At 61.7% G+C, this 45714-nt stretch carries 35 protein-coding genes and 2 tRNA genes; 12 read left to right on the top strand and 25 right to left on the bottom strand.

Going from position 1 to position 45714, the window contains the following annotated elements:
• The first annotated feature begins 554 nt into the window (after positions 1 to 554).
• Entirely contained in the window at positions 555 to 2063 is a 1509-nt protein-coding gene (locus tag HRL41_RS04490; protein WP_253904697.1) for a CCA tRNA nucleotidyltransferase, read from the top strand.
• Between the two features lie 117 nt (positions 2064 to 2180).
• On the opposite strand, the gene HRL41_RS04485 is transcribed toward HRL41_RS04490, so the two are convergent.
• The 6 genes from HRL41_RS04485 to HRL41_RS04460 form a co-directional block, all read right to left on the bottom strand.
• Positions 2181 to 3704, bottom strand: a complete 1524-nt coding sequence (locus HRL41_RS04485; RefSeq protein ID WP_172135736.1) for a sodium:alanine symporter family protein — start codon at positions 3702 to 3704, stop codon at positions 2181 to 2183.
• A 118-nt stretch (positions 3705 to 3822) separates the two neighbouring features.
• Positions 3823 to 4740, bottom strand: coding sequence for a thiamine pyrophosphate-dependent enzyme (locus tag HRL41_RS04480; RefSeq protein WP_172135735.1), 918 nt, complete (start codon positions 4738 to 4740; stop codon positions 3823 to 3825).
• 2 nt (positions 4741 to 4742) lie between these two features.
• Complete coding sequence (gene porA / locus HRL41_RS04475; RefSeq protein ID WP_172135734.1) at positions 4743 to 6050, bottom strand: pyruvate ferredoxin oxidoreductase; 1308 nt, start codon at positions 6048 to 6050, stop codon at positions 4743 to 4745.
• Positions 6050 to 7198, bottom strand: coding sequence for a 2-oxoacid:acceptor oxidoreductase family protein (locus tag HRL41_RS04470; protein ID WP_172135733.1), 1149 nt, complete (start codon positions 7196 to 7198; stop codon positions 6050 to 6052). Before HRL41_RS04470 ends, porA begins: the two co-directional genes overlap by 1 nt.
• Before the next feature lie 48 nt (positions 7199 to 7246).
• A complete protein-coding gene (locus tag HRL41_RS04465; RefSeq protein WP_165172171.1) occupies positions 7247 to 7900 on the bottom strand; it encodes a LysR family transcriptional regulator substrate-binding protein in 654 nt (217 codons plus the stop codon).
• A gap of 2 nt (positions 7901 to 7902) precedes the next feature.
• The gene (locus tag HRL41_RS04460; RefSeq protein WP_165172169.1) at positions 7903 to 9240 is read right to left on the bottom strand and encodes a phenylacetate--CoA ligase family protein; all 1338 of its coding nucleotides are present in this window, start codon (positions 9238 to 9240) and stop codon (positions 7903 to 7905) included.
• 281 nt (positions 9241 to 9521) lie between these two features.
• On the opposite strand from HRL41_RS04460, the gene HRL41_RS04455 reads away from it, so the two are divergent.
• A complete protein-coding gene (locus HRL41_RS04455; protein ID WP_172135732.1) occupies positions 9522 to 10451 on the top strand; it encodes a LysR family transcriptional regulator in 930 nt (309 codons plus the stop codon).
• 66 nt (positions 10452 to 10517) lie between these two features.
• Here the strand turns inward: HRL41_RS04455 and HRL41_RS04450 are convergent, their stop codons facing one another.
• From HRL41_RS04450 to HRL41_RS04440, 3 genes are all read right to left on the bottom strand, one after another.
• The gene (locus tag HRL41_RS04450) at positions 10518 to 14075 is read right to left on the bottom strand and encodes an aminopeptidase (RefSeq protein WP_172135731.1); all 3558 of its coding nucleotides are present in this window, start codon (positions 14073 to 14075) and stop codon (positions 10518 to 10520) included.
• A gap of 62 nt (positions 14076 to 14137) precedes the next feature.
• Positions 14138 to 15970, bottom strand: coding sequence for a hypothetical protein (locus tag HRL41_RS04445; RefSeq protein WP_172135730.1), 1833 nt, complete (start codon positions 15968 to 15970; stop codon positions 14138 to 14140).
• A gap of 48 nt (positions 15971 to 16018) precedes the next feature.
• Positions 16019 to 19147: a helicase C-terminal domain-containing protein gene (locus HRL41_RS04440; RefSeq protein WP_371808795.1), complete on the bottom strand. Its 3129-nt coding sequence runs from the start codon at positions 19145 to 19147 to the stop codon at positions 16019 to 16021.
• Positions 19148 to 19627: 480 nt separating this feature from the next.
• On the opposite strand from HRL41_RS04440, the gene HRL41_RS04435 reads away from it, so the two are divergent.
• The gene (locus HRL41_RS04435) at positions 19628 to 20266 is read left to right on the top strand and encodes a hypothetical protein (protein WP_172135729.1); all 639 of its coding nucleotides are present in this window, start codon (positions 19628 to 19630) and stop codon (positions 20264 to 20266) included.
• A gap of 246 nt (positions 20267 to 20512) precedes the next feature.
• Here the strand turns inward: HRL41_RS04435 and HRL41_RS04430 are convergent, their stop codons facing one another.
• A complete protein-coding gene (locus HRL41_RS04430; RefSeq protein WP_172135728.1) occupies positions 20513 to 21460 on the bottom strand; it encodes a D-alanine--D-alanine ligase in 948 nt (315 codons plus the stop codon).
• A gap of 265 nt (positions 21461 to 21725) precedes the next feature.
• Here HRL41_RS04430 and rlmN point away from each other — a divergent pair, with 265 nt between their 5' ends.
• The gene (rlmN, locus tag HRL41_RS04425) at positions 21726 to 22784 is read left to right on the top strand and encodes a 23S rRNA (adenine(2503)-C(2))-methyltransferase RlmN (RefSeq protein ID WP_172135727.1); all 1059 of its coding nucleotides are present in this window, start codon (positions 21726 to 21728) and stop codon (positions 22782 to 22784) included.
• Between the two features lie 163 nt (positions 22785 to 22947).
• Here rlmN and HRL41_RS04420 read toward each other — a convergent pair whose 3' ends face one another.
• The 11 genes from HRL41_RS04420 to HRL41_RS04370 form a co-directional block, all read right to left on the bottom strand.
• A complete protein-coding gene (locus tag HRL41_RS04420; protein ID WP_371808794.1) occupies positions 22948 to 24000 on the bottom strand; it encodes a ParB/RepB/Spo0J family partition protein in 1053 nt (350 codons plus the stop codon).
• Entirely contained in the window at positions 23993 to 24847 is an 855-nt protein-coding gene (locus HRL41_RS04415) for a ParA family protein (RefSeq protein ID WP_371808797.1), read from the bottom strand. The genes HRL41_RS04420 and HRL41_RS04415 overlap by 8 nt, the downstream gene beginning before the upstream one ends.
• Positions 24848 to 25146: 299 nt before the next feature.
• Positions 25147 to 25548, bottom strand: coding sequence for an endonuclease domain-containing protein (locus HRL41_RS04410; protein WP_172135726.1), 402 nt, complete (start codon positions 25546 to 25548; stop codon positions 25147 to 25149).
• 205 nt (positions 25549 to 25753) lie between these two features.
• Positions 25754 to 26422, bottom strand: coding sequence for a 16S rRNA (guanine(527)-N(7))-methyltransferase RsmG (rsmG, locus tag HRL41_RS04405; RefSeq protein WP_172135725.1), 669 nt, complete (start codon positions 26420 to 26422; stop codon positions 25754 to 25756).
• 295 nt (positions 26423 to 26717) lie between these two features.
• Positions 26718 to 27188 carry a protein jag gene (locus HRL41_RS04400; RefSeq protein WP_371808796.1) on the bottom strand — a complete coding sequence of 157 codons (471 nt, stop codon included), beginning with the start codon at positions 27186 to 27188 and terminating at the stop codon, positions 26718 to 26720.
• A gap of 314 nt (positions 27189 to 27502) precedes the next feature.
• The gene (locus HRL41_RS04395; RefSeq protein WP_172135724.1) at positions 27503 to 28279 is read right to left on the bottom strand and encodes a YidC/Oxa1 family membrane protein insertase; all 777 of its coding nucleotides are present in this window, start codon (positions 28277 to 28279) and stop codon (positions 27503 to 27505) included.
• A 43-nt stretch (positions 28280 to 28322) separates the two neighbouring features.
• A complete protein-coding gene (gene yidD, locus HRL41_RS04390; protein ID WP_256368278.1) occupies positions 28323 to 28526 on the bottom strand; it encodes a membrane protein insertion efficiency factor YidD in 204 nt (67 codons plus the stop codon).
• Positions 28527 to 28557: 31 nt separating this feature from the next.
• The gene (gene rnpA, locus HRL41_RS04385; RefSeq protein ID WP_172135722.1) at positions 28558 to 28932 is read right to left on the bottom strand and encodes a ribonuclease P protein component; all 375 of its coding nucleotides are present in this window, start codon (positions 28930 to 28932) and stop codon (positions 28558 to 28560) included.
• A gap of 12 nt (positions 28933 to 28944) precedes the next feature.
• The gene (rpmH, locus tag HRL41_RS04380) at positions 28945 to 29079 is read right to left on the bottom strand and encodes a 50S ribosomal protein L34 (RefSeq protein WP_165172144.1); all 135 of its coding nucleotides are present in this window, start codon (positions 29077 to 29079) and stop codon (positions 28945 to 28947) included.
• A gap of 481 nt (positions 29080 to 29560) precedes the next feature.
• Entirely contained in the window at positions 29561 to 31231 is a 1671-nt protein-coding gene (gene dnaA, locus HRL41_RS04375; RefSeq protein ID WP_172135721.1) for a chromosomal replication initiator protein DnaA, read from the bottom strand.
• 28 nt (positions 31232 to 31259) lie between these two features.
• Positions 31260 to 32438 carry an ATP-binding protein gene (locus HRL41_RS04370; protein ID WP_371808793.1) on the bottom strand — a complete coding sequence of 393 codons (1179 nt, stop codon included), beginning with the start codon at positions 32436 to 32438 and terminating at the stop codon, positions 31260 to 31262.
• Positions 32439 to 33169: 731 nt separating this feature from the next.
• On the opposite strand from HRL41_RS04370, the gene dnaN reads away from it, so the two are divergent.
• The 5 genes from dnaN (at position 33170) to gyrA (ending at position 41562) form a co-directional block, all read left to right on the top strand.
• Positions 33170 to 34270 carry a DNA polymerase III subunit beta gene (gene dnaN, locus HRL41_RS04365; protein ID WP_165172141.1) on the top strand — a complete coding sequence of 367 codons (1101 nt, stop codon included), beginning with the start codon at positions 33170 to 33172 and terminating at the stop codon, positions 34268 to 34270.
• A 42-nt stretch (positions 34271 to 34312) separates the two neighbouring features.
• The gene (locus tag HRL41_RS04360) at positions 34313 to 35800 is read left to right on the top strand and encodes a DNA replication and repair protein RecF (protein ID WP_172135719.1); all 1488 of its coding nucleotides are present in this window, start codon (positions 34313 to 34315) and stop codon (positions 35798 to 35800) included.
• The gene (locus HRL41_RS04355; RefSeq protein WP_172135718.1) at positions 35797 to 36378 is read left to right on the top strand and encodes a hypothetical protein; all 582 of its coding nucleotides are present in this window, start codon (positions 35797 to 35799) and stop codon (positions 36376 to 36378) included. Before HRL41_RS04360 ends, HRL41_RS04355 begins: the two co-directional genes overlap by 4 nt.
• Positions 36379 to 36568: 190 nt before the next feature.
• Entirely contained in the window at positions 36569 to 38512 is a 1944-nt protein-coding gene (gyrB, locus tag HRL41_RS04350) for a DNA topoisomerase (ATP-hydrolyzing) subunit B (RefSeq protein WP_172135717.1), read from the top strand.
• A 491-nt stretch (positions 38513 to 39003) separates the two neighbouring features.
• Positions 39004 to 41562, top strand: a complete 2559-nt coding sequence (gene gyrA, locus HRL41_RS04345; protein WP_256368276.1) for a DNA gyrase subunit A — start codon at positions 39004 to 39006, stop codon at positions 41560 to 41562.
• Between the two features lie 156 nt (positions 41563 to 41718).
• On the opposite strand, the gene HRL41_RS04340 is transcribed toward gyrA, so the two are convergent.
• Together HRL41_RS04340 and HRL41_RS04335 are read right to left on the bottom strand one after the other, a co-directional pair.
• On the bottom strand, positions 41719 to 42219 hold the full coding sequence (locus tag HRL41_RS04340; RefSeq protein ID WP_165172138.1) for a bifunctional nuclease family protein: 501 nt from the start codon (positions 42217 to 42219) through the stop codon (positions 41719 to 41721).
• Between the two features lie 180 nt (positions 42220 to 42399).
• Positions 42400 to 42756, bottom strand: coding sequence for a helix-turn-helix domain-containing protein (locus HRL41_RS04335; RefSeq protein WP_305792294.1), 357 nt, complete (start codon positions 42754 to 42756; stop codon positions 42400 to 42402).
• A gap of 93 nt (positions 42757 to 42849) precedes the next feature.
• Between HRL41_RS04335 and HRL41_RS04330 the strand changes: the two genes are divergently transcribed.
• The 3 genes from HRL41_RS04330 (at position 42850) to HRL41_RS04320 (ending at position 44841) form a co-directional block, all read left to right on the top strand.
• Positions 42850 to 43395 (top strand): flavodoxin family protein, encoded by a 546-nt coding sequence (locus tag HRL41_RS04330; protein WP_165172136.1) that lies wholly within the window; start codon positions 42850 to 42852, stop codon positions 43393 to 43395.
• 242 nt (positions 43396 to 43637) lie between these two features.
• The gene (locus HRL41_RS04325; RefSeq protein ID WP_172135715.1) at positions 43638 to 44213 is read left to right on the top strand and encodes a DUF6323 family protein; all 576 of its coding nucleotides are present in this window, start codon (positions 43638 to 43640) and stop codon (positions 44211 to 44213) included.
• Complete coding sequence (locus tag HRL41_RS04320; RefSeq protein ID WP_172135714.1) at positions 44197 to 44841, top strand: DUF6179 domain-containing protein; 645 nt, start codon at positions 44197 to 44199, stop codon at positions 44839 to 44841. The genes HRL41_RS04325 and HRL41_RS04320 overlap by 17 nt, the downstream gene beginning before the upstream one ends.
• 372 nt (positions 44842 to 45213) lie before the next feature.
• Here the strand turns inward: HRL41_RS04320 and HRL41_RS04315 are convergent.
• Positions 45214 to 45289: transfer RNA gene (locus HRL41_RS04315), tRNA-Ala, on the bottom strand.
• A 117-nt stretch (positions 45290 to 45406) separates the two neighbouring features.
• Positions 45407 to 45483: transfer RNA gene (locus HRL41_RS04310), tRNA-Ile, on the bottom strand.
• Between the last annotated feature and the right edge of the window lie 231 nt (positions 45484 to 45714).

The raw sequence follows: 45714 nt of genomic DNA, 5'->3' as shown, positions 1-45714 counted from the left end.
TGCCTCCAGAGTCATCCGAACAGGAAAAGATCCCGATAGGTCGCCCGCAGAACACCGTCATCGCGTTCGGCTAACCATGGAACGCGCAGGTCGAGGGAAGGTGTTCGGCTGACTTCGCAAATCAACCGGAAGGGAGGGGAGGGAGGGAGGGGAGGGAGGGGAGGGCGGACGTGCGCGGGGAGCGACGACGGATCTGAGGCCAAAGGGCGCCCGCACCGTCCTGGGCGAGCGGACTGCGCCCGGAATGGCGTCGAGGAGACCGGACGAGAGACCCGCTCGGAGCGGCACGGGGCAGATGCGAAAAGGGCAGGCAGGCGAAGGCTGGAGTCAGGCGGGCGAGATCAGGGGCGAAAGCTGTTTTGCGCGATAGGAATTCGCAAACAGCACGGGGCGCGCTGCGAACCTGAGCGTATATACTCAAATCGAGCGCTGATCCTTGCAGCAACGTGTGACAACGTGCGGCAACATGAAGCAACGCTGTCTGTTCGCAAACTGCTCTATATAAGGTAGCGCCTGTCGAAAACGCATTGAGGACGTCCGCTGAAGAGGTACCTATGAACGCATCCCCCACACCCGCCATCCGCCTGTCTGACTTCGCCATGACGCTTATCGACGCGCTTGAGGAAGAGGGGCATGAGGCGTGGTGCGTGGGCGGGTACGTGCGCGACGCGCTGCTCGGGCGCCCTTGCAACGACGTCGACATCGCCACCGACGCGCTTTGGCCCGAGGTGAGGCGCATCTGCGCTGCACGAGGCATGCGCGTCTACGAAACGGGCACGAAGCACGGCACCGTGACGGTGGTGGTCCCCTCCGCCACGGGCGCAAGCGAAGGCCGCGCAGATGACGCCCGTGGCCTGATCAGCGCTGACGGCCACAGCTCGCCTGACGAGGGCGCCGCGCGCAACGCGTTCGTCGCAGGCGCGCCCCGCAATCCGCCCGACACGCGCCGTGAGGCAGGGCATGCCGTCGAGGTCACCACCTTCCGCTGCGACGGCTCCTACCTCGACGCACGGCACCCGCAGCAGGTGCGGTTCGTCTCGACCATCGAGGAGGACCTCGCACGGCGCGACTTCACCATGAACGCGCTCGCCTATCATCCCCGGCGCGGACTCGTCGACCCCTTCGGCGGCATCGACGACTTGCGGGCGGGGATCATCCGCGTAGTCGGCGAAGCTGAGAAGCGCTTCGCGGAAGACGCCCTGCGCACGCTGCGCGCCTGCCGGTTCTGCTCCCAGCTGGGCTTTCGCATCGACGAGGGCACCTACCGGGCCATGCTCTCGCACAAGAGCCTGCTGGCGAAGGTGTCGACCGAGCGGATCACCCACGAGCTCGACGCGCTGCTGCTCGGCGCGCACGTCCACGACGCGCTCATGGGCACCGTCGACGTGCTCTCGTTCGCGTTGCCCGAGCTCGCCGCCATGAAGGGCTGCGCGCAGATGACGAAGTACCACGTCTACGACGTTCTCGAGCACACGGCCTACGCCGTCCAGAACATGCCGCCCACCCGCCTCGGCCGCTGGGCGGCGCTCTGCCATGACATGGGAAAGCCCGCGGCGGCGTTCTTCGACGAGAGCGGCGTGGAGCATTTCTACGGGCACGCGAAGGTGAGCGAAGCGCTCGCGGGCGCGCTCATGGACCGCCTGCTCATGGGCGGCGCCTTCAAACACCAGGTCATGATGCTCGTGCGCCACCACGACGACGAGATCAGGCTCGACAACCGCGCCATTCGCCGCATGCTCATGCGCCTCGACGGCGACCCCGCGCTGTTCCGCACGCTGTGCGACCTCAAGCGCGCCGACGCGCTCGCGCAGGCGCCGGCGTTCGGCAGAGGACGAGTCGGCGAGATCGAGGAGCTGCGGCGCATGCTCGACGCGCTGCTGGACGCCGAGGAGGTGCCCTCGACGCGAAATCTCGCGTTGAGCGGGCGCGACGTCATGGAGCTCGGCGTGGAGCAGGGACCTGACGTGGGAAGGATCCTCGCCGCGCTGCTGGAGGCCGTAGTGGACGAGCAGGTCGAGAATGCGCGCGAGCCCCTGCTCGAGCTCGCGCACACGATGATCTGAAAGAGCTGGCGCCCTTCCCTTTCGCCGCCTTCAGCTACCTCGCGCCCGCGCGCCTTCCCTTCGCCGCCGGCCACCCCAGCGCATTCGCGCTCGGCGTTCGGGCGCCCTTCCCTTCGGCTACTTCAAGCCGGTTGAGTCGGCGTCGAGGGACTCGCCGAGGTACTCGGTAAACGGGTTCGGGCCCACGTCCTCGAGCTCGGAGACATGCCAGCACTCCGTGGCGGGCATGCCCTCCACGGAGTCGGCGACGAACACCGGGTCCTTGCCCGCGTTGCGCTGCGCGGTGTAGTCGTCGAGCGCGCGCAGGGCCCACTTGCCCAAAAACAAGATGGTGACCAGGTTGATGATGGCCATGAAGCCCATGAATATGTCAGCCAGGTTCCACGCCAGGTCGAAGCTGTTCAGGCAGCCGTAGAAGATGACCACGAGGCACAGCACGCGGAACACGGTCAGCACGGCCTTGTTGCCGCCGAAGATGAAGCGCAGGTTGCTCTCGGCGTAGAAGTAGTTGCCGATGAGGCTCGAGAACGCGAACGCGAAGATGGCGAACGTGACGAAGTGGATGCCGCCCACGCCCACCGCGTTGTCGACGGCCATCTGCACGAGCGGCATGCCGTTGAGCGAAGTTGCCGCCTCGGGGTTCTGCACGTAGAAGATGAGCACCATCATGGCCGAGCACGTGCAGATGAGCAGCGTGTCGATGTAGACCGACAGGCTCTGCACGAGGCCCTGCTTCACCGGGTGGGACACGCTTGCCGTGGCGGCGGCGTTCGGCGCCGAGCCCATGCCGGCCTCGTTCGAGAACAGGCCGCGCTTGATGCCGAGCATGACCACGCTGCCCGCGAACCCGCCGAAGATCGACTGGAAGTCGAACGCCGATGCGAAGATGAGCGCGAACACCGCGGGAATCTCGCCAATGTTGGAGAACGTGGTCCACACGGCCAGCGCGATGTAGGCGAACGCCATGATCGGCACGATGATCGACGTGATGATGCTGATGCGCTTCGCGCCGCCGAAGATGACGAACGCCGTTATCACCGCGAGCACGATGCCGAGCGCGATGGCCGTGCCGTTGGTGGCGTAGTCGGGCACGTAGTACTCGAGCGCCGAGGCCATGTTGAACGACTGCAGCCCGTTGAATCCGAAGGCGAAGCACAGGATGAGCGCGATGGCAAACACGATGCCGAGCCAGCGCTTGCCGAGCGCCTGCTGGATGTAGTAGGCCGGGCCGCCGCGGAACTCGCCGTCGCCCGCACGCACCTTCCAGATCTGCGCCAGCGTGGACTCGACGAACGCGGAAGCCGCGCCGATGATGGACATGAGCCACATCCAGAACACCGCGCCCGGGCCGCCCGTGGCGATGGCGGTGGCGATGCCCGCGATGTTGCCCGTGCCCACGCGGCTGGCCGTCGACACCATGAGCGCCTGGAACGACGAGATAGACTTCCCGCCTTCCACGTGCTTCTTCTCGAGCAGCTGCGTGAACATGTCCTTGATGTAGCGTATCTGCACGAACTTGGTCTTGAAGCTGAACCAAACTCCCACAGCCACCAGCAGGATCACCAGGATGTAGGTGTACATGAAGCCGTCAATCTCACCGGTGACGTTGACGAGCATCGCGTTCATGGCGTCGAAGTCCATAAGCCCTCCTTCTAAGCGCGACAAAGCTGCGGGCGAAGCGCCTGCGCGCATCCCCTTGGCGCGCAGGCTCGCTCGTCCGCTGATTCTACCATCGCGTCGCGCGGCGTGGGCTGGGAAGTCAGAGCGAGCGCAGGTAGCGCCACTTTTCGTCACGCCCCTGTTCCACGCTGGCAACCTCCTCGTCGGAAAGGGCGCGGAAGCGGCCTTGGCGGCGCAGGTACGCCGCGACGCTCGTGAACTCCTTCGGGTCGCGGTTGAGCGTGAACTTGCCGCCGGGCACGCCGCTCACCTGCGGGCCCTCGTACTCCGCGAGGTACCACAGGCCGCAGTCCACCACTTCCTTCGCGATCTCGACGGTCTCGTCGACGCCGCAGCCCCAGCCGGTGGGGCATGGCGCGATCACGTGGAGGTACTTGGCGCCGCGGATGGACGCCGCCTTCTGCACCTTGCCCATGAAGTCGGGCAGATACCCGATGGACGCCGTGGCGGCGTAGGGAATGCCGTGGGCGGCCACGATCTCGAACAGGCTCTTCTTCTGCGTGAGGCAGCCGTGCGCGTTCTTCCCCGCAGGCGTGGTGGTGGTCTTCGCGCCGAACGGCGTGAGCGACGACTTCTGGATGCCCGTGTTCATGTAGGCTTCGTTGTCGTAGCAGATGTAGAGGATGTCGTCGTTGCGATCGATGGCGCCCGAGAGCGCCTGGAGGCCGATGTCAGCCGTGCCGCCGTCTCCCGCGAACCCGACCACTGTGCAATCCTCGGGCTTCTTGCCCTGCGCGCGCAGGCCGGCCTCGATGCCGGAGAGGACCGCCGCCGTGGCCGCGAAGGGCGTGATGATGGCGTTGTTCGCGAAGCAGAGCTGCGGGAAGTTGAATCCCACGGCGCTCATGCACCCGGCGGGCAGCGCGCAGATCGCGCGGGGGCCGAGCACCTTGAGGGCGGCGCGGACGGCGAGCGAGCCGCCGCAGCCGGCGCAGGCCTTGTGGCCGAAGAAGAGCTCGTCGTCGGTGATGGTGCGTGCGTTGACCTTGGCCGCCATGGCTACCGCCTCCCTTCCGCGTCGTTGGCTTCTGCTGGCGCGGGGTTCGCTGGGACGGGCTGCGCGGCGCGCGGCGACGCGGCGGGTTGGGCGCTGCGCGATGACGCGGCGGGTTGCGCGGCGCGCGGCGCCGTCTCGCCGAGGCCTGCGTCGTTGACGCCGAGGAACACCACGCGCGATGTTTCACGTGAAACATTTTCGAGCGTAGCGAAGACCCGCTCCATCTGATCGAGCGAGATGTCGTCGCCGCCGAGGCCGCCGATGAAGTTGAGCGTGGGAACCGGCAGCGCCGCCTGCTGCAACGCGGAGTTCACGTTGGTGAATACCGTGCCCTCGGCGCCGAACGAGATGTCCTTCTCCAACACGCCGACCGCCTTCGCACCCGCGAGCGCACAGGCGAGCTCACGCGCCGGGAACGGGCGCATGTAGCGGATGCGCACGAGGCCGACGCGCTGACCTGCGGCGCGACGCTCGTCGACGCACGCGCGGGCGAGGCCGGCTATGGAGCCGAGCGTGACGAGCACCACGTCGGCGTCTTCGGTGCGATAGGCTTCGATGAGGCCGGGGTAGCGGCGGCCGAACACGTCGGCGAAGCGCTGCTCGACCTCCGCGATCACCTCGACGGCGCCGAGCATCGCCCGATGCGCCTCGTACTTGAAGTAGCGGTTGAACTCAGGTCCCGCTGAGTAGCCCATGTTCACCGGATGCTCGAAGTCGAAGCAGTTGCTCGTCTGATAGGGCGGGAGGAACGCGTCGGCCTGCTCGGGCTCGGGCACGTCAACGTTCTCGTAGGTGTGCGTGAGCGCGAATCCGTCGAGGTTGACCATGAAGGGCGTGCTCACGCGCGGGTCCTCCGCGATGGCGTAGGCCATGAGGGCCAGGTCGAGCGCCTCCTGGTTGTCTTGCGCGTACACCTGGATCCAGCCGTGGTCGAGCAGCGCCAGCGAGTCGCGCTGATCGCCGTAGATGTTCCACGGCAGCGCCGTGGCGCGGTTGGCGTTCATCATGACGATGGGGAAGCGCCCGCCCGCGGCGTAGGTGAGGACCTCGGCCATGTAGAGCAGGCCCTGGCTCGACGTCGCCGTGAACGTGCGCGCGCCGGTGGCGGAGGCTCCCATGGCGGCGGAGAGCGCCGAGTGCTCGGACTCGACGTGGATGTACTCGGCTTCGAGCTGGCCAGACTCGACCATCTCGGAAAGCCGCTCGACCACGACGGTCTGCGGCGTGATGGGGTAGGCCGAGATGACCTGGGAGCGCGCGAGGCGCACGCCTTCGGCCAGGGCCTCGTCACCGGAGAGGAAGCGCTTCATCAGGCGTTCGCCTCGCTTTCGGGGACCATGCGGATGGCGCCGAACCTGCATGCCCTCACGCACACGCCGCATCCTTTGCAGAAGTCGTAGTCAACGGCGACGGGAGCGAAGGCGCCGTGCGCGTTGCGGCTGTCCTCATCCCGCGCCGCCGCGGAGGCCGTCTTGTAGATCGTGCCGTCAGGGCAGTAGAGGTAGCACTGCAGGCAGCCCGTGCACGCCTCGGCGTTGATGACGGGGCGCTCGTTGCGCCAGCCCGCGTTCTTCGCCACCAGATGCCCTGCGGGATAGCACGTCGTGCGCGCGTATTCGGCTGGATCGAGGCTCGGCGGGACGGCGAAGCGGGAGCGCAGCACGGGGATGTGCTCGCAAGCACGCACGACGTCATGAGCTTCGGGGGCGGAAACGCCCGCCTGCCCGCCTTCGCCTGCAGCGCGCGATGTTTCACGTGAAACATTCGCGGGGATACCGGAGGTGTTGGGGGCGCCGGGAGTGTCGGGGGCGCCGGGGGTGCCGAACGCTTCGGGCTCTTCGGAACCTTCAGGCCCTTCGGATCCTTGCGCGGAGGCCGCCCCTTCCTTGGCTTCTGCCACGGCAGCCTCTCGCCCGCCCTGCGCGACGCGGGCGAGAACGCGCTGACGCGCCTCGGCGACGATGAGCTCGTTCTTCGCATGCAGCTTCGCCGGCATGTACTGGCGAATGGCCTCGACTACGTGCTCCTCGCTCACGCTTTCGCACAACACGGAAAGCACCCCGAGGAACACGGTGTTGGGAATGGCCCGGCCCAGGACCTCCGTCGACAGCCCGTTGGCGTCAATGGCGACGATGCGCTCGTCGGCGTACGCCTTGACGCTGTTCACGAGAACGCGCCCGCCTGGCTTGAGCTCGCGCGCCCACGCTTCGCCCGCCGCGTCTAAGAGCGTGTCGTCGAGGTAGATCACGTAGTCAGCGCAGTCGATGGCGCTGCGATCGCCGATAGGAGCGTCGCTGACCTTGGTGAACGCACGCATCGGCGCGCCGCGGCGCTCAGGGCCGAACGACGGAAACGCCAGCGCATACGATCCGTCAGCTATCGACGCCGCCGCGCCGAGCAGCCGCGCCGCCGTGAACGCGCCCTGCCCGCCGCGGCCATGCCATAGAACTTCGATCATAGGTCCCCCTGCTTAAAGCACTTCGCCACTTCAAACCAGCCTCGAGGCCTAGAAGCGCGCGTACTTCTCCAGGTTCTTCTCAAGCTTCTCGACGAAGCGCTGCTCGAGGTCGGACAGCACGGCGCCCTTCTTCGTCACGTACCCCAGACGCAGGTCGACGTCGGTGTCGAGCGGCACGGTCTTGAGCGACGCGCCGTCGGAGATGCCCACCAGGATGCCGCTCGTCACGGTGTAGCCGTTCAGGGCGACGATCAGCTCCGAGAGCGACGCGCGGTCAGTGCACGCGATGGACTTCGCGCGCGGGACGCCGGCAAGCGCCTCCTCAAAGAAGGCCGCCGGGGCGTCGGGGCCCTGGTCGAAGTAGAGGTACGGATAGTCGGCCATGTCGTCGAGCGTCAGCTTCGCGGCGTTCACCATGGGGTGGCTCGCCGGCAGCGCCACGCGCGGCGCGCTGCGGATGAGCTCGTGGAACTCGCACCCCGCCTCCGCGAGCGCGGCGTTCAGCGCGTCGGCCGTCTCGGACGTCTGGAAGATCACGCCGAGGTCGCTCGTGCCGGCGACCACGTCGTCGATCACGCCCTGCGTGGTGCGGTCGTACAGCGCGTAGTGGTACTCTTCACCACCCGCCGCAAGAACGACCTGCGCAAACGTCTGCACGTCAAACAGATAGTGCTGTCCTGAAACGGAAAAGCTCTTGCTCATGGCTACTTCGCCTGCCTTTCGTCGATGAAACGCGAAGCCTTGTGCTCGGACGAGGTCCCCAGCTTACCCGCATCATACACGATAACCTTGGCGGGGCGCACGCCCGTATGCGTCTTGAGGGCGTTCTCCACGCGCTTCGCCACCACGTCGTAAGGCTCGACGCTGCCCTGCGCGCGCTCGACCGAGACCTCGTACTTCGTCGTGAAGTTCTTGTCGTACACGCGGATGGAGTACTCGCCCGTGAGGCCCTCCTCGGCGCGCACCACGTACTCGATGTCCGTGGGGAACACGTTCACGGCGCCGACGATGAACATCTCGTCCTTGCGGCCGGTGACGTGGATGCGCGCGAGCGTGCGGCCGCACTCGCACTTCTCGGTGGACACGTAGCCGATGTCGCCCGTGCGGAAGCGGATCATCGGGCGGGCCTTCTTCATGAGCGTGGTGTACACGAGCTCGCCCATCTGGCCGGGCTCGAGCACCTCGCCCGTGGCCGGGTCAACCGTCTCGACGAGGATCTGGTCCTCCACGATGTGCAGGCCGTCCTTCGCCTCGCACATGGCCGCGCAGGCGCCGTAGATGTCGGACAGGCCGAAGAAGTCGACCACCTTCGCGCCCCACAGGTTCTCGATGGCCTCGCGCGTGGACTTGATGGAGCCGCCCGGCTCGCCCGCCACGATGATGGTGTGGATGCTGAAGTCGGTCTTGGGGTCGTAGCCCTTCTCCTTCGCCTTCTCGCCCAAGGTCCACGCGTAGCTGGGGCTCGTCCAGATGACGGTTGGCTGGTACTGCTTCAGCACGAACAGCAGGCGATCCGACGGAACCGCGCCGACCCAGATGGCGAGCGCGCCGAGGCGCTGGGCGCCGATGACGTCAGGGCCGCCGACGTAGAGCGCGAAGTTCAGGCCGTGGACGTAGCGGTCGTTCGGGCGCATGCCCGCCTGCCAGAACAGGCGCGCTTCAGTGTCCTGCCACAGGTCGAAGTCTTCCTGCGTGAAGGGGCTCACCGTGGGGACGCCCGTCGAGCCCGACGAGGTCGCCATGAAGATGACCTCCTCTTCGGGAACCGAGCACATCTCGCCGAAGAAGCTGCCGACGTGCTGCGTCTCGCGCTCCGTCTTCTTGTCGATGAAGGGGAACTTCTCGATGTCTTTGAGGGTCTTGATGTCCTCCGGCTTCACGCCCGCCTCGTCGAAGGAGCGCTTGTAGTACACGGTGTTCTCGTAGGCGTACTTCACCATTGTCTGCAGACGCTCGAGCTGCATGGCCTCAAGCTCGGGACGCGGCATGCACTCGATCTCGGGATCGTAGTATTTCTGATCGTAGGGGATGTCTTTGGCCATGATCTCTCCTTCTTGTTTCGCGCGCAGGGCCGCGCGGCGCGCTCCTGCCAAGGCGTGCTCTCGCAGTGTTTTTCCAGCATGTTGTATGAAACCACGAAAGCATGAAGCGAACAACCTTTCCCGTCATTCGATGTTTCGATGCTTTTATATCTCAAATTCAGATAACTAGGTTTATGGAGATTGCGAATACAATAGCTCGCACCGATAACTCCGCTTATCATGCAGTGCGGAACGTGCGCTTGGGGAGAAACAAGAACGAGAAGCACCAGGGAGAGGAAGCCATGACGCTGCAACAACTTCGCTACCTCATCGCGATTGCCGAGTACGGTTCGATCAACGCCGCAGCTCACAACCTCTATGCATCCCAGTCGAACCTCTCCACGGCGATCAAGGAGCTCGAGAGCGAGCTCGGCATCACCATCTTCACGCGCAGCAACCGCGGCGTCACGCTGACGAACGACGGGACGGAGCTGCTCGGGTACGCCCGCCAGGTCATCGAGCAGGCGGACATGCTCGAGGAGCGCTACGCGGCAGGCGGCCCCAACCATGCGCGACTCGCCATATCCTCCCAGCACTACTACTTCAGCGTGCAGGCGTTCATGAACACGGCCGACCAGTTCGACGGCGAGGAATACGACTTCATCCTGCGCGAGTGCGCGACAGGCGAGATCATCGACGACGTGCGCACCTTCCGCAGCGAGGCGGGCATCCTCTACACGGACGAATTCAACCGGCGCGTTCTGGAGAAGGCGTTCTCAGACGCGGGGGTAACGTACTGCCCCCTGTTCAATGCTCACGTACATGTATTCGTAGGAGAGAATCATCCTTTGGCAAAGCATGAGCTGCTTCGCCTTGAGGACCTCGAGCCCTACCCCCGCTACGCCTTCGAGCAGGGCACCACGAACTCCTTCTACTACGCCGAAGAGCCCTTCAGCTACCTCCCGCACAAGAAGAACATCCGCATATCCGACCGCGGCACGCTGACGAACCTCTTGACGCATTACAGCGGATACACCCTCTCAACGGGCGTTCTTTCGGAGGAGATGCTCTCGGGCATCGTCTCCATCCCGCTTGACGCGCCCGCGCGCATGCAGGTGGGCTACATCATGCACAGCAAGCGCCGGCCGAGCGCGCTTCTCGAGAGCTACATCGCGAACCTGCGCGAGGTGATCAAGGGGAACCCCACGGTCGACGCCTACCTGGGCGATTAGGCGGACCGCGGGCGCTACCTAGGCGATTAGGCGGACCGCGGGCGCTTGTCACCTAGAGTTCGTCACCTAGATGCTCTTGAGGATCTCCATGACGAAGTCGGCGTTTCTGAGCATCGTCTCCTCGTCGACGGCGTCAGCCACGTCATGCGCCTCGCCGTAGAGCGCCGGCTTGCCAGCCTCCATGCCAGCGAGGTGCATCGTCTGGTACCCGCGTCGCGCGGCGCACGCCGTCGCGCTGTCCTTCCACAGCATCGAGCCCGCGCCCACGCTCATGCCGAGCGCCGACGAGGCCTTGCGCACGAAGCGCTTCATGCGCGACGAGCCTTTGACCGGGCGATACGTGCCCTCCTGCTCGACGAGCGTCAGCTCTCCCGCGCCCAAGCCGTCGAGGTTCACGATCACCGAGCCCTTGAGCTCGGCAGCATGCTCCGTCAGGAAGGCGTCCATGCCCGCGTTGCCCGCCAAGTCGGCGCCGAGGGCCACGAACCACACCTCGGTGTTGATGTCGGGATGACGGAACCCGTAGATGCGCTGGACGTTCTCCGCGCGGACCTCCTCGAGGGCCGCGAGGTCATCTTCTACCAGGTCAACGGGGATGTCAGCCGAAGACGCGACAGGCGCCCCGCCTTCGTCGACGGACACAGGGAAGGCGTCTTCGCCTTCGGCAAGGCCGTCGGCGTAGCCGGCAGCGTGCTCATCGGACGCAGCGCCGCCCACGGGGATCTTGTCCTTCACGCTCTTCACGCGATCGAGGGCATGCGTCAGCGACGCGCGGGAGAACCCGCCGCCGTTCCAGCGGATCGTCTCCTGCGTTGCACGGGGAGCGTCGTCCCCTTCGGCGGCGTAGTCCTCGTATTCGTCGTACTCGGCGTAGTCGTCTGCATAGCCGTCATAGCCATCGTAGTCATCGTGGGCCGGCGAACCCGCGTCGAACGCGTCAGGAGCCTCCTGCTCCTCGCGGAAGCTCTCCCAGCCGCCGCGCGCCTTGCCCACGGCACGCGCGTCAAAGGAGTCGTCAACGTCGAGCCACTCCTGCGGCGTGACCTCCTCCTGCTTCTTCTTGCGCCCGAACCCCAGCTTGCCCAGAAGCCGCGACGCGCGTGACTTCGGCATATCGACGTATCCCGGCCCAGCGAAAGCGCCCGTCTCGGTGTAGCTCTCCTCGTAGACCGAGTCGTCGGCATCGTCAACGTACATCTCGTCAGGCGCGACGTCCTCGACCAGCTCGTCCCCCACCGGCGCGAACGCACCCGTGGCGCCAATGGAGGCGAACGAGCCTGCCTGGCTCACGTTGGACGAGGCCTCCTCTTCGGGCGCGGCCTGACCATGGGAAGAAGCATCGTTTTGAGCTGCGATAACACCCGAAAGCGACGGAAGCGACGCACGCAGCGACGCCTTCTGCGTCTGGCGCGCCGCAGCCGGGGAGCTTGCGTTGTCAAGCCCGGCGACGGCGGGAACGGCGGTACGCAGGTCTTGGGCGCGCGACGAGGGGTCAGCGAGCGGCGCGTTCTGCTTGTGCTCGACAATCGGCGCAAGCGATCCCGTCAAGCTGGGAAGCGTGATGGCGCGCTTGCGGCGGGCCCTCTTCGGCTCCTCCACCTGGCCGGCGGCAGGGCTGTCCAGCGCGCCAGGGGCCTGCGGGGCCTGCTGTCTTGTCGCTGCAAGCTCACGCGACTCGCGCTTGAGCGCTTCCCCGTCGACGGCAACCGGGATGAAAGAGATGGTCCTGTTAGGCGACGGAGCAGCGGAAGCGGGCGAACCATCAGCGGAAACAGCACCGCCGTCAGCGGCGAGCGCGTCAGCGGGCGAAGGCAGGCTCTCAAGCACCGAGGCGTCGAGCACGCGTACGGCAGGGACCGCCTGCGCATCGAGGCGGCTGCGCGGCGCGGGCGACGTGGTGCGCAGCGGCTCGACGGAAGCCTCGCGGATCATGACGTCGCCGATCCGGGGCTCGGGCAGAGGCGCAGGCGCTGCCTCGGGCGCAGGGGCGGACGCGACCTCGGGCGCGGCTTCAGGTGCCCGCGCCGGCGCCGATGCGGGAGCTGCTCCAGCCGCGGCAGAGGCGGCGGGATCATATCCAGCCGACGAGGTCACGCTCGAGAGGAATCCCTCCACGCCGGCAGCCGGATGGGGCGCGCCTTCGTAGGGAGTGACAGGCTGTACCGCGGCAGGACGATCTTGCTGCCCCTGCTGGTCACGCTCGAACAGCGAGGCAACCTGCTCGAAGTCGGACGCCTGCGTCTCGAGGATGCTGTCACGCATGCTTTGCAGGCGGCGCTCAGCTTCCGTGGGAGCAGGCTCGTCAACATGCTGCGTGCGCTGCGCAAGCTCGCGCTCGGCAGCATCGAGGGCTTCGGCATAACGCGAGCGGTGCACGGGCGCGGCGGAAGCGGGCTTGCGCGCCTTCGCCTGGGCAGCCTTGAACCAAGCGGGGACGTCTGAGGAGTCGTGAGCAGCACGCGAAGCCGCGACGGCCGCAGAGCTCGCAGCAGCCATGCCCGCAGACGCCGCAGCGGCAGCTTCCTCGGTTATCCCAGCGGCCTCTTCTCGGCTCATCGTCTGATCACCAGAAACATCAACGGGCGCGAACGCGTCAATCGCCTCTTCGCGGCGCTCGCGCATGTCCTCGTCCGAGGCAGACGCCACGGGCGGCTCCTTCACCTGGACGAGCTTGTCGGCTATGTCTATGTTGATCGTCTCGCTCACAGGGCGCCCGGAAAGGGCGGCGACGGCCGCCTTGGCGGCGAGCAGGCGCGCCTCCGGGGACTCGTCAGGAGGAAGCTCGAAAGCGGGCTCCTCGTAGTCAAGCTCAGCGCCGTCAGGAACGAAACCCGAGGCCAGCGCAGCATCTTCGCCATGCATGACCGCCTCCTGGCGAGCGATCTCCTCTTCCGAGACGCGCCCGCGGCCGATGCGCGCAGCAACCTCCATGAGCACCGACACGCCCGCGGCGTTGCAGTTCGCACCCTCGTTATAGGGCGCCGTGCGGTCCATCACGAAGGCGACCAGCGGCAGCACCGCCACGACCAGCGCAATCACCGTGAGCACGCTGAGGAACACCGACAGACCGCCCTCGGCTGACGTGACAAGCCGAATGAGCAGCAGGAAGGGAATCAGGACCATCGCGCCGAACTCAGCCCAGCGAACGTAGGGCAACGCCGAGAGGATCGGCGCCGTCAGGCCCTTCTGCACCCTTCCGCTGTCGTAATGGGCCACCAGGATGATCTTGCGGCGGCGACGTGCGGCGGCGCTTGAAGCCGGCTCGTACTTCGCTACGACGTTTTGGCTGACTCCGCGGTTGAGCAGGCGCGACACGACAGGCTTCCCCAGCGACTCAGCGGCGAAGAGAGCCGCTGCGAGCAGCGTGACGATCAGGGACGGGATGACCATGACGGGCACGAGCGTCGCGAGGAGCGCCATGAGGGCCGTGACGCCGGCGCAGATGGCGCGCGGCATGCCGAAGTCAGGGTTGCAGTTGAAGTCCTCGACGGAGGCGGCGAGCGTCGCTTCGTTCTGAAGCGCTTCGGCGAGGTAGAGCGCCGCCTGCTGTTCCTCCTCGGTTCCCGCGGGGCGCGGGCCGATGGTCTGCGACAGGTGGGCGACGTACTCTTTTATCTCGGACATGTGTCTTGCCTTTCATTTCCCAATCGGCACATGATTAGGGCATAATCATTAGCTAGTATACGCTATTTGCCCATGCTCCCCAAATAATCACGCAGAAACGCGTCGGCGGCAGCGGCGCGGGCTCGATCAGCCGCGTAGGAGTCGAAGTCAGCCTGCGTGTTCTGTTCGAAGCGCTCGCTCACGAGCGTCTGAGGATTGCCCTTCTGCTCCTTGATGAGCGCCACCGCCTCGGCGTCGGCCTTGTTGTAAGCCTCGTTCGCCTCGGCGAGCATCTCCTTGTCACGATCAAGGTAAGCCTGGTCAGAGGAGAGGGCCAGGCGCTGCGACTCTATTCTTAAATCAATATAATAGAGGAAGGGATCGAGCTCCACCTCGTAGCCTGCCTGCGCTTCCACGAGCTGCTCACGGGCCTGTGAGAACAACCCGATGGCCTCGTTCGACTTCTCCATGGACGCATTCACGTTGTCAGCGCTGATCTCGGCCACCAGCGCCGCTGCGGCACGGGCCGCCGCGTCTCCTTGGAGAATCAGGTCCCATCCCTTTTGGGCGTGATCAAACGGCGTGAGGACCCTCAGAGTCTCCTTGAGGGCCGCACTGCCTGACTGGATCATGTTGAGCCTCGCATTGATGCTGATGAGGGCTTGGTTCGCCGCCTCTTTGATGTCGTTGTCGACAACGCCTGCCTGCAAGGACTCGACTGACCGCTTGACCTCGGCAAGCGTGCGCTCCGCCTCCTCAAGCTGCATCGCTCCCAGCGCCTGGGCAGCAGCGGCGTTCGGCTGCAACGTGGTGCTCGATGCCGCAGCTGCGTCAGACTGCGACGTGGCGTTTGATGCATCCGATGTGTCCGAAGCGGCACCCGATGACGTGGCGCTCGATGCGTCCGAAGAGGCACTAGACAGCGCGGCGCCCGGTGCGTCCGAAGCAGGAGAAGCTCCATCAGCTGATGGAGAGAGGGAACCGTCCGGCGGCGACGCTTGCTGTCCTTCCCCGTTCAAGGCAAACCCCTCATCCGCCAGCTGCTCAAGCGGCTTCGACGAAGCCCGGATCACCAGGTCATCGAAGGGAAGGATGATGCCGTCAGTCTCCTCTATCTGCCGGATGCAGTCGATGAGCTGGGATTTCTTGTCCTGCTGCATCTGGAGGCCCGTGTAGAGCGTAGCCGCGCCCACCGCTAGGAGCAGCGTCACGACAAGAGACATGCCCGCGAGAGCCAGACGACGACGGCGCTTGCGGTTGGCCTTGCGCCGCGCGACCTCTTCAAACGGGGTCTCCCATGCGGGAGCCGTCACATCAGATCGTCGCGAAGAGCCTGTACCTTTCTGCGACACGCCCGACGAGGAGTTTGGCGAAAGGCCGCCCGCCGCATCCAGGCCAGCCGATGCCGCATCGGAAAGCGCCCCGGAAGCGCCCCCTGCCCCGCCCGCGATCCCGCCGCCAGCAGAGGCACCCGCGCGCGTCGCACCTGCGGTGCCCGCAAGCGACGCGCCAGCTGCACCAGCCGAAACGCCGCCGGCAGCAGCAGCCATCCCGCCGATGCCCGCTGTTGTCCCGCCGCCGGCAGCCGCCGACCCCTCGACGGCGATCCCGGGAACCGTCTGGGGAGTCGAAGAGCCCTTCACCTGCCCGTCCTCAGCGGAGACGAACTCGCCGGTCGAAAGGTGCAGCCCGCGCTCCTTGACCGGCGTCGCAACCGGCTTCTTCACGCGCCCGAGCGTGAACAGGGGTATGCTACCTAGCCTCGGCAGGCGCGCCTTTGGCTCTGAAGCGCGCGCTTCCGCCTCTTTCGCAGCCTTCGCCGCATCAAGCACGCTGAGGGAGATCTCGTTCGACGTCCCCTTCGTATGGCGCTTGATGTGCGCCGCACCCGCTATCTTGTCCGCTCTATCTCTCACGATGAGCCTATCTCGTCAGAAAATGTTTCACGTGAAACATTTTCTGTTTCACGCGCGCCCCAACGCGGAAACCACTTCGTCAATCGTGCAGACGTGGATGTTCTTGCTGGGAAGCGACTTCAGGAACGCCTTTCCGTATCCTTTCGTCACGAGGCGCTTGTCAGCCAAGATCAACACCCCCTCGTCATCAGCCTTGCGAATCAGACGACCTGCCGCCTGCTTCGTCTCGAGCACCGCCGCAGGCAGCACGTAGCGCCGCCACGCTTGCGCGTCACGCGCCGCGCGCTCGCACGACAGCGGATCGGTGGGCTTCGCGAAGGGAAGCTTGGGGATGATGACGCCTTTCAGCGTGGCGCCGGGTGCGTCGAACCCCTCCCAGAAGCTCTTCAACGCGAAGAGCGACAGGTGCTCGTCTGCGAGGAAGTCATCGCGCAGGCCCTTCACCGACACTCCCCACTTCTGGCATACCAAACGCAGGTCCTCGTTCTTGAGGACAGGCTGGACTTCGTCGAAGCACTTCTCCATCTCGCGGCGGTTCGTGAAGAGCGTGAGCATCGAGCCGCGCTGCGCGATGTGAGCGCCGGTGAGCAGCCTCTGCAGCTCGGGCAGGTAGCGCGGCTCGTTCGGCTCGGGCATGTCCTTCACCACGTACACGGTCATGTGGTTGTCAAAGTCGTAGCTTGAGTCAAGTTTAAGCATGGTACAGTGCGACGATTCATCAGCGTTGAGTCCTAGAGCTGCCTCAAATGCTGAGAACGACTCATCCACCGTCAACGTCGCTGACGCGTAGACGACTGAGTACGTGTTGGAGTACAGCGTCTCTCCCAGGCGTGCGCCCACGTTGTAGAGCAGCGCCTCAAGGTTCTCACCGCCACGACCCGCCTTATGGCACAGACGCGCGGCATGCACGTAGCTCTCGGACCCTGAGAACAGAATGGTCTCGGAAGCACGCAGCACGTCCTTGAGCTCCATGGCAACTGAGGCGATCTCACGTTGCACCACAGCGGCGCCCTCGACGTCCTCAAGGTAGCCGACAAGCTCCTGACATGCGGTTACGAGCTTCTCCGCGCGCTCGGACATAACCTGCCCGAAACCTGCGAGCGCTTGGAAGGCAGAGGAGCGGCGGATCTCGTCGTTGATCCACAGATCGACGTACTCGTAGCCTTTGCTTCGCTTCGGCGGGTCGAAGTAGAGCAAGTCGCGCACGTGAGCGGCGAACTCCCCCTCGGCCTCGGCGAAGAGGCGACCCGCCTCCTTCGCCTTGTTGGTCAGCGCGTAGAAGAGCGTCCCCGAGCCTTCGGAGTCAGGTGCGACCACGTTGCGCTCGGCGCGCACGAACACGTTCCGCGAGGTCTCGCTTGCCGAAACGCGTTGTGCCAGGTTGTTCAAGTCGTCAACGGAGAGCTCCAGCGAGAACGCGCGACGCGCTTCGTTCTCGGCGCCGTGAGCCTCGTCGACTATCCAGAAGCGGATGGGCGGCAGAAGCCCGCCGTCGGCGGCGAGGTCACAGAACAGCAGGCTGTGATTGGTGACCACCACGTGTGCCGACTCCGCGCGTCGGCGCGAGCCGTGCACGAAGCACGACGTTCCGTAGAAGGGACATTTGCGGCGCAGGCAGTCATGGCTCGTCGTGGTGATGGAGCGGCGCGGCAGGAGGCGGTAGTCGATCTTCAAGCCATCCATGTCGTCGTACTCCGTCTGCTCGATATAAGAGAGCAGCGCGGCGAGCGCGGGCGCCTGCGAGCATTCGCCGTTCGTCACCTCGCGCATCTTCGGCCCCTCAGCCACAAGGCGATTTATCTTTCTCAAGCAAGGATAATGAGAGAATCCCTTGAGGGCGGCGAACGTGAGGTGCTTCCCCTGCGCTTCGAGCGCTTGGGACAGCGCGGGCAGCTCATGGTAGACAAGCTGGTCGAGCAGGGCGTTCGTCTTCGTAGCCACCCCGACCGTTATGTTGTTGGCGACGGCCGTCAGCGCGGCGGGCACCAGGTAGGCCATCGACTTGCCCACACCCGTGCCAGCCTCCACCATGAGGTTGTCGGACGTGGAGAACACGGCGCGGACGGCGCGGGCCATCGCCACCTGCTCGCCGCGCGGCTCATACGCCTCATAGAGCGACCCGACCAGCCCTGCTTCGCTGAACGCCTGGTCAATCTCGCGCGCCGAGGGAAACACCAGGCCAGGCTGGGGTTCTTCCGCAACGTCCTTGGCGTCGCGCTTCGCGCGTTGCTCGATGCGGCGCACGCGCTCGCGGCGCATCGAGCGCAACGAGAACGGCTCATATGCGAGGTCTGAGGCGTCGGAGAGGGGTGTTGCAGCCGCTGCGGCGATACCTGCGACAGTGGATGGGGCTGCTGCAGGAGCAGTTGTGATTACCGTCGCGCCATCTATTGCGGCCGACGTCGTATCAGCACCTACGACTGCTGTCGCTCTTTCTGCAGCTGCCGTTACATCTGCGCATGAAACCGCTTCACCTGCAACCGCTGCGACGTCCACCCCACTCGCCTCCTGCACCGCCTTGCGCGCTTTTTCTCGCGCGAAATAGGCGAACACCACCGAAGTCGACCACTCAGCAGGCGTGGCCATCCTCGCGATCTCGCCGACGAGCGACGTGGGCATGGCGTCGACGGCCGCAAGCAAGATGCGGAAGAGCGCGCAGGTGGCGGCTACATCGTCATCGGCGCGGTGCGTCGAGAGCGGCGCCCCGAAGGCTCGCACCAGGTCGATGAGGCGATGTGACTTCATGCGGGGAAGGGTGATGCGCGCGAGGTCAAGCGAGTCAAGCCACGTGTTCTCAAGGAGCGGATAGCCCGCAGGGTGCTTCGTGGTGAAGTTGCGGTCGAACTCCGCGTTATGCGCGACTACCTTGGCGTCGCCGACGAACGCGACAAGCTGGGCGAGGGCTTCAGCGGGCAGCGGCGCATCAGCTACGTCCTCGTCATGGATGTCAGTCAGATGAGCCACGTCATCTGGAATAGGTTTCCCTGGGTTAACAAATGTGATGAACCAGTCGACTATCTCACCTTTCTCCAAGCGCGCCGCGGCGATCTGGGTGAGCTCGTCATGATTGAGGGAGAAGCCCGTGGTCTCCGTGTCAAGCACTACGATGTTGCGGTCAAACTCCCCGAAGTCAGATTGGGCGGCGCGCTGAGGAAGCGAAGCATAGCGCGCAAACACCTCATCAGGCGTTCCCTCTGTGACGAACCGCTTGAGAAGTGCAGCAACAATATCGGGTGACGAGTCAGAGGCTTCGGAATACTCACCGCTGTGTGAATCGGAAGAGTCTTCGTTAGGAGTAAAAGAGGATGATGACTTGAACGAATCACCTGTCTCTATCGACTCCACCGAATCCGCTGGAGTCGATGCCTCTCCCACGCAAGCAGTCGAGGAATCCGCAGACGGGACGGTTGAGACCAGCGTCATGGGATTTCCGGAAGAGATACAGGATGAGACGCTTCCGTCATCTGGCGCGTCAGTTAGAGTTTTCCTAGGCATGTTACAACTTTCTGGCTCATATTCACGTTCCGCCGCTCGCGCGCAGGCGCCGATCTCACTGCCTTTCATGAAGCGGAGCAAACACGCTGAGCGTATTATTCTATTATGTGAGACAGCAAAAACGTATCTAGACATTGTATCAACCTCTGAGATAGGTAAGTCATGGATCAGTATTTCGGTACATATCAAACATTCAGCGCCGTTTCGAAAAACGACGGTGCGGCGCTCATCGGCGCCGACAACCTCATCGGAGATCTTTACCGGATCGACATCGAGATGGATAGCAATTCCCATAAGGCGTGGCTCGTCAATCGGTTTGACAAGCGCGTCGGATTCTTTGACGCCAAGTTCTCACGCGAGCTGAGCATTTGGAAGGCACGCGGAATGAAGATGACGGCAATTCTCTCGTTCGTAGCCTACTCCGACGCTCCCGATCCGGGGCACTACTGGGGCGAGATGGCCGTCATCTGCTACAACCCCTCAAATGACGAAGCATTCTCAACGTTTGTCGAAGGGGTGCGAAGGAAGATGGGAGAAGGAACGCGCCTGAACGTCGACCTCAAAGACAACGAAGTAAAGAAGGTTCTGTCAAGCAAGGGAACATGGCTACCTGACCAGAACGTGCCCATGCCCAAACTCTCAAAAGGCAACGCCATCATGAAGAGCAGGCTGTCCGTAAGCGAGAAGGTCATCGAGCAAGGACGCAAGGGAAACAAAGGGTGCTACGCAGCGAGCTGGGCATTCCTCATCGCGCTGGTTGTTCTTATCCTGCTCGGACTGAAGTCCTGCGGCGTGTTTTAAAACGATCCGAATAAGGCAGAGCGAACGAAGAGGAGAGGGAAATGTTTCACGTGAAACATTTCCCTCTCCTCCCTACCGCCTCATAAGTAACCCACTGCCAAAGCTGAAAGGGAGAGTGTGATGAGTTCCCTTTAGCTCGTCTCCAAGGTTTCCACCACACCTGCAAACCTAAGGGAGGGGTTGAAATGTTTCACGTGAAACATTTCAACCCCTCCCTTTTCGCTCACAAAGCTGTCAAATGCGGTTTCAGTCTTTCTCCAACGCACACTGGACGAGAAACGTACAAAGCTCAGGGAAGGACATGCCCGCCGCACGCGCGGCATCGGGAAGAAGCGAGGTTCCCGTCATGCCTGGAATGGTGTTCGTCTCCAGTATCCAGCTTGTCCCTTCCTCATCGAGAATAAAATCAGATCGCGACACACCTGAGCACTCAAGCGCCTTATGGGCCCTCTCCGCCAGCTCCTGAATCTCAGCAGTCACCGTATCAGAAAGACGAGCAGGACAGATATGTTCTGAGCCACCAGGAGCATATTTCGACTCGAAGTCATACGAATCGCTCTTGGGAACTATCTCAATGATGGGCAGCGCACGAGGGTTGTCGTTGCCGATGACAGCCACCGTGAGTTCTGTTCCCTTCACATAGGTTTCAACGAGGGCCAGCGTGTCGTATGAAAAAACCTCTTTCAAAGCAGACTCTATCTCCTGGCGGCCTTCAACAATAAACACGCCAAGTGAGCTTCCCTCGGTCGCAGGTTTGATTACGCAGCGATCCCCCACTGTCCCTATGATCTCTTCAACGTCAAACGATTCTCCCTTTTTGAGAGTTATCGACTGAGGTGCAGGAATGCCCGCCACCTCGTAAAACATCTTAGCTTTCACCTTGTCGATGGACAGCGCGCTCGACCATACGTTGGAACCGATGTAGGGCAGATCTATCATCTCGAGGAATCCCTGGATCGCGCCATCCTCGCCCTTTCGACCATGCAAACACAGAAATGCTACGTCGAAGTCACCATCAATAAGAGCCTTTAGATCATCTTTAACCGCAGGATCAAGCGGTATCACTTGAAATCCCGCTTCAATGAGAGCATTGAGAGCACCTTTTCCCGAAGCGAGCGAGATCTCGCGCTCACCACTCGTCCCCCCTGAGAGAAGCGCCACACGGCATTGAGTTGGTTCAAAGGACTCAGACATCAGCATCTTCTTTCCCCATCGATTAAAGACATCGTTCGAAAGTATACCAAATGTTGATGAGCCCCTGAACAGAGCACTCTCTGCCTGCATTCTTCATTCCTACTCCCACCAAATAATCCTTGAGCGCCTTCTGAGAGCTCATATCATCTAAACTATTCCCAACAGCATATATCAGCATGCGCGCCCTTACTTGAGTTGGCGGTATTCATCGACTGACTCAAAAGCGCTTTCCGTGACATCAATTAAGCGAAGGTGAACAACCAATATGGCAAGACCTCTGAATGAAATTAAAACTTACCGACTCGACCAGCTTGAATATCTCGTAAAGGACCTTGGGCAACCAAAGTTCCGCGCCAAGCAGATCTACGAATGGTTTCACGTGAAACATGCATCTTCTTACGACGAGATGACCAACCTTCCCCTTGCCCTACGTGCGCAGCTTGCCGAAGAGTGTCCTCTCGCAAGCTCCCATATAGCGGACAAGCGCATTTCATCAGATGGAACGCGAAAGTACATCGTTGAATTCGCTGATGGACAGCGTGCGGAAACAGTAGGGCTCCCCTCTGAGAACAATGACGCATCAAAGCAGCGTCTCACCGTATGCTTTTCTACTCAAGTCGGATGCTCCATGGGATGCGCTTTCTGCGCAACGGGAAGAGAAGGATTCAAGCGCAACCTCACTGCAAGCGAGATAATCGATCAGATTCTGACGGTAGAGGAAGACTTCTCTCAGCGAGTGACCAACGCCGTGGCAATGGGTCAAGGCGAGCCTTTCCTCAATTATGTTGAAACCCTCAAAGCACTCAGGATGATGAACGAGAAGGAAGGGTTGAACATAGGAGCGCGCCACATAACTGTATCTACGTGCGGAATCATCGAAGGCATTGAGCGATTTGCGAAGGAACCTGAGCAATTTACGCTAGCTGTCTCTCTTCATTCCGCCATTCAAACAAAGCGCGACGACTTGATGCCGAGAGTAGCGAGCCAACCGCTCGATCAACTCAAACCGGCATTGGAGAGTTACATCAGGAAGACGAACCGCCGTGTGACTTTCGAATACCTCCTCATCAGAGATGTCAACGATGGCCCCGATGACCTGAAGGCGCTCTTGAGGTTCTGCGAAGGTCTTCTCTGTCACGTGAACCTTCTTCCCGTGAACACCGTGGAGGGTTCTCAATTCAAACCTTCCAAGAAGCACGTTAGCGAGATATGGCTCAAGGAATTTGAGAAGCGCCATATCGAAGCTACTTTCAGGAAATCAAGAGGCGCAGATATATCCGGCGCGTGTGGTCAGCTGAAGAATGAGATGGAACAAGGTAAATGACGATACGGGAAATGTTTCACGTGAAACATTTCTTCATTGGGAAATTTTGATATACAGCATCACCGAGTGTTTCACGTGAAACACTCTTCCCTTAAACAGAGCTGCCCTGAATGTTTCACGTGAAACATTCAGGGCAGCTTAATTCTATTCGTCGATGAAAAAATCAGGAAACTGAAGCGATCAGCTCCTCAAAGAGACGCTCAAGTTCCTCTTCATCCTTGAACTCAATCTCAATTTTGTTCTTCCCTTTGACGGATTTCACCCTCACGTTGGTATTAAGCACCTCACGAAGTGCCTTCGCAACCGACTTATATGCCTTCGGAAGAGGTTGCCTTGGTGTCGTCGAGCCATCCGAAGGCTTTCCGGAAAGCAGGCGAGCCAGGTTCTCAGCCTCACGAACGCTCATCTTCATCTCCATGAGCTTGTTGGTGAGGGTCTGACGTCCTTCCTTAGAAGGGATCGACAGGATAGCACGTGCGTGTCCAGCAGTAATCTTATCTTCAAAGAGAAGTTGCTGAGCACCTTCCGGCAGATCAAGCAAGCGCAAAGCATTTGCAACGGTTGATCTTCCCTTCGACATAGCTTGAGCGATGTCAGCCTGGGTCATGTTCTTACGTTCCATCAGGCGCTTATACCCATAGGCTTCCTCAATGGGATTAAGATCAGAGCGCTGAATATTCTCAACGAGGGCCAGCTCAAGAGCACGATCCTCGTCAACATCCTTGATGCGGACCGGAACTGTCTTCATTCCAATGGACTTACAAGCTTGCCAGCGTCTTTCTCCTGCGATGATCTGGTATTTCCCCTCCCCGATTGTCCTTACGAGAATAGGCTGAAGGAGGCCGTCCTTCTCAATGGAGTTTGCAAGCTCCTCGATTTCCTCTTGCTTGAAGTTAGTCCGCGGTTGATCAGGATTAGGGACAACGCTCTCAAGGGGAACCTCGTCAAGTTTCTTCGCCAGCATCTTCTTCAAAGTGAGAGGTTCCTCAACGGGCTTGACCTGCTCACGTTGAGCAGCGGGGCGGGGCGGCTCAGCAGGTACAGAGGAAGGCATAGGCTTAGATTCCACGAAGGAATTATAGGAAGGAATATCCTCTTCCCCTACAACAACCCTCTCACGAGAAGGAGAAGGCGTCGCGGGCATTGCAGTTTCGAAAGTACCCCCCAACAAGGAATTCAATCCACGGCCAAGGCCGCCTTTTGTATTCTTAGCCACGATTAATCACTTCTTTCGCAAGCTCAGTGTAGGCAATAGATCCCTTTCCACGGGGATCATATTGCGTAATGGGCTGACCAAAGCTCGGTGCTTCGGATAGTTTAACGGTACGGGGAATAAGCGTGCTGAAAACGATCTTCCCAAAATAGCCTCTGACCTCGTCAACGACTTGTTTCGAAAGCGTCGTCCTGTTGTCGTACATAGTGAGAAGAACACCATATATGTCGAGAGTGGGATTAAGTCTCGTTTTGACACGTTTCATCGACTCAAGAAGTTTTGTCACACCTTCCAATGCGTAAAACTCACACTGGATAGGAATGAGAAGCTTATCAGCGGCTACAAGCGCATTCACGGTAAGAAGTCCCAAAGATGGCGGACAATCGATGAAAATGTAGTCGTATCGGCCGCGCATAGTCCCCACAGCATCTTTAAGCCTGTTCTCACGTGCCATCTCGGAGACGAGCTCCACCTCAGCACCGGCAAGGTTGATCGTCGCCGGAGCAACATCTAATCCCTCACAAACATCAGGAATTATCACCTTCTCGATGGGGATATCGGCGAGGAGAACATCATAGATGCAGTGCTCGACTGTCGACTTCTCTATCCCAAGACCACTTGAGGAATTCCCTTGAGGATCAAGATCGACGAGGAGTACCTGACGACCCATCTCACCAAGAGCAGCTGCAAGGTTAATCGCCGTAGTCGATTTCCCCACGCCGCCCTTTTGGTTGATTATGGCGATAATCTTCGTCTGTCCTACCACGCGCCTTACCGGGTTTTTTTCCTCATAGGTCTTAAGGATCCTCTTCTCAGCTTGATCTTCAACTGACGGAGTGAGATCCCTCACAACTACCTCAACGTCCTCTATGTCAAGGTAAGTTGAAGAAACCGATTCGGGAACCGAGGGTTCAAGGGATTCACCCCTCGAAAAATCTTCGACATTATTCACCAGGGCGTTCTGCTTATCGTTTCTGTCACGTTTAAAGCTATCCAGAAATCCCACTGGTGCCTCCTTTCAAAGCTAGCAAGAGAGTATATCAAACTAAGATGAGCGCGAGGAATGTTTCACGTGAAACATTCCTCTTCAAACGTAAAAACAAGCACAAGATGATAGATGAAAAGTCATGAGTGTTTCACGTGAAACACTCATGACTTGCAAACGATGAGTTCAAGTGGAATGCGATGCAAATCATGTCGCCTCTTGGTAACTTCGGCGTGGATCACTTCGCAAACCCCATCGAAATCTTCTTTGATCTCACTGTTTGTGAATCTAAGTACTTTTATCTCAAGCGTTTCGAGGTAGATGCTCCTCACTTCGTCATATCTCATTTGGCGGGGATCATAGTGTTGCCCGCCGTCAAGCTCTATGGCGAGTCTAACGCGGCGACTGTAGAAGTCAACAATGTAGTTCCCTATAACCTTCTGAGCAACAAAAGGTATCTCATACTCTCTGAGGAACTCAACCCAGAGTTTCCTTTCGTAAGGAGTCATGTTTCTTCTCATATTGCTCGCTCGCTGAGCGAGAACTTGCCTGTGCGTATACACCATAGATAAGCTCCCCTCTCTCGCTTATTCCTTTTCATATGATAGAGACACCATCAAGCGAGTAAATGTGGAGAACTTGGCGTAATGGATACAAGAATCTGGCTACTTTGAATCTTCTTCCACTTATGAACATCTTCGAAATGTCTTGCATTTGAAGTAAAAATCTCTCGCGAAGCTGACGCGAATATCGAATGTTTCACGTGAAACATTAGCTTCGAGGTTTCAGGGGTGAGTGTTGCGCAAGACCTATCCGACGCGGTAGCTTCAGTTTAGGTTTGCCCATCTTTGTAAATACGATTATCTCACGGTGTGTAACGCCGTCGCTTAAGGTAAGTCCACGCTGAGACGTCTGCTTCATTCCTACGAGCTCGTCTATGTCTAAGGCAGCTTTTATTTCCTCCTCAGAAACATTAGCCTTGTAGCAGATAAGTTGCCCTCCATTTTTCAAAAGCGGAGCAGCAAGTTCAATGAGGGAGGGGAGCTGGGTGAGAGCACGGGCCGTGAGAACGGAAAAATCACCTTTTTTCTCAAGAGACAACTCCTCGATTCTCCCCGCATAAGTCTTTATCTGGGAAGAGAAGCCCATCTGATCCAAGATGGACTCAACTATCGCCATCTTCTTCTTGACGGAATCGACGAGGATAGTTTCACGACCTGTAGTTATTGCAAGAGGAACACCAGGGAACCCTCCTCCTGTTCCCAAGTCACCATATAAACCCTCGGGTGCTGACTTCATCTCAGGCAATGCGACAAGAGAATCCTCGAGATGGAGGATGCGTGCCTGCTCGATAGAATCTATTCGGGTAAGATTCACGCGGTTGTTCGCCTCAAGGACCATCTGGAGGTATTTTTCAAGGAGGTCAGTCTTGTTGTCCATAGGGCTTTCCTTAAAGAGAATGTTTCACGTGAAACATTCTACCGTAGCTGTTACGGAGAACGCATCACTCGAATGCTTCACGTGAAACATTCTCTACTGCTGACCGAAAAAGAGAAGTTATCTCTGAAGAATCATCCCCTGTCGCGCGGCGATTTGCTCTTCATCTCTCATGTTCCCCAAATAAGCCAGGTTAAGAACCTTAGCGAGAAGAAGAAGAAGAAGGGAGAAAGAGAAAAGGCGCGCCTCTTCCGGGACGCGCCTTCATTCCCGAACTCGCTGCAGAGAGCGCAGAAGTCTAGCGCGGCGTAATCACCACACGGCGAGCACCGCCCTCACCTTCCGAGGCAGTGACAACGCGATCATCATCGCGAAGCGTGATGTGAACGATACGGCGCTCATACGGAGTCATGGGACGCAGCTTGACCTCATGGCGCTGGGCTACGGCACGGTTCGCAGAAGAGCGCGCGATAGACTCGAGCTTCTGACGTTGACGGCTCTTGTACCCTTCAACGTCGATCACCACCGGGTAGCGGAATCCGATGGTACGCACCGTGATCGCGGAGACGAGGAACTGCAACGCATCGAGCGTCTTGCCGTGGCGACCGATCAGGACAGCAAGATCATCCCCCGTAATGTCGAGAATGAGCTCACCTTCGTCACCCTCATACTCATCAATGGTGATATCACCGACGTTGAAGTACTTCAGGATGTCCTGAAGCGCGGCAATCGCCGTGTCAGCGATGTCGTCAAGCATCTCGTCAGTGATCTCCCGCTCATCAGGTGACGCCGGCTTCTCCGCCGCAGATCCAACCGCAGAGTCAGACGCCCCAACGCCAGCCTCTCCACTCACGGCAGCGCCACAAGCTTCAGCTTCCCGTGCGCCAGCATCCTCAGCAACAGCAGACTCATCTACGGCTGCGTCAGCAACGCTACCTTCCTCAAAGACTTCCTCCGTCATCTTCCTTCTCCTTTTCCCAGTAGAACGGCATTTGAAATGTTTCACGTGAAACATTTCAAACTAGCAAAACAAAGGGAGTGTTTCACGTGAAACACTCCCTTGCTGTCAAAGAACGGGTAAGTCTAGCGCTTCTTCTTCGGGCGCGGTTTCTTCGCCTTACGCGTCACCGTGACCTCAACAGGTTTGACCTCAATGGGTTCCTCTGCGGCGACACGCTCATCGTTCTTGCGGCAGAGGTGCATGGAGAACTGATTTTGGGCAACGCCGATGAGAGAGGAGACACCCCAGAAGAGAAGCACGCCAGCTGGTGAGCTCCAGGAAATCCAGAGCATGAACAGCGACATGACAACCGACATGATGATCATCTGGTTCTTCTGCTGAGCGTTCTGATTCCTGAGCTGCTGGAGAACCATCGGCAGGAAGGTGGCGCCCGCGAAGATCACCATGAGGATCAAATAAGGAACAAATGTTCCAAGTCCCATGAAGAATGCCTGTTCAGGCGTAGTGATCAGGTTGGGGACCAGCGCGTAGAACGAGTAGTCGTGGACCTCTTCGCGCATGCCCATCTCGCGCAGCACCTGGAACAGCGCGATGAAGATGGGCATCTGGAGCAACATGGGGATGCAGCCGGCGAGCGGGTTGAACTTGGCTTCCGCGTAGAGCTTCTGCATCTCCTGGCTCTGACGAACCTGGTCGTCCGCGAAGCGCTCCTGGATGCTGGCGATCTTCGGCTGGATCTTCTGCATCTGGTAGCTCGACTTCGCCTGCTTGTGCATGATCGGCGCCATGATAGCGCGGAAGATGACGGTGACGATGATGATGGCGAGGCCCCAGTCACCGCAGAAGCTGTAGAAGAACTGGATGACGTCGAAGATCCAGTTCTTAAAGACTTCCCACATATTCTTTCCCTTCTGTATCCCGGCGGATCATGTCCGCAGCGCGTCAAGGCACCGGGTCGTAGCCGTGAGGCCCGCCAGGATGACATTTAATCAAGCGCTTGGCCGTCAGGACGAAGCCCTTCCTGAAACCATAGCGCCTGAAGGCAACAAGTCCGTACTCAGAGCATGTTGGAACAAAACGACAGCAGGAGGGGAACAGCGGAGAGATGGCGGCGCGGTAGAACATGATCAGCCAGACGGCAATCATGGACGGAAGCCGCTTCGCTGCAGCCCACGCCTTACCCATCAGAGGCGCTCCCATTCCCGAGAGGGGAGTTCCCGAGCATCTTGTCACATGCCTTTAGCACTTTACTATAAGAAGCTCCCGTAATGGAGGATTTCGCGAGAAATATTACATCGTATCCAGCCCAAGGACCGCCGAGGTCGTGACACATCGCGCGCATGCGGCGCTTGGCTGCGTTCCTCCAGACGGCGTTCCCGAGCTTCTTGCCGGCAATAAAAGCAACACGACCATTGCGGCCGTGTTGCTCAACCCCCTCGGTTTTGTTTCCGACAGCACAGCTCCCGATGATGAGCGTGAGGTAGGAGCCCTTCACGCGACGCCCGGAAGCGAAGAGGTCGGAAATTTCAGCGCTGGACTTTATCGTATCCAACGAGTGCTCCCGCTAGACGCAGAGGCGCTTGCGTCCCTTGGCGCGACGAGCGGAGAGAACGGCGCGGCCGCCCTTGGTGGACATGCGAGCACGGAAGCCGTGGCACTTGGCGCGCTTGCGGTTGTTCGGTTGATAGGTGCGTTTCATTTCTGGTCCCTTTCGTGTTCAAAGAGTAACTTTGAGAGTATACAACATCGAAGAAGCATGTCAACGACACAGTGCGAGCAATTCTACCAAATCTGCCGTGCCAAAGCTACTCCGGGAGCTGTTGAGAGATCTGATTCCTTGCTCGTTCGCCAACTTGCGGCTCTCGCAGCGTTCGCGCAGGTTGGCTTCCAACCCGAACCCGCCCCTTCTTCTCTTAGATCTATAAGATATATAAAGCCAGTTGTAACAATAAGGGCGGTGGAAAAGTTGAAAACGGGTGAAGGGCCTGCTCAGACAAGGTAAGTTCCGAAGAATCACGGTTGATCGCCTGTACCCTGAATCAACCGTGATTCTGGGCGCCGCTGCTTTTGCCCCGGCGCAGTGGAATAAGGAAGCGCTTTTCAGTCAGCTTTCCCTCTTTGATCCACCTCGCTCCGCCAGCCCGTCCGCGCTTCCCCAGGCATATGGGAGGGCGCATGCCCTAGAGCTCGCGAATGATCTGCTTGAGCGTCTCGATCTCCTCCTGCACCTCCCGGCTGCCGCGCATCAGCTCCTCGACGGTGGTGACCGAGTGCATGGCGGTCGAGTGGTCGCGGTTGAATTTCTTCCCGATGTCGTTGAAGGGCAGGTCGAGCAGCTGTCGGCACAGGTAGATGGCGATCTGGCGCGGGTACACGATGTTGCGCGCCCGCTTGGGCCCGATGAGGTCGCTGTGCTTGACCTTGAAGAAGCCCTCGACTTCCCGCTGGATGTCCTCCACGGTGAGGTTCTTCGACGTCCCGCCTGAGAAGTGGTTCTCGAGCAGCGTGCGCACGCCCTCCACGGTGAGGTCAGGCTGGTTGAAGAAGGTGATCTGGTAGATGACCTTGGTCACGGCGCTCTTGAGCTCGCGGATGTTGGAGCTCGAGTTCTCCGCGATGTACATCTGGATGTCCTCGGGGATGGTGAAGTGGTCGAGGCCCTCGTTGTCGGCGTATTCCTTGATGAAGCTCTTGACGATGCCGAGCTTCGTCTCGATCTCAGGCGGCTGGATGTCGATGGTGCCGCCCTGGTTGAAGCGCGAGTGGTAGCGCTCGTCGATGTCGATGTTCTTGGGCGCGCGATCGGCGGAGAGCACGATCTGACGCCCCTGTGTGGTGAGCTTGTTGAATATCTGGAAGACGATGTCGAGCGTCTGCTTCTTGCCCTGCAGGTACTGGATGTCGTCGATGAGGAGCACGTCGGCCTCCTCGTAGTGCGTCTTGAAGTTCTTGTAGCTCGACTTCTCCTTGTCGTGTGCGGCGCTGGCCTCCATGTAGTCGGACAGAAGCTCGGCTGAGTCGACGTAGACGGTGCGCAGATAGGGCTGCGTCTCGCAGATGTAGTTCTGAATGGCGCGCATGAGATGCGTCTTCCCCAGCCCGCTCTTTCCGTAGATGAACAGGGGATTCAGGGGCGTCTTGCCCGGCATCTCGGCGACGCCGACGGCCATCGAGTAGGCCATGCGGTTCGAGTCTCCGATGACGAAGTTCTCGAAGGTGAGCGTGGAGGTGGGCCCTTCGCAGCCGTTGCGGCGCGTGGCGGCTTTCTGCTGCGCCGCGCGCTGGTCGATGTAGTGGTCGGGGTAGGGCGCCTGCGCGGCTGCTGCGCGCGCAGAGGCGGCAGGTGCGGTCTGTCGCGCTTCTGCCGCGTGTGTCGAAGCGCCGCACGCGGGGGTGGCGGCCGCTGCGGCAGGGGGGAAGGGGGCGCTTGCTGGTGTTTGAAAGCCCGCGTCGGGCCGGGTCAGCGCGTCAGCCGATGAGGGCTGAGCGGGGGAGAAGGCGGCTTGGGCACCGGCGGGCGCGGCGGGCTGCGCTGACATCGGCGTCGTGGCAGCCTGCGCCGGCGCCTGCACAGCGGGTTTGGCCGCCGCGGTGGTATCTACCTCGATGACCACGGTGAAGGGAACCTGGTACATCTCGGAGAGCGCGCGCTTGATGACCTCGACGTAATGACGCTCGATCCAGGTCTTGATGAAGTCGTTGTCGGCGGTGAGCATGAGGAACCCCTCGCTCATGGCCTGCGGCTCGAGGCGCGAGAAGAAGGCGTTGATCTGGGACGGGTCGATGCCGTCGTACCCCTTGACGCGCGTGCAGACCTCGCTCCAGTTTTCGTTGATCCTGCTGCTGTCCATGTTCTCTACCCCTTGCTTGCGAATTCGACTAGAGCGCCTGCGCGACGTCGCGGCCGAGCGGCGTGAGGGTGCGCTTCTTCGCGGCGGTCCGCTCGACGAGCCCGGCTTCCTCGAGCTTGCGCAGGGCGACGTGCGTGCTCGACACGGGCGTGTCGGTGAGCTGCGCGATCTCGGTGACGCCGAGCGGACCCTCGTAGAGGAAGAAGGGTAGGAAGTCGCGCTCGCGCGGCGAGAGGGGAGCGAGGGCCATCTGGATGCGGGTCGCCTCATGTGCTGCCATCTGCGAGGCGAATGCGGGATTAACTTGCTGGTATGCTCCCGGCGTGCCGGCAGCTTGCGGCATCGTCGCGAACGGCTGGGCGAACTGCGCCGCGGGGACGGCTGCGGCTGCCCCCGCGTAGGCGGCGTCGACATACGGGTAGGGCGCCCCTGCGTTCTGGGCTCCCATGCCTGCGGCTGGCATTCCCGCGAGGGGAACTCCCGCACCGGACATTCCCGTGCCTTGCGGTTGGTACGCGGGCTGCGCGACCATCGGTGGCTGTCCCGCAACCTGGGTCATCGCCTGCGCCTGTGCCGGCGTCCCTGCTGAGCCGCCGGCTCCTGCCAGCGCCGCCTCCTGAACGGCACCCGGCGCCTGAGCCTGCTTCGTCGCATCCTCGGGCGTTCCCGCTTGCGCGGCGGGGTTCATGCTGATGGTCACGACAGAGCCCGCGCCCATGTTGTCCTCGATGCTGATGGTGCCGTGAGAGAACTCGAGGTACTCCTTGACGATAGGCAGGCCCGAGCCCACGCCGCGAATGTACTTCTTCATGGGCTCGACGGCCGACGAGAAGCCCGGCAGCTGCGCCTTGTCCTTATGGTTGATGCCCGGCCCCTGGTCAGCGAAGCGAATGGTGCTTCCCCTGTCGAGGATGGACACGATGATCTCCTTGAAGCGCGCGTGGATGAAGTTCTCCGACACCTCGCGAATCACCGTGTAGGGGATGGCGCCTCCCGCCGCCCGCGCCTGCTCGTACACCTTCGACGCGAGGTTCTCGATGTAGGCGCCCGTCTCGGCGGGGGGGATCTCGGTGACGCGCGGCGCGCTGCGCAGGTCGTCGTAGAGCGCGATGCGCGCGGTGGCCGACACGTAGGCGTAGTCGTAGGTCGCGCCTGCCGGCTCGTCGGGGACCTCGGGTATGTCGTTCTTCGGCGGGATCTGATCCACGGCTTGCTCCATTTTTAGTACGTTTTCATGAAAGTTCAGGGTTATTCACCGACATTGTAGCTTTTTTCAGACGTTGAAATCTACTTACCTGCGGTTTTATCAGGCCGAAAAAGAAGTTTTCAACATTTTTCAACAAAATGTGAATACTGAAAGCTGCTCGACAAGGGGTTTTCAAAGTTATTAACATTTAATTCAGAGAAAGTGGAAAACGCTGAAAGCCATGAAAATCACGGCGCGGAAAATCAGCATCTGATGTTAAAAAGTGTTGAGATTTCCCTTGACTTTTCGGCTCTTTAGGTTTCGCCTGCTTGAACTCGCTCTTTTTCGTCACGTTCGGGATTGCTGGTGAAAAAGCCGCTCCTTTAAGGCGTCCTTATGTTCGCTTTTGTAAAGAACAATGTAAAATACCTGATCAAAGGCTATTTTTAGCGTAAAGTACCGTTAAATGCCGAAAAAGTAATCAACCGCGTTCTTTAAGCCCGTGTCGCTGCTGATGAGGGGTTTTCTGCTTGATTCCCTTGGTTTGATGTTGCTTGAGGTGAGTTATCCACATTTTCCACAAGGGGGAGGGAAAGAATTGTGGAAAACAAGGACGGCTTTCAGCGCCGCGTGGCTGAAAGAAGCCCGAGGAGCGCCTTGGTGACGCTATAATATCCCGAGAACACATCCACCTGTCGTCCGCCCTGTGCTGCTCGTCTCCGCCGGCGGGTTCTTACTGAGAGGTTCGTCACATGAAATTCAGCATAAACAAGTCTGAGCTGCAGAACGCCATATCCATCGTGCTGAAGGGCGTCTCAACGCGCTCGACCCTGCCGGTTCTCTCAGGCATCCTATTTGACGCCCATGACGACAAGCTCGTGATGCAGGCGACTGACCTCGAGCTCTCCATCCAGTATTCCGTCGCAGCGCTCGTGGAGGAGGAGGGCAAGACGGTCGTTCCGGGCAAGCTCTTCTCCGAGATCGTGAAGAACCTCGCCGACGCCGCCGTTCACGTGGAGGCGCGCGACGACCAGGCGTACATCACCTGCGACACCTCGTCGTTCTCCATCAAGGTGCTCAACTACGAGGACTTCCCGGGATTCCCCTCCGTTGACACGCACCAGCGCATCGAGGTGCCCTTCGCGCAGTTCTCCTCCATGGTCAAGCGCGTGTCGCGCGTGGTGTCGAAGGACGAGAGCCGCGCCATCCTCACAGGAGTGCTGATCACGCTCGAGGCCGGGCAGCTGCGCATGGTGGCCACCGACTCGTACCGCCTCGCCGTCACCGAAGCCGCGCTGCCCGACGCCACGGCCGACGAGTTCCAGGCGGTGATCGCCGGCAGCTTCCTCTCCGAGATCGCGTCGCTGCCCAAGACCTCCTCACCGGTCTCCATCGCGCTTGCTGACAACCAGATCGTCGTGACCTGCGAGGACACGGTGTTCATCAACCGCCGCATCGAGGGCAACTTCCCCAACTACAAGCAGCTCCTTCCCGACACCTACGCCACCCGCGCCACGCTCGAGGTGGACCGCCTCGTCGCGGGCGTCAAGCGCGCGTCGCTGCTCGGGTCTTCCACCTCGCCGGTGCGCTTCGATCTCAACGGCGCCTCGCAGACCACCCAGATCTCCGCGGCTTCGCAGGACGTGGGCTCCGCGCAGGAGACCCTTCCGTGCGAGATCGAGGGTGAGGACGTGGAGATCGCCTTCAACTACTCCTATGTGCTCGAGGGGCTTTCCGCCGTGTCGGGTGACGAGGTGTACCTCGAGGCCCAGTCGGCGGTCAAGCCGGGCATCTTCCGCGCGCTGCCGCCGGAGAACTACCTGTACCTGGTCATGCCCGTGCGCATCTCGTAAGGACATGCCAAGCTCACGCGCCCGCATGGCGGGAGGCGCGCGGTGACGCTGCGCATCACGGACATAACGTTTCGGAACTTCAGGTCGTATGAGGAGCTGCACCTCGGCGAGCTGGGCATGCTCACCGTGCTCGTCGGCCCGAACGCGGTGGGGAAGACCAACATCGTCGAAGGGGTGCAGCTGCTCACAGCGCTCTCGTCGTTCCGCCATGCCACCATCGAACAGCTCGTGCGGCGTGGGGAAGGATCAGCGCACCTCAGCGCTGCGCTGACCGATGGGAACCGCCTGCTCGACGTGGCGCTTGCAGCTGAGGGGCATGCGAAGCGCTACCGGCTCAACGGCAAGGCGAAGCGCCCTGCCGACCTCAAGGGACTTGTGCCCTCGGTGACGTTCACGCCTGACGACCTGGGGCTCGTCAAGGGGTCGATGAGCGCGCGCCGCGTTGCGCTCGACGCGCTGGGATCGCAGCTCAACGCGAACTACTACCTGATCCAGAAGGACTACGAGAAGGTCATCCGCCACAAGAACCGCCTGCTGAAAGATGAGGCGTCGCCAGCGCTCATCGACAGCATCAACGAGATGCTCGTGACCTGCGGCGCGCAGCTGACCTGCTACCGCGCGGCGCTCTTCGAGCGGCTTATCCCGTACATGAGGGAACGCTACGAGCAGATCGCCGGCGGGCGGGAGCGTTTTGGCGCGCGCTACGTGCCGTCGTGGGATGAATTGGAGGAGGGCGGCGCGGCCTTGGGCGCAGCTGCTGAGCTGGGCGTGTCCGCTGATGTGGCTCATGAGCCGGAGCGCCTCCAGGAACCCCTCCACCTCACGCGCGACGATGCGCGCGCCCGCCTCGAGCATACGCTGGCGGCCTGCCGCGACGAGGAGCTGCGTCGCCGCCGCGCGCTCGTGGGCCCGCATGTCGATGCCGTCACCTTCATGATCGACGGCAGCAACGCCACTCATTTCGGCAGCCAAGGCCAGCAGCGCACGGTGGTGCTCGCCTACAAGCTCGCCGAGGCGGCGGTGATCGAGGAGGTGCTCGGCGTCAAGCCGGTGCTGCTGCTCGACGACGTGATGAGCGAGCTCGACGGCGCCCGCCGCGAAGCGCTTGTCGGCTACATCTCACGTGACGTGCAGACTTTCATCACCACCGCCAACCTCGCGTACTTCGACGCGGACATGCTCGCCACGGCTGACGTGGTGGAGCTGCCGCTCGAGCAGGCGCGCAGAGGCTTCACGCAGGCGCGCAGGGGAGGAGAGCAGCCAGAAGAAAATGTTTCACGTGAAACATTCGGCGCATCGGCGTCTGAGGGAGATATATTACGCGAAGAATCCCAATCCGTCGTTGCTAGCATTCTCGCACGTCAAACTGATATGGTGGAACAGTCCTCTTCGCAGCTCCACGAAGGGGAAACGCGCGAACCCTTCGGAGCGCATGAGCCTTCGAGTGTTTCACGTGAAACATTCGGTTCCTTGGCGCAGCAAGCTGGCACGCAGGAGGCATCTGCGCAGGAGGGGGGCGTGACGGCATGAGAAGGCTCGGCAGCGAATTGTCTGCGGTGACGGGCGCCCTCTCCTCAACTGACCAGGCCGCGCGCATTGCGCGCCGCGCGGCGCAAGTGCAGGCGATGTTCAAGGAGGCTATCGAGCACATCTACAAGGAGAACGCGCGCTACGTGCTCGAGCACGTGAACGCGGTGTACATCAAGAAGGAGCCGGTCGGCGCGCCGGAGGCAGGCAAGACGGTCCGGGCGCTTCTGATCTACATGGACGACGGTAGCTTCCGCAGCGACGTGCACAGCCGCCAGCACCTCATCATGCTGCTGCTCAAGGAGCGCTATGGCGAGGAAATTGAGGTGTTCAAGACCTTCCCCTCGCGCTTCAACATGAGGAACCGCCACCCGTACGCCCCGCGCGAGCAGGACGCATCCGCCACCGCGCCCGCGTCAGCGGCGCATCCCCTTCCGCTGGCGGAGCATGAGCGCGCCCGCGTCAGCCGCGCCGCCGCGAGCATCGAGGACCCGCGTCTGCGCGAGCGCTTCGAGCGTGCCATGGAGGCGTCTCTCTGCCAGGAGAAAGGCGAAAAGGCCGCGAAGACACGTGACGTGTAAGCTGACGGCTGATTTGCAAGAAAACGCCATAATCTTCAGAAAAAGTAAAAACACCACCTGAGAACGCCTGAAATCACGTCGTTTGAGAGCATGGCGCGCTCTTCTTTGATTCCGATATGGTAAAATTGCACGGCAGAGCGCCCTCCCATGGGCGCGTCTTTCATGTTTTGCGACAAAAGGAGCGTGTCAATTGGCAGCAAAACCAGATCATTACGACGGTTCCGACATCCAAGTCCTCGAGGGCTTGGAGGCAGTTCGCAAGCGCCCCGGCATGTACATCGGCTCGACGGGCCCGCGCGGCCTGCATCATCTGGTGTACGAGGTCGTGGACAACTCAGTCGACGAGGCGCTCGCGGGCTACTGCGGCAAGATCGAAGTGTGGATTCACGCTGACAACTCAATCACCGTCGCCGACAACGGCCGCGGCATTCCCGTAGACAAGCACCCGAAGGAGAAGATTCCCACCGTCGAGGTGGTCCTGACCATCCTGCACGCCGGCGGCAAGTTCGGCGGCGAGGGCTACAAGGTGTCGGGCGGCCTGCACGGCGTGGGCGTCTCGGTGGTGAACGCCCTGTCCACGCGCGTGGAGGTGTTCGTCAAGCGCGACGGCAGCGAGTACAAGATCGCGTTCGACCACGGCAAGACGGTCGAGAAGCTGAAGAAGCTCGGCCCCGCGAAGGGCACGGGCACCAAGACCACCTTCTGGCCCGATCCCGAGATCTTCACCGAGACCACCGTCTACGACTACGACACCCTGGCCAACCGCTTCCGCGAGATGGCCTTCCTGAACAAGGGGCTCAAGATCATCCTGCACGACGAGCGCGTCACCGACGCCGAGGGCAACCCCCGCACCGAGGTCTTCCAGGCGCAGGGCGGCATCGTCGACTTCGTCAAGTACCTGAACGAGGGCCGCGAGACGCTCAACAAGCCCGTCTACTTCGAGGCGGAGAACGAGGACGGCACCGTCGAGGTGGCGCTCCAGTGGTCGACCTCGTACTCGAGCAACTCGGTCATGGCGTTCGCCAACAACATCAACACGCACGAGGGCGGCACGCACCTCGACGGCTTCAAGCAGGCCATCACGCGCACCATCAACGAGTACGCGCGCAACAAGGGCCTGCTCAAGGAGAAGGACGCGAACCTGTCGGGCGAGGACGCGCGCGAGGGCCTCGCGGCCATCATCTCGGTGAAGCTGCACGACCCGCAGTTCGAGGGCCAGACCAAGACGAAGCTCGGCAACACCGAGATCCGCCCGCTCGTGCAGAACGCCGTGACGCGCGGTCTGGCCGAGTACCTCGAGGAGAACCCCACGCCCGCGAAGCGCATCGTGGGCAAGGCCACCCAGGCGCTCAAGGCGCGCGAGGCCGCCCGCAAGGCGCGCGAGATGACGCGCCGCAAGAACGTGCTCGACTCGTTCGCGCTGCCCGGCAAGCTGGCCGACTGCTCCTCGAAGGACGCCTCCCAGTCCGAGATCTTCATCGTCGAGGGCGACTCCGCAGGCGGCTCCGCGAAGCAGGCGCGCGACCGCAAGACGCAGGCCATCCTGCCTCTGCGCGGCAAGATCCTCAACGTGGAGCGCGCGGGCCTGCACCGATCGCTCTCCTCTGACACGATCTCTTCGCTGATCACGGCCATCGGCACGAACATCGGTGACGACTTCGACGCCGAGAAGGCGCGCTACCACCGCATCATCATCATGACCGATGCCGACGTCGACGGCGCGCACATCCGCATCCTGCTGCTCACGTTCTTCTACCGCTACATGCCCGAGCTCATCAACCTCGGCTACATCTACATCGCCCAGCCCCCGATCTTCGGCGTGAAGAAGAAGAACTCGCGCACCACCAAGATCGAGCGCTACATCTACGACGAGAGCGCGCTGTCTGAGGTGCTCGCCGAGATGGGCGGCGCCGAGAAGTACGACGTGCAGCGCTACAAGGGCCTCGGCGAGATGGACCCCGAGCAGCTGTGGGAGACCACCATGGAGCCGCAGAGCCGCACGCTTCTGCAAGTGAACATCGACGACGCCGCCGAAGCCGAGCGCGTGGTGAGCGAGCTCATGGGCGACCAGGTTGAGCCGCGCAAGGAGTTCATCCAGAAGCACGCCCGCGACGTGCGGTTCCTCGACATCTAGGAGCCGCGCGGGTTGGCTGCTGCCGGCGGGAGCCGATGACGGCTGTCCTGGCGGCGTTGCCGGCGGATGCGCCTGGCATGCCGAGAATGCGGGCGTGCGCTGCGTCGAAAGCGCTGCATCACCGCGAACGCTGCGAGTGCCGTAGGCGCCGCAAGTGCCGCGACCGCCGCGGCCGCCGCGTGCGAGCCGCAGGTGACGAGGCGGCGCCATCCGGGCGATTTTGCGAAACGCGTTTCGCAAAACGCATTTGAGTGTGAAATATGTCCGAAAGGAGACATATGACTGAAGAAAACGAGGGCCTGTCTCGCGACGGTCTATCGAATGACAACCTGTCAAGCGGAGACCAGCCGGACGCCGCCCTGTCAAGCGACAGCCCGTCCCGCGACGCCCTGACGGGCGACAGCCTGCCGAACGACGGCGCATCCCGCGACAGCCTGCCAGCTGAGGGCTTCGTCTCCGAGGAGGAGCGGGCGAAGTCGATGCTCGTGGACATGCCGAACCCCCACGGCGCCGTCATCGAGGGCGCGAACGGCGGCGAGGGAACCATCGTCCGCTCGGCCTACCTGGGCAAGGAGATGCAGGCGTCGTTCCTCGAGTACTCCATGAGCGTCATCGTGGCCCGCGCGCTGCCTGACGTGCGCGACGGCCTCAAGCCGGTCCACCGCCGCATCTTGTACGCCATGAACGAGTCGGGCTACCTGCCGAGCAAGCCGCACATGAAGTCGGCGCGCACGGTCGGCGACGTCATCGGCAAGTACCACCCCCACGGCGACGTGGCGGTGTACGACACCATGGTGCGCCTGGCCCAGCCGTTCTCCATGCGCCTGCCCCTGATCGACGGCCACGGCAACTTCGGCTCCATCGACGGCGACTCCGCGGCGGCCATGCGCTACACCGAGGCGCGCCTCGACAAGCCCGCCATGGAGCTTCTGCGCGACCTCGACAAGGAGACCGTCGACTTCATGCCGAACTACGACGAGAGCCTCCAAGAGCCGAAGGTGCTGCCCGCGCGCTTCCCGAACCTGCTGGTCAACGGCTCGAACGGCATCGCCGTGGGCATGGCCACCAACATCCCGCCGCACAACCTCGGCGAGACGATCGACGCCACGTGCCTGATGCTGGAGAACCCGGACGTGACCACCGAGGAGATCATGCAGGTGCTCCCCGGCCCCGACTTCCCCACGGGCGGCCTGATCATGGGCAAGAAGGGCATCCTCGACGCGTACGAGACGGGTCACGGCGGCCTCACGGTGCGCGCGAAGTGCACCATCGAGGAGAAGAAGAACGGGCGCTCGTCCATCGTGGTGAAGGAGATCCCGTACCAGGTCAACCGCAAGCGCCTGCTCGAGAAGCTCGGCGAGCTCGTGCGCGACAAGAAGCTGCCCGAGATCTCGAACATCCACGACGCCGCCGACCGCCGCGGCATCGACATCATCATCGACCTGAAGGCCAACGCCATCCCGCAGGTGGTGCTCAACAAGCTGTACAAGCACACGCAGCTGCAGGTGGGCTTCGGCTGCAACATGCTGGCGCTCGTCGACGGCGCGCCGCGCGTCCTCTCGCTCAAGGAGATCCTGTTCTACTACATCGAGCACCAGAAGGACGTCATCGTGCGCCGCACGCGCTACGAGCTGGCGAAGGCCGAGGAGCGCGCCCACATCCTCGAGGGCTACATCATCGCGCTCGACAACATCGACGAGGTCATCCACATCATCCGCTCGTCCGAGACCGACAAGGAGGCCGCGGCGCGCCTGACCGAGCGCTTCGGCCTCACGAAGCGCCAGACCGACGCCATCCTCGAGATGCGCCTGCGCCGCCTCACCGGCCTCGAGCGCACCAAGATCGAGCAGGAGCTGGCTGATCTGCGCGAGAAGATCGCGTACTACAAGCGCGTGCTGCAGGACGAGGCGCTCGTGCGCGGGATCATCCGCGACGAGCTGCTCGAGATCAAGCGCAAGTACGCCACCCCGCGTCGCACCAAGATCACGGGCGAGGCGAAGGACATCGAGGTGGAGGACCTGATCGCCGACGAGTCCATGGTCGTCACCATGACGAAGGCAGGCTACATCAAGCGCCTCCCGGTGAGCACGTACCGCCAGCAGAAGCGCGGCGGCAAGGGCATGCAGGCGGTGAACCTCAAGGACTCCGACTTCGTGGAGCACCTGTTCGTGGCGTCGACGCATTCCTACATGCTGTTCTTCTCCACGGCGGGCAAGGTGTACCGCCTCAAGGTGTACGACATTCCCGAGGCGTCGCGCCACGCGCGCGGCACGGCGATCGTGAACCTGCTGCCGCTGGCGAAGGGAGAGACGATCTCGGCGGTCATCGCCACCAAGGACTTCCCCGAGAACGAGTACCTCATGTTCGCCACGGCGCAGGGCATGGTGAAGAAGACCTCCATGAACCAGTACGACCGCACGCGCCGCGACGGGCTGATCGCCATCAACCTGAAGGACGACGACGAGCTGATCGCCGTGCACCGCGTGGCGGAAGGCGAGAAGGTCATCATGGTGTCGAGCGCCGGCAAGGCCATCCTGTGGAAAGAGGACGAGGTGCGCGCTATGGGCCGCGACACCATGGGCGTCCGCGGCATGAACGTGCCGGCTGACGCGCATGTCCTGGGCATGGAGATCGCCAAGCCCGGCACGGACCTGTTCGTCATCACCGAGAAGGGCTTCGGCAAGCGCACGCCGATCGAGGAGTATCCCGAGCACCATCGCGGCGGGCAGGGCGTGTACACCATCACCATGACGCAGAAGAAGGGCCTGCTGTCGGTGATGAAGATCGTCGGCCCCGACGACGAGATCATGATCATCTCCGAGGAGGGCGTGGTCGTGCGCACCCCGGTCAAGGGCATCTCCGAGCTGGGACGCTCGACGCAGGGCGTGTGCGTGATGAAGATCCAGGGCAAGGACCGCGTGACGGCCGTGGCCATCTCCTCGACGGGCGGCAAGAAGAGGGTTGCCAAGGACGGCGCCGGCGAGGACGGCGGGCAGATGGGCCTGATCGAGCACGGCGAAGTCAGCGAAGACGACATCGACGCCGAGTAGGGTTGCGGCACGGCGAGCGCTGGCGGGTCGGCGGCGGGCTGCCGCACGGCGAGCCGTGAGTCACCGGCGCGCGTACGTAGAGCGGGGGGATGTTTCACGTGAAACATTCCCCCCGCTTCTTTTCTTCGCAGTCCCTTTCGGCGTGTTTCGCGAATCCTAACTTGCGAAATCGTCTGGGGCGATTCCCTCCAGGAAGGTGCGAAACTCCTGCAGCTCGCTCTCCTCGTCCTTGTTGTCCTTGAAGAGGTAGGGGAACGACGCCTTCTCCAGCACGTCCTCCTCAATGTAGAACGGCGCCTCCTGCCGCAGCGCGAGCGCAAGCGCGTCGGTGGGACGCGCGTCGAGCTCGATCAGCCGCGCGCCTTGGCGCAGGACGAGCTGCGCGTAGAAGGTCTGCCCCTTCACCTGGTTGATCACCACGTGGTCGACGCGCGCGTCGAGGTTGGTCATGGCGTCGAGGAAGAGGTCGTGCGTCATGGGCCGGGGGAGCCTCACGTGCTCGATGGCCACGCCGAGCTGGGACGCCTCGGTCACGCCGATCCAGATGGGCACGATGCGCGACTTCCCCGCAGGCGAGTCCTCCACGGGCTCGAGCACGAGCACCGAAGGTTGCGCGGGGCCCGTGACGATGAGCGTGAGCACGTGAAGTGGAACCATGGAATCCTCCTGCCGACCTGAGCGTGTTTCGCTAAGCTTAGCTGATGGGGAAACGGCGGCCAACCTCGGCGCGCGACGAATCCAGACGACGGCCGGACTGAGGGATGGCCGGCCCCTATGCCCTGAGCGGCCCAAACACCCCACACAGCGCGCGGGCGAGCTCCAGGCGCGCGGCGGCCGCTAAACGCGGTTCTCGGCTCCCCACACGCAGAGCTGGTCGAGCACTTTCATCAGCGACTCTCCGCGCTCGGTCAAGGAGTACTCGACTTTCGGCGGTATCTGCGGATAGGCTTCGCGATGGACGAGGTCGTCAGCTTCAAGCTCCTTGAGGTTCTGCGAGAGCGTCTTGTCCGAGATCCTTCCGAGGTAGCGCTTCATCTCGTTGAAGCGCACCGGCTGATACTCCATGAGGCAGTAGAGGATCACCATCTTGTGCTTGCCGGATATGAGCGACAGCGTGTAGCTGTACCCCGTCTCCTCGAAGCGCGCCTCTCCGATGCAGGGGAGTTCTTCCTTGGTGAATTCGCTTTCTTCCAAGATAGTACCTTTCATTGAAGTGCGTACTTGATGAGAGAAAAGATTGTGGTTTCATACGATACATCGAACATTCCCCGCAGTGAAGGAGAAACCATGGGAAAGAAGATCGTCGTCATCAACGGAAGCCCGCGCAAGAACGGCAACACCGCGCGCATGATCAAGGCGTTCGCGGAGGCGAGCGAAGCGAAGGGCAACGCGGTCGTCGAGTTCAACGCCGCGCTTTCGAACATAGGCGGATGCCATGCCTGCGAAACCTGCTACAAGAGCGGGAAGCCCTGCACCTACGACGACGACTTCAACACGATCGCCCCTGATCTGCTTGAGGCCGATGCCATCGTGTTCGCCTCCCCGACCTACTGGTACTCCTTCCCGGGGCAGATCAAGAACGCGATCGACAAGCTCTACTCCTTCGCCATCGGCCAGAAGCCGATAGGCGGCAAGGACGTCGCGCTCATCGCCTGTTGCGAAGAGGAGGACCCGGCCGTGATGGACGGCCTGAGCCTGCCCTTCGACCGCATCGCCGCTCTGCTGAAGTGGAACGTGGTCGGCAAGGTGCTGGTTCCGGGCGTGCTGAACGAGGGCGACGTCGACAAGACCGACGGCTGCAGCCAAGCAGCCTCGCTTGCGGAGAAGTTCTAGAAGGGGAGATGCGGCGGCGGGCTGGCCAGCGGCAGGCTGGCTGGCCGGCTGTCGAGCTGGCCGGCGGCAGGCTGGCTTGTCATCAGCAGGCCGGCCTTCGATTGGCTGGTCGGTAGATTGGTCGCCCGCAGGTTGGTTGCCAGCCGACACATTACCATGTATACGTCGAGATTTGCAGCCTTGAACTTCGCGCCTCTTCGCGGTATTAAGCATTGACCGCGATTATGGAAGGGGTGGGGCACATGGACGCAAACCCATGGCTTTCGGCGCTCTCAAGGGCGCGGGCAAACTCGATGAGCTCGCCGCTGGAAGAGGTGAACGAACGGCTGGCCGCAGGAGGGCTCTCCGTTTCCCGCGAGGACGTCCGGATGCTCGCAGAGCGCAGGGAAGAGGCGCTGGCGGAAGCCGAGCGGGTGGAGTTCGGGACGCTCGCGATCATGGCCGTGACGGAGGCCGTGGCGACGTCGCCGTGTCTCTCGCAGGAGCGCGTCGCGCGCGATTTGGCAGAGCTCCAAGACGCGTTCTACGCCATTCGGGACGAGCTGCCGGCAGACGTTCCCGACGCTGAGATAGCCGAGGCCCTGCGCGGCTGCCTGGACGCGTGGGGTGACGCGGCCGAGGTCGCCGCGCTTCCGGCAGAGGAAGTCATGCGCTACTCGGGGGAATACGTGCGTACCGCCGAGGCGGAGAGCCTTGGCGAGTACCGCATCATCGACGACGAGGGGCGCGCATACGCCTTCGACCCCGCCGAGTGGGACTACGATGAGCTGTCGGACGGCTGGGACGGCGAGGGGTGGGCCGATGACTGGGACGATTAGCGCGCGCGGCGGCGCTCCTGACTTCGCACGGGCTTCGGACAACTTCGCTCGCCTGGTGACGCACGTCGCCAGCCTGTACTGCGCGGGCGGCTCCTCCAGCGTGTCCGTCTGCGAGGCGAACGAGCTCGCGGCGTCGGTGGCCTACTCGCTGGGCATCGCGCATGCGACTCCCGAGGAGGCCGCTCGGGTGCTCGACGTCGACGACCCGATCGTGCTCTGGCATGACGGCATTGACGCGCTCAACAGGCGGATCGACGACGTCCTCGCCCTCTGGCGCGAGGTCGTGGCGGTCATGCCGCCCATTCGCAACATGGCCCTTCGCGACACGCTGGCGAGCCTCGGTGAGGTGAAGAAGCGCTACGACGTCTACTTCGCCGCGCATGAGGTTCCCTGCGACATCGACTACCAGCTGAGCGAGCCGGTCGACCCCGGCCTCATGGGCGTCGACTACCTTGAGGCGTGGTTGGCGCAGCTCCTCGCGGAGGCGCGCTGGATCGCGCGGTTCGACGTGGGCAGCTGCGTGGCCGTGCTCGAGCGGGCTTGCCCCGACTACCGCGGTCTGCACGTGAACCTCTACGACCTGCTGCTTCCGCACGAGGGCGAGCTCGTGCCCGCCAGAGCTGGTTGATGGGCGGCGCGGCTTTCGGCCCGCCTGCGCCGATGAGGCTTCTGGCATGTGCGGCGCGATTGCCGGCTCCCGTGCTTCTGCTTGCGCTTCTGCCGACGCAGCTCGAAGCGCCCTCAGTGGGGGTTGAGGCTCTGGTGGAAGTGCGCGTTGTCTTCGAAAATGAAAACACCCGCACCCCAAAGGGTACGGGTGAGCTCTGTATGGTGGAGCATAGGGGGATCGACGCGCACTTGCTGCGCAAGTCCGCAACCTCCTCGCACCTTCGGTGCTCGGACCAGAATGCGCCACCGGCGCATTCTGCCCTCGCGGGGTTCGATCCCTGCGAGGTTAACGAAAACGGCCGCCAACCTGCGTCGACGGCCGTATTGGACTTGGTGGAGCATAGGGGGATCGAACCCCTGACCTCAGGCTTGCAAAGCCCGCGCTCTCCCAGCTGAGCTAATGCCCCGTGTCGCCAAGCGCTGCTCCCTGATGTTTCACGTGAAACATTCTGCGAAAAGCACCCAGACATTAATAAACGCTCCACCGGCTAACTCGGCTCACGGTGGAGCGTTTATCGCAAAAATGGTGGGCCCGAATGGATTTGAACCAGCGACCTCACGCTTATCAGGCGTGCGCTCTAACCAACTGAGCTACGGGCCCTTGAAAAAGTGCTTGGATATCATACACCTGACTTGGCGTGCGCTGCAAGAAGTAATTCTAACTTTTTTGAAATTATCTGCCCGTCTAGATGGGGTTGCGCCCTGCGTTAATTTTCATTGCCAGCCGAACACCTGCTCATTTTCGACATCTTTTCTCACACTCAGCCGAACGCGTACGGTTGAGTGCGGAGGCCGCAGCGACCCCGCAGCGGCCCAGCCGATGAAAGGAGGT

It is taken from the genome of Adlercreutzia sp. ZJ473 (assembly GCF_013185065.1).
GTDB lineage: Bacteria > Actinomycetota > Coriobacteriia > Coriobacteriales > Eggerthellaceae > CAAEEV01.
The sequence above is the reverse complement of the archived record's forward strand: the minus strand, read 5'-3'. Positions and strand labels throughout refer to the sequence as shown.

Excerpts from the sequence above, each read along its gene's own strand:
- HRL41_RS04490 (WP_253904697.1), top strand. The coding sequence starts at position 555 with ATGAACGCATCCCCCACACCCGCCATCCGCCTGTCTGACTTCGCCATG.
- HRL41_RS04485 (WP_172135736.1), bottom strand. The coding sequence starts at position 3,704 with ATGGACTTCGACGCCATGAACGCGATGCTCGTCAACGTCACCGGTGAG.
- HRL41_RS04480 (WP_172135735.1), bottom strand. The coding sequence starts at position 4,740 with ATGGCGGCCAAGGTCAACGCACGCACCATCACCGACGACGAGCTCTTC.
- porA (WP_172135734.1), bottom strand. The coding sequence starts at position 6,050 with ATGAAGCGCTTCCTCTCCGGTGACGAGGCCCTGGCCGAAGGCGTGCGC.
- HRL41_RS04470 (WP_172135733.1), bottom strand. The coding sequence starts at position 7,198 with ATGATCGAAGTTCTATGGCATGGCCGCGGCGGGCAGGGCGCGTTCACG.
- HRL41_RS04465 (WP_165172171.1), bottom strand. The coding sequence starts at position 7,900 with ATGAGCAAGAGCTTTTCCGTTTCAGGACAGCACTATCTGTTTGACGTG.
- HRL41_RS04460 (WP_165172169.1), bottom strand. The coding sequence starts at position 9,240 with ATGGCCAAAGACATCCCCTACGATCAGAAATACTACGATCCCGAGATC.
- HRL41_RS04455 (WP_172135732.1), top strand. The coding sequence starts at position 9,522 with ATGACGCTGCAACAACTTCGCTACCTCATCGCGATTGCCGAGTACGGT.
- HRL41_RS04450 (WP_172135731.1), bottom strand. The coding sequence starts at position 14,075 with ATGTCCGAGATAAAAGAGTACGTCGCCCACCTGTCGCAGACCATCGGC.
- HRL41_RS04435 (WP_172135729.1), top strand. The coding sequence starts at position 19,628 with ATGGATCAGTATTTCGGTACATATCAAACATTCAGCGCCGTTTCGAAA.
- HRL41_RS04430 (WP_172135728.1), bottom strand. The coding sequence starts at position 21,460 with ATGTCTGAGTCCTTTGAACCAACTCAATGCCGTGTGGCGCTTCTCTCA.
- rlmN (WP_172135727.1), top strand. The coding sequence starts at position 21,726 with ATGGCAAGACCTCTGAATGAAATTAAAACTTACCGACTCGACCAGCTT.
- HRL41_RS04410 (WP_172135726.1), bottom strand. The coding sequence starts at position 25,548 with ATGGTGTATACGCACAGGCAAGTTCTCGCTCAGCGAGCGAGCAATATG.
- rsmG (WP_172135725.1), bottom strand. The coding sequence starts at position 26,422 with ATGGACAACAAGACTGACCTCCTTGAAAAATACCTCCAGATGGTCCTT.
- HRL41_RS04395 (WP_172135724.1), bottom strand. The coding sequence starts at position 28,279 with ATGTGGGAAGTCTTTAAGAACTGGATCTTCGACGTCATCCAGTTCTTC.
- yidD (WP_256368278.1), bottom strand. The coding sequence starts at position 28,526 with ATGATTGCCGTCTGGCTGATCATGTTCTACCGCGCCGCCATCTCTCCG.
- rpmH (WP_165172144.1), bottom strand. The coding sequence starts at position 29,079 with ATGAAACGCACCTATCAACCGAACAACCGCAAGCGCGCCAAGTGCCAC.
- dnaA (WP_172135721.1), bottom strand. The coding sequence starts at position 31,231 with ATGGACAGCAGCAGGATCAACGAAAACTGGAGCGAGGTCTGCACGCGC.
- dnaN (WP_165172141.1), top strand. The coding sequence starts at position 33,170 with ATGAAATTCAGCATAAACAAGTCTGAGCTGCAGAACGCCATATCCATC.
- HRL41_RS04355 (WP_172135718.1), top strand. The coding sequence starts at position 35,797 with ATGAGAAGGCTCGGCAGCGAATTGTCTGCGGTGACGGGCGCCCTCTCC.
- gyrA (WP_256368276.1), top strand. The coding sequence starts at position 39,004 with ATGCCGAACCCCCACGGCGCCGTCATCGAGGGCGCGAACGGCGGCGAG.
- HRL41_RS04340 (WP_165172138.1), bottom strand. The coding sequence starts at position 42,219 with ATGGTTCCACTTCACGTGCTCACGCTCATCGTCACGGGCCCCGCGCAA.
- HRL41_RS04330 (WP_165172136.1), top strand. The coding sequence starts at position 42,850 with ATGGGAAAGAAGATCGTCGTCATCAACGGAAGCCCGCGCAAGAACGGC.
- HRL41_RS04325 (WP_172135715.1), top strand. The coding sequence starts at position 43,638 with ATGGACGCAAACCCATGGCTTTCGGCGCTCTCAAGGGCGCGGGCAAAC.
- HRL41_RS04320 (WP_172135714.1), top strand. The coding sequence starts at position 44,197 with ATGACTGGGACGATTAGCGCGCGCGGCGGCGCTCCTGACTTCGCACGG.